58 protein-coding genes and 2 tRNA genes (1 of these 60 running past the window's edge) are annotated in these 57671 nt (G+C 37.8%); 35 read left to right on the forward strand and 25 right to left on the reverse strand.

What is annotated here, in order from left to right:
• The first annotated feature begins 33 nt into the window (after window positions 1-33).
• Together ABDV71_RS19145 and ABDV71_RS19150 are read left to right on the forward strand one after the other, a co-directional pair.
• Window positions 34-570: a DUF2975 domain-containing protein gene (locus ABDV71_RS19145; RefSeq protein WP_343535435.1), complete on the forward strand. Its 537-nt coding sequence runs from the start codon at window positions 34-36 to the stop codon at window positions 568-570.
• A 3-nt stretch (window positions 571-573) separates the two neighbouring features.
• Window positions 574-780, forward strand: coding sequence for a helix-turn-helix transcriptional regulator (locus ABDV71_RS19150; RefSeq protein ID WP_113662525.1), 207 nt, complete (start codon window positions 574-576; stop codon window positions 778-780).
• Here ABDV71_RS19150 and ABDV71_RS19155 read toward each other — a convergent pair whose 3' ends face one another.
• Window positions 781-1335: a hypothetical protein gene (locus ABDV71_RS19155; RefSeq protein WP_343535436.1), complete on the reverse strand. Its 555-nt coding sequence runs from the start codon at window positions 1333-1335 to the stop codon at window positions 781-783. It lies immediately after the preceding gene.
• Between the two features lie 112 nt (window positions 1336-1447).
• On the opposite strand from ABDV71_RS19155, the gene ABDV71_RS19160 reads away from it, so the two are divergent.
• The 3 genes from ABDV71_RS19160 (at window position 1448) to ABDV71_RS19170 (ending at window position 3434) form a co-directional block, all read left to right on the forward strand.
• Window positions 1448-2308 (forward strand): methylated-DNA--[protein]-cysteine S-methyltransferase, encoded by an 861-nt coding sequence (locus ABDV71_RS19160; protein ID WP_343535437.1) that lies wholly within the window; start codon window positions 1448-1450, stop codon window positions 2306-2308.
• A 120-nt stretch (window positions 2309-2428) separates the two neighbouring features.
• Entirely contained in the window at window positions 2429-2785 is a 357-nt protein-coding gene (locus tag ABDV71_RS19165) for a four helix bundle protein (RefSeq protein WP_343535439.1), read from the forward strand.
• Between the two features lie 34 nt (window positions 2786-2819).
• A complete protein-coding gene (locus ABDV71_RS19170) occupies window positions 2820-3434 on the forward strand; it encodes an alpha-ketoglutarate-dependent dioxygenase AlkB (protein WP_343535441.1) in 615 nt (204 codons plus the stop codon).
• On the opposite strand, the gene ABDV71_RS19175 is transcribed toward ABDV71_RS19170, so the two are convergent.
• Window positions 3431-4738: a DEAD/DEAH box helicase gene (locus ABDV71_RS19175; protein ID WP_343535443.1), complete on the reverse strand. Its 1308-nt coding sequence runs from the start codon at window positions 4736-4738 to the stop codon at window positions 3431-3433. The two genes, ABDV71_RS19170 and ABDV71_RS19175, sit on opposite strands and share 4 nt — an antisense overlap.
• 246 nt (window positions 4739-4984) lie before the next feature.
• Here ABDV71_RS19175 and ABDV71_RS19180 point away from each other — a divergent pair, with 246 nt between their 5' ends.
• The 7 genes from ABDV71_RS19180 to ABDV71_RS19210 all read left to right on the forward strand — a co-directional run bounded on the left by ABDV71_RS19180 (window position 4985) and on the right by ABDV71_RS19210 (window position 13008).
• The gene (locus ABDV71_RS19180; RefSeq protein ID WP_343535445.1) at window positions 4985-5533 is read left to right on the forward strand and encodes an RNA polymerase sigma factor; all 549 of its coding nucleotides are present in this window, start codon (window positions 4985-4987) and stop codon (window positions 5531-5533) included.
• Between the two features lie 7 nt (window positions 5534-5540).
• Complete coding sequence (locus ABDV71_RS19185; protein ID WP_343535447.1) at window positions 5541-6884, forward strand: hypothetical protein; 1344 nt, start codon at window positions 5541-5543, stop codon at window positions 6882-6884.
• Between the two features lie 143 nt (window positions 6885-7027).
• Window positions 7028-9451 carry a prolyl oligopeptidase family serine peptidase gene (locus tag ABDV71_RS19190; protein ID WP_343535449.1) on the forward strand — a complete coding sequence of 808 codons (2424 nt, stop codon included), beginning with the start codon at window positions 7028-7030 and terminating at the stop codon, window positions 9449-9451.
• A gap of 68 nt (window positions 9452-9519) precedes the next feature.
• Complete coding sequence (locus ABDV71_RS19195) at window positions 9520-10374, forward strand: ThuA domain-containing protein (protein WP_343535451.1); 855 nt, start codon at window positions 9520-9522, stop codon at window positions 10372-10374.
• 48 nt (window positions 10375-10422) lie between these two features.
• Window positions 10423-10884 (forward strand): DinB family protein, encoded by a 462-nt coding sequence (locus tag ABDV71_RS19200; protein WP_343535453.1) that lies wholly within the window; start codon window positions 10423-10425, stop codon window positions 10882-10884.
• Window positions 10885-10970: 86 nt separating this feature from the next.
• On the forward strand, window positions 10971-11165 hold the full coding sequence (locus tag ABDV71_RS19205) for a hypothetical protein (RefSeq protein ID WP_343535455.1): 195 nt from the start codon (window positions 10971-10973) through the stop codon (window positions 11163-11165).
• Window positions 11166-11217: 52 nt separating this feature from the next.
• On the forward strand, window positions 11218-13008 hold the full coding sequence (locus ABDV71_RS19210; protein ID WP_343535457.1) for a mechanosensitive ion channel family protein: 1791 nt from the start codon (window positions 11218-11220) through the stop codon (window positions 13006-13008).
• A 15-nt stretch (window positions 13009-13023) separates the two neighbouring features.
• Here the strand turns inward: ABDV71_RS19210 and ABDV71_RS19215 are convergent, their stop codons facing one another.
• The 8 genes from ABDV71_RS19215 to ABDV71_RS19250 all read right to left on the reverse strand — a co-directional run bounded on the left by ABDV71_RS19215 (window position 13024) and on the right by ABDV71_RS19250 (window position 23808).
• A complete protein-coding gene (locus ABDV71_RS19215) occupies window positions 13024-14040 on the reverse strand; it encodes a hypothetical protein (RefSeq protein ID WP_343535459.1) in 1017 nt (338 codons plus the stop codon).
• A 109-nt stretch (window positions 14041-14149) separates the two neighbouring features.
• Window positions 14150-15622 (reverse strand): RagB/SusD family nutrient uptake outer membrane protein, encoded by a 1473-nt coding sequence (locus ABDV71_RS19220; protein WP_343535460.1) that lies wholly within the window; start codon window positions 15620-15622, stop codon window positions 14150-14152.
• Between the two features lie 18 nt (window positions 15623-15640).
• Window positions 15641-18802, reverse strand: coding sequence for a TonB-dependent receptor (locus ABDV71_RS19225; RefSeq protein ID WP_343535462.1), 3162 nt, complete (start codon window positions 18800-18802; stop codon window positions 15641-15643).
• A gap of 48 nt (window positions 18803-18850) precedes the next feature.
• Window positions 18851-19747, reverse strand: a complete 897-nt coding sequence (locus tag ABDV71_RS19230) for an AraC family transcriptional regulator (RefSeq protein WP_343535464.1) — start codon at window positions 19745-19747, stop codon at window positions 18851-18853.
• 33 nt (window positions 19748-19780) lie between these two features.
• Window positions 19781-20839, reverse strand: coding sequence for a T9SS type A sorting domain-containing protein (locus ABDV71_RS19235; protein WP_343535465.1), 1059 nt, complete (start codon window positions 20837-20839; stop codon window positions 19781-19783).
• Between the two features lie 4 nt (window positions 20840-20843).
• A complete protein-coding gene (locus ABDV71_RS19240) occupies window positions 20844-21806 on the reverse strand; it encodes a hypothetical protein (RefSeq protein WP_343535467.1) in 963 nt (320 codons plus the stop codon).
• Window positions 21807-21864: 58 nt separating this feature from the next.
• Complete coding sequence (locus tag ABDV71_RS19245) at window positions 21865-22656, reverse strand: hypothetical protein (RefSeq protein WP_343535468.1); 792 nt, start codon at window positions 22654-22656, stop codon at window positions 21865-21867.
• A gap of 111 nt (window positions 22657-22767) precedes the next feature.
• A complete protein-coding gene (locus tag ABDV71_RS19250) occupies window positions 22768-23808 on the reverse strand; it encodes a histidine kinase (protein WP_343535470.1) in 1041 nt (346 codons plus the stop codon).
• A 168-nt stretch (window positions 23809-23976) separates the two neighbouring features.
• On the opposite strand from ABDV71_RS19250, the gene ABDV71_RS19255 reads away from it, so the two are divergent.
• The gene (locus ABDV71_RS19255) at window positions 23977-24705 is read left to right on the forward strand and encodes a response regulator (RefSeq protein WP_343535471.1); all 729 of its coding nucleotides are present in this window, start codon (window positions 23977-23979) and stop codon (window positions 24703-24705) included.
• Here ABDV71_RS19255 and ABDV71_RS19260 read toward each other — a convergent pair.
• From ABDV71_RS19260 to ABDV71_RS19275, 4 genes are all read right to left on the reverse strand, one after another.
• Window positions 24702-25187: a hypothetical protein gene (locus ABDV71_RS19260; protein WP_343535473.1), complete on the reverse strand. Its 486-nt coding sequence runs from the start codon at window positions 25185-25187 to the stop codon at window positions 24702-24704. The genes ABDV71_RS19255 and ABDV71_RS19260 overlap by 4 nt on opposite strands.
• 142 nt (window positions 25188-25329) lie before the next feature.
• Complete coding sequence (locus ABDV71_RS19265; RefSeq protein WP_343535475.1) at window positions 25330-25716, reverse strand: hypothetical protein; 387 nt, start codon at window positions 25714-25716, stop codon at window positions 25330-25332.
• 315 nt (window positions 25717-26031) lie between these two features.
• Window positions 26032-26835: a hypothetical protein gene (locus ABDV71_RS19270; protein WP_343535477.1), complete on the reverse strand. Its 804-nt coding sequence runs from the start codon at window positions 26833-26835 to the stop codon at window positions 26032-26034.
• 177 nt (window positions 26836-27012) lie between these two features.
• Window positions 27013-27084: transfer RNA gene (locus ABDV71_RS19275), tRNA-Arg, on the reverse strand.
• A gap of 282 nt (window positions 27085-27366) precedes the next feature.
• Between ABDV71_RS19275 and mgtE the strand changes: the two genes are divergently transcribed.
• The 5 genes from mgtE to ABDV71_RS19300 all read left to right on the forward strand — a co-directional run bounded on the left by mgtE (window position 27367) and on the right by ABDV71_RS19300 (window position 30764).
• A complete protein-coding gene (gene mgtE, locus ABDV71_RS19280; protein ID WP_343535479.1) occupies window positions 27367-28737 on the forward strand; it encodes a magnesium transporter in 1371 nt (456 codons plus the stop codon).
• A gap of 261 nt (window positions 28738-28998) precedes the next feature.
• Entirely contained in the window at window positions 28999-29322 is a 324-nt protein-coding gene (locus tag ABDV71_RS19285) for a metalloregulator ArsR/SmtB family transcription factor (RefSeq protein ID WP_343535481.1), read from the forward strand.
• 4 nt (window positions 29323-29326) lie between these two features.
• Window positions 29327-29794: an SRPBCC domain-containing protein gene (locus ABDV71_RS19290; protein WP_343535483.1), complete on the forward strand. Its 468-nt coding sequence runs from the start codon at window positions 29327-29329 to the stop codon at window positions 29792-29794.
• A gap of 6 nt (window positions 29795-29800) precedes the next feature.
• Complete coding sequence (locus ABDV71_RS19295) at window positions 29801-30190, forward strand: DoxX family protein (protein ID WP_343535485.1); 390 nt, start codon at window positions 29801-29803, stop codon at window positions 30188-30190.
• A gap of 10 nt (window positions 30191-30200) precedes the next feature.
• A complete protein-coding gene (locus ABDV71_RS19300) occupies window positions 30201-30764 on the forward strand; it encodes a DUF4256 domain-containing protein (protein ID WP_343535487.1) in 564 nt (187 codons plus the stop codon).
• A 92-nt stretch (window positions 30765-30856) separates the two neighbouring features.
• On the opposite strand, the gene ychF is transcribed toward ABDV71_RS19300, so the two are convergent.
• The gene (gene ychF, locus ABDV71_RS19305; protein ID WP_343535489.1) at window positions 30857-31951 is read right to left on the reverse strand and encodes a redox-regulated ATPase YchF; all 1095 of its coding nucleotides are present in this window, start codon (window positions 31949-31951) and stop codon (window positions 30857-30859) included.
• 228 nt (window positions 31952-32179) lie between these two features.
• On the opposite strand from ychF, the gene ABDV71_RS19310 reads away from it, so the two are divergent.
• Complete coding sequence (locus ABDV71_RS19310; RefSeq protein WP_343535491.1) at window positions 32180-32659, forward strand: DUF5362 family protein; 480 nt, start codon at window positions 32180-32182, stop codon at window positions 32657-32659.
• On the opposite strand, the gene ABDV71_RS19315 is transcribed toward ABDV71_RS19310, so the two are convergent.
• The 3 genes from ABDV71_RS19315 to ABDV71_RS19325 form a co-directional block, all read right to left on the reverse strand.
• Window positions 32656-33576, reverse strand: a complete 921-nt coding sequence (locus ABDV71_RS19315) for a serine hydrolase (RefSeq protein ID WP_343535493.1) — start codon at window positions 33574-33576, stop codon at window positions 32656-32658. The two genes, ABDV71_RS19310 and ABDV71_RS19315, sit on opposite strands and share 4 nt — an antisense overlap.
• Window positions 33577-33648: 72 nt before the next feature.
• A complete protein-coding gene (locus tag ABDV71_RS19320) occupies window positions 33649-33972 on the reverse strand; it encodes a DUF3276 family protein (RefSeq protein ID WP_113645548.1) in 324 nt (107 codons plus the stop codon).
• A gap of 101 nt (window positions 33973-34073) precedes the next feature.
• A complete protein-coding gene (locus ABDV71_RS19325; RefSeq protein WP_343535498.1) occupies window positions 34074-35855 on the reverse strand; it encodes an ABC transporter ATP-binding protein in 1782 nt (593 codons plus the stop codon).
• A gap of 197 nt (window positions 35856-36052) precedes the next feature.
• On the opposite strand from ABDV71_RS19325, the gene ABDV71_RS19330 reads away from it, so the two are divergent.
• The 11 genes from ABDV71_RS19330 to ABDV71_RS19380 all read left to right on the forward strand — a co-directional run bounded on the left by ABDV71_RS19330 (window position 36053) and on the right by ABDV71_RS19380 (window position 45427).
• Window positions 36053-37141: a Glu/Leu/Phe/Val dehydrogenase dimerization domain-containing protein gene (locus ABDV71_RS19330; protein ID WP_343535500.1), complete on the forward strand. Its 1089-nt coding sequence runs from the start codon at window positions 36053-36055 to the stop codon at window positions 37139-37141.
• 53 nt (window positions 37142-37194) lie between these two features.
• Complete coding sequence (gene nusB, locus ABDV71_RS19335) at window positions 37195-38148, forward strand: transcription antitermination factor NusB (RefSeq protein WP_343535502.1); 954 nt, start codon at window positions 37195-37197, stop codon at window positions 38146-38148.
• 29 nt (window positions 38149-38177) lie between these two features.
• Entirely contained in the window at window positions 38178-38627 is a 450-nt protein-coding gene (locus ABDV71_RS19340) for a DUF1573 domain-containing protein (protein WP_343535504.1), read from the forward strand.
• Between the two features lie 86 nt (window positions 38628-38713).
• On the forward strand, window positions 38714-39028 hold the full coding sequence (gene yajC / locus ABDV71_RS19345; RefSeq protein ID WP_343535506.1) for a preprotein translocase subunit YajC: 315 nt from the start codon (window positions 38714-38716) through the stop codon (window positions 39026-39028).
• Between the two features lie 109 nt (window positions 39029-39137).
• Window positions 39138-40085, forward strand: a complete 948-nt coding sequence (locus ABDV71_RS19350) for a YbbR-like domain-containing protein (protein WP_343535508.1) — start codon at window positions 39138-39140, stop codon at window positions 40083-40085.
• Complete coding sequence (gene coaE / locus ABDV71_RS19355; RefSeq protein ID WP_343535510.1) at window positions 40085-40675, forward strand: dephospho-CoA kinase; 591 nt, start codon at window positions 40085-40087, stop codon at window positions 40673-40675. Before ABDV71_RS19350 ends, coaE begins: the two co-directional genes overlap by 1 nt.
• Before the next feature lie 5 nt (window positions 40676-40680).
• Entirely contained in the window at window positions 40681-41622 is a 942-nt protein-coding gene (locus ABDV71_RS19360) for an exonuclease (protein WP_343535512.1), read from the forward strand.
• Complete coding sequence (locus tag ABDV71_RS19365; RefSeq protein WP_199132330.1) at window positions 41622-41768, forward strand: DUF5522 domain-containing protein; 147 nt, start codon at window positions 41622-41624, stop codon at window positions 41766-41768. The genes ABDV71_RS19360 and ABDV71_RS19365 overlap by 1 nt, the downstream gene beginning before the upstream one ends.
• Window positions 41769-42060: 292 nt before the next feature.
• A complete protein-coding gene (locus ABDV71_RS19370; protein ID WP_343535515.1) occupies window positions 42061-42549 on the forward strand; it encodes a TspO/MBR family protein in 489 nt (162 codons plus the stop codon).
• A 31-nt stretch (window positions 42550-42580) separates the two neighbouring features.
• Entirely contained in the window at window positions 42581-44896 is a 2316-nt protein-coding gene (locus tag ABDV71_RS19375) for a patatin-like phospholipase family protein (protein WP_343535517.1), read from the forward strand.
• Window positions 44897-44995: 99 nt separating this feature from the next.
• Window positions 44996-45427, forward strand: a complete 432-nt coding sequence (locus ABDV71_RS19380) for a hypothetical protein (RefSeq protein WP_343535519.1) — start codon at window positions 44996-44998, stop codon at window positions 45425-45427.
• A 7-nt stretch (window positions 45428-45434) separates the two neighbouring features.
• Here the strand turns inward: ABDV71_RS19380 and ABDV71_RS19385 are convergent, their stop codons facing one another.
• Together ABDV71_RS19385 and ABDV71_RS19390 are read right to left on the reverse strand one after the other, a co-directional pair.
• Entirely contained in the window at window positions 45435-46595 is a 1161-nt protein-coding gene (locus ABDV71_RS19385) for a hypothetical protein (RefSeq protein WP_343535521.1), read from the reverse strand.
• Between the two features lie 13 nt (window positions 46596-46608).
• Window positions 46609-48996, reverse strand: a complete 2388-nt coding sequence (locus ABDV71_RS19390) for a BamA/TamA family outer membrane protein (RefSeq protein ID WP_343535523.1) — start codon at window positions 48994-48996, stop codon at window positions 46609-46611.
• Here ABDV71_RS19390 and ABDV71_RS19395 point away from each other — a divergent pair.
• The 3 genes from ABDV71_RS19395 (at window position 48987) to ABDV71_RS19405 (ending at window position 50097) form a co-directional block, all read left to right on the forward strand.
• Window positions 48987-49727 (forward strand): RNA methyltransferase, encoded by a 741-nt coding sequence (locus ABDV71_RS19395; RefSeq protein WP_343535525.1) that lies wholly within the window; start codon window positions 48987-48989, stop codon window positions 49725-49727. The genes ABDV71_RS19390 and ABDV71_RS19395 overlap by 10 nt on opposite strands.
• A gap of 89 nt (window positions 49728-49816) precedes the next feature.
• Window positions 49817-49887: transfer RNA gene (locus ABDV71_RS19400), tRNA-Cys, on the forward strand.
• Window positions 49888-49926: 39 nt separating this feature from the next.
• Entirely contained in the window at window positions 49927-50097 is a 171-nt protein-coding gene (locus ABDV71_RS19405) for a spore protein (RefSeq protein ID WP_113639047.1), read from the forward strand.
• A 63-nt stretch (window positions 50098-50160) separates the two neighbouring features.
• Here the strand turns inward: ABDV71_RS19405 and ABDV71_RS19410 are convergent, their stop codons facing one another.
• Window positions 50161-50415, reverse strand: a complete 255-nt coding sequence (locus ABDV71_RS19410; protein ID WP_343535528.1) for a hypothetical protein — start codon at window positions 50413-50415, stop codon at window positions 50161-50163.
• Between the two features lie 237 nt (window positions 50416-50652).
• Here ABDV71_RS19410 and ABDV71_RS19415 point away from each other — a divergent pair, with 237 nt between their 5' ends.
• A complete protein-coding gene (locus ABDV71_RS19415; protein ID WP_343535530.1) occupies window positions 50653-51090 on the forward strand; it encodes an SRPBCC domain-containing protein in 438 nt (145 codons plus the stop codon).
• On the opposite strand, the gene ABDV71_RS19420 is transcribed toward ABDV71_RS19415, so the two are convergent.
• The 3 genes from ABDV71_RS19420 to ABDV71_RS19430 all read right to left on the reverse strand — a co-directional run bounded on the left by ABDV71_RS19420 (window position 51087) and on the right by ABDV71_RS19430 (window position 53570).
• Window positions 51087-52115 carry a quinone-dependent dihydroorotate dehydrogenase gene (locus ABDV71_RS19420; RefSeq protein ID WP_343535532.1) on the reverse strand — a complete coding sequence of 343 codons (1029 nt, stop codon included), beginning with the start codon at window positions 52113-52115 and terminating at the stop codon, window positions 51087-51089. The two genes, ABDV71_RS19415 and ABDV71_RS19420, sit on opposite strands and share 4 nt — an antisense overlap.
• A 293-nt stretch (window positions 52116-52408) precedes the next feature.
• On the reverse strand, window positions 52409-53056 hold the full coding sequence (locus ABDV71_RS19425; protein ID WP_343535534.1) for an NAD(P)H-binding protein: 648 nt from the start codon (window positions 53054-53056) through the stop codon (window positions 52409-52411).
• Window positions 53057-53159: 103 nt separating this feature from the next.
• Window positions 53160-53570, reverse strand: a complete 411-nt coding sequence (locus tag ABDV71_RS19430; RefSeq protein WP_343535537.1) for an Rrf2 family transcriptional regulator — start codon at window positions 53568-53570, stop codon at window positions 53160-53162.
• A gap of 154 nt (window positions 53571-53724) precedes the next feature.
• Here ABDV71_RS19430 and ABDV71_RS19435 point away from each other — a divergent pair, with 154 nt between their 5' ends.
• The gene (locus ABDV71_RS19435) at window positions 53725-56814 is read left to right on the forward strand and encodes an AsmA family protein (RefSeq protein ID WP_343535539.1); all 3090 of its coding nucleotides are present in this window, start codon (window positions 53725-53727) and stop codon (window positions 56812-56814) included.
• Window positions 56815-57116: 302 nt separating this feature from the next.
• Here the strand turns inward: ABDV71_RS19435 and ABDV71_RS19440 are convergent, their stop codons facing one another.
• Window positions 57117-57671: the end of an outer membrane beta-barrel family protein gene (locus ABDV71_RS19440; RefSeq protein ID WP_343535541.1), read on the reverse strand. 1605 nt of this gene lie beyond the right edge of the window; the window shows 555 of its 2160 coding nt (coding positions 1606-2160); its start codon lies off the right edge, out of view; it ends in the stop codon at window positions 57117-57119.

Consider the following 57671-nt stretch of genomic DNA (forward strand, 5'->3'; position numbering starts at 1 on the left):
TATATTTGAAATATTAATTTTAAATTTATAATAATGTCGAAAACAAAAAACTTCGTATTCTGGGGCTTATACATTGTTGCTTGGCTCATTTTTGTAGGCTTGGCCATTGAAGCTGGAGGTTTAGTAGTAAATTTCTTTTTTAGCCTATACAAGCCTGAATTTGTCCAAAACCTTTATCAAAAGTTGGACTTATCTGAAATATATAATGACAGTAAATTAGTTTTTTTTAATATTTATAGCTTCATTCTAATCATTTCAATCCTAAAAGCTTACCTATTTTACGTAGTTATTAGACTAATGCATAAAATGGATTTATCAAAGCCGTTTAATACTTTTGTTGCGAAACAAATTTCACAAATTAGTTACTATACTATTTCAATTGGACTATTAAGTTATATTGGCAGACAATTAATTAAAAATTTAATGCACCACGGTTTTATAGTCGACAACTTGAACCAATTTTGGACGGACAGTCAAGCCTTTATTTTAATGGGAGCTGTAATTTATATTATTGCTATCATTTTCAAAAAGGGAGTAGAAATCCAAAATGAAAATGATTTAACTGTATAAACTATGGCAATCATTGTAAATCTAGATGTAATGATGGCAAAGCGAAAGATGTCGCTTAATGAACTATCAGAAAAAGTTGAACTCACTCTTTCCAATCTTTCCATTTTAAAAACCGGAAAAGCAAAAGCAATACGTTTCAGCACTTTAGAAGCCATTTGCAAAGCACTAAATTGCCAACCAGGAGATATTTTAGAATACGTAGAAGAGTAGCTACTTTACCTTGAGCTGCTTTCTGATTTGTTTAACCTTTGCAAAAAAAGCGATGCTTTCTTTGTCCACCAAGTAATCCATGGTTTGCAAGAGCTCGTCCTTAATCCATGAATGAACGGCATTGAAATTGGCCAAAATATTCAAACAATTTGATTTGATGGCGACTGGCACTTGCTCATCAATTAACCAACTGAAAGTAGTTTCCACTAGCCTTTCGGTATCATAATTCATTAAGATTTCCTTTATTTCTGGCAATGCATTCTTTTTACTGAGCAGTGCCAGTATTTTCGAAAAATGCCTACGTGCCGATAAATTATTTTGCTTCGAAAAACCATCGAGGAAATAAATAATAAAAGGTACAAATTTCCCTGGGTTGTTTTCATAAACATTCTCTAAAATCCAAGCCGCTCTGAAGCTAATTTTCTCCTCTGGATGAAAAGTAAGGTCAATAATATCTTTAATCGCCATTTCATTTTGCATAGAAATGGCGGCTAGTTCTGCTACCTTGCTTTTTTGCAAAGTTGTTTTGATTTCGTTAATCAACTGGTCTTTCACAATAACGAAATTAACATTTGTAAGCCCGTTGCAAAAAAAAGACTTTCAACAAAGCAAGTTTCGGATTTAATAAACGCCATACTGTTGGGATATTTGTATAAATTTAAAGCACATGAAAACGCAACAACAGCTTAATTACGAAAGAATAGCTAAAGCAATTGACTACATCAGCACACATTTTAAAAATCAACCTGATTTAGAGGAAGTGGCCGAAAACGTAAACCTAAGTCCTTTTCATTTTCAACGATTGTTTACTGATTGGGCAGGCACTAGTCCAAAAAAGTTTCTACAATATGTAAGCGTAGGTTATGCAAAACGCTTACTACAAACAGAACAGTCAAACCTATTTGATGTAGCCTTTGAAACCGGCCTTTCGGGAACCAGTAGATTACATGATCTATTTGTAAACATTGAAGGCATGACACCAGCAGAATATAAAAATGGTGGTGCTGATTTGGTTATCAATTATAGTTTTGCCAGTAGTCATTTTGGCAACTTGTTGGTGGCTTCTACTTCCAAAGGTGTTTGCTACATGGCTTTTTATGAAGATGAAAGTCAAGCACTGGCGTTATTGAAGGCCAAATTTCCAAATGCCAACTATAGACAGCATTTAGATGTGATGCAACAAAACGCTTTGTTTATTTTCCAAAACGATTGGTCGAAATTACAGGATATTAAATTACATTTAAAGGGCACTGATTTTCAGCTGAAGGTTTGGGAAGCACTACTCAAAATCCCAATGGGCAAACTTTCTACCTATGGCAAAATTGCCGAAAGTCTTGGAAACCCGAATGCTTCAAGAGCTGTAGGTACCGCCATAGGAAGCAATCCCATTGCTTTTCTAATTCCATGCCATCGTGTAATACAAGGAAATGGTTCTTTTAGTGGCTACATGTGGGGCACAACCCGTAAAACGGCCATTATTGGTTGGGAACAAGCTTTTGTTAAGGAGGAACTAGGGGTTAGGGATTAGGAACTAGTGGTTAGTGGTTAGTGGTTAGTGGTTAGTGGTTAGTGGTTAGTGGTTAGTGGTTAGTGTTGGAGAATCTCTAATGCTTTTTGTAACTTCAATTTTAACAAAAACCCACTACCTATGGCTATTAAATGTTTTGAAGATATTGTGGCTTGGCAAAAAGCGCAAGACCTAGCAGTTGTTATTTACAAAGATTTCAAGAATAATTTTGATTGGGATTTTAGAAGTCAAATTTGTAGAGCTTCTGTTTCTGTATCAAACAATATTGCGGAAGGATTTGACAGAGGCACGAAACCTGAATTTAAAAGATTTTTATACATCGCATTAGCCTCAAACAGTGAAGTAAGGTCAATGCTCTATTTAGCGTTAAGGTTAAACTACATTAATGAAATCACCTTTAAGGATATTCTATTACAGTCTGAAGAAATTGCCAAAATACTTAACGGACTCATCAAATCACTAACTCCTAGAACCTAGTTACTAATACCTAACCACTAACTCCTAGCTCCTAATGACAGACCTATTCAATAACGAGCGTGACGCAACAACCAATCTCCTTCCAAAAGAGGGAACAGTGAATTACTACGGCAAAGTTTTCAGCAAAGCCGAAGCCGATTTTTACTACCATCACCTGCTCGAGCATGTTTTTTGGGAAAACGACCAGGCTGTAATTTTTGGAAAATTGATCATCACCAAACGGAAAGTAGCTTGGTATGGAGAGAAACCATTTGAGTACACCTATTCGAACATTACAAAAACTGCCCTACCCTGGACCAAAGCGCTTCTTGCTTTAAAACAAAAAGCCGAGGAGCTTTCTGGTGAAACTTTTAATTCTTGTTTGCTCAATCTTTACCATAATGGCAATGAGGGTATGGCTTGGCACAGCGATGCCGAAAAAGACCTCAAGAAAAATGGAGCAATCGCTTCTTTGAGTTTTGGTGCGGAAAGAAAATTTGCGTTTAAGCACAAAGAAGATAAAACCATTATCTCGCTTAATTTAGAGCATGGCAGTTTATTAATGATGAAAGGTACCACACAAACCCATTGGCTGCATCGCCTACCTCCCACTAAAAAAGCCTTTATACCAAGAATAAATCTAACTTTTAGAACAATTGTAGAAGCTTAATGGTTGCGCAATTTATTCATCCTTGCTTTCTCACCGCTGCTGTAATTGGTTGTTTTAGCATTGCTTTCCTTCTTTTTCTGGAATGCGGCCTCCCTAAAAGCTTCTTCTTCCGCCTGCTGACGCTCTAGCTCTTTTGCTCGCTTAGTTTTCTGCTTAGTAGCTTTACCCATGTCCTCAATTTTGAGGTCTTCAGGCAATTCCGCTTCTTCCAATTTATGACCAATGGCTTGTTCTATTTTACGAAGTTGAGGTAATTCTAAGTCGGTAATAAAGTTCAATGCAACCAAATCCACCTCATCCTTTTTAATCACCCTATTGATATAAAGCATTTTGTCTTCTGGTAACTCAAAATGAATGATAAAAGGAATGTTGGTCAAGCTTGTTTCTTCATAGTTTTCATTGGCCACAATAAGCACACGAGCCCTGTCATTTACTTTAAAAGCTTCTAAACTTTCAAAGCCAGCCTCATCAAAAAATAATGGTTTATAAACAAAAACGTCATTAGCTTTACCATCAAATAAGTCTTTTGAAAGGGTTTGGGCAGTCAATCGAGTATTTACAAAAACTACTACTTTATCAAATACCTCGGTATCCTGTAACAACAAATTGAGCAAATTCAGTTTTGTACGGAAATTAGGTACAGGGTATACGAGCTGGGGATAAGTTTCTACCGTAGTTTCTGATAGTTCTTCTACTTCAACGGTCGTTGGCATGAACATAAAATCGGCAATCATTTTATCCAATCTGTCATGCATGACCTCCGTAAACACCAAGTGCTGGCACTTTTGGATACTGTTGGCCAGTTCGTTAATGGGTAATTGCAAACCTTGCTTCACCATATCGCCTGCATCATCAATTACCATCATTTGGATTTTGTTGGTATTTAAACCCAATTTAAGGTAAATGGCCCTAGCTCTGGAAGGTATAGCTACCACAATATCCACCCCATCAGTCAGCTCTTCTACCTGCTCATCAATGGGCTCATCAGCGTGAATGCCTACTATTTTGAAGGTACTATTCCTATTCAATTGGTTGAAGTATTCCAACACCTCTAACACTTTTTCCTTTGAGGGAACTAAAATAAGCGCTCTTGGCGCATCGCCTCCCCCTGTTTTTAAACGCATTAAAGTTGCCAACACATAGGTGGTTGTTTTACCACTTCCTTCGGGACCAATGGCAATAATATCCTGTCCGCCCAAAATACGAGACATGGTTTTTAATTGCATTTCCTTTGCCGACAAATGGCCCAAGGCGCTCATGGCCGAAACCAAAGGCTTACTTAACTTTAACTGCTCTAACGACACGCTTAAAAATTTAATTGAGGGACAAATTTACGGATATTAATTGTTTAACAGAAAAATAAGGCTTTTCCCGAATTTTACTTCAACGGTTGTAGCGTTTTTAAAAATACGTACGTATAGGTAGCGATTAACTAATTTTATTTATGTTATGCAAAATGATATTTGATATCATTTTGTGCGAAAAAGAGGTATATAGCTTATTTTTATAGCCCTAAGAAGAATATAATTTAGCCAAAACAACGGTAGTGCATGCGTGAAAAGCAAGGCCTTAATGAGCTGATATCTTACTGCAAACAGGGAAACCTTCGTTATCAGGAATTGCTGTATAAACAGTTCTATGGCTATGCTTTGGGAGTTTGTATTCGCTACTTGAATAATCGGGACGACGCTTTAGAGGCTGCCAATGACAGTTTTATCAAAGTGTTTAAATCCATTGGAAGCTTCAACGAAGAAAATGATTTCAAGCCTTGGTTCAGAAAGATTCTGGTAAATACTTCTTTAGACCACAAAAGAAGGTCGATGCGTTTTAGCGAGGCTTTGGAACTTACAGATACCATCCCGCAAAGCATCCATACTTCTGTAATTGACAAACTTAGCGCTCAAGATATTTTAGCACTAATGAAGCATTTAAATGAATTGCAGCGTACCGTTTTTAATCTTTATGAAATTGACGGCTACTCACATAAAGAAATAGGCAGCATGCTGAACATCCCTGAAAGTTCTTCGAGAACGTATTTAACCAGGGCAAAGCAAGCTTTACAGCAATTATTGGCAACCCACTCCATTTACACAAGATAAAAGAGCGATGAAAGCGAGTGACGAAGAACTAATAGAACAAATAAAAGTCGTTTTTAACGATTACGACGACGGCCTGAGCGAACAGGGCTGGGCCGATTTGCGCAAAAAATTCCCTGCAAAGGAAAATAAAAAACTACCTATTTGGTGGTTAAGTGGCATTGCTGCGAGCTTACTTTTGATAATGGGATTATATTTTGGAGAGGTATTTAATACTGAAAAGACGATTTTACAAAACGCTAAAAACAAAAAAGTAGAAATACCCTCTAAAGCTACTATTGATCAGATAACACCACAAAATGATTCCCTTGCTACCAATAATGCGGTAGCTAACGAAAATTCTGGCATACAAAAGTCTCGCCAGCAGGCCAAGCAATTTAGTGTATCAGCCGCTGATGAAATTCCTCTTATTGCAAACAATATTCCTGTTGGGGAAAAGCAACCTGAGAAAAATACAACCCCTCCTACCGAAGTGACCAAAAACAATCCTCCGATAGTGGTCGACAATGGTAATATGGTAGCCAATAACAAAGTTGAAACCAATCAGGTGGCAGGAACTGTTCAAGTAGATGCCCCTAAGAACACCATAGAAAAGGAAACTCCTCCAACTAAATTATCTACCGAAGAGTTTTTCAATAAGGAAAGCGAAAAATTAGCTAACAATAAAAATAAGAACACCGAAAAAAACAGCACTTCGAAAACTACCATTGATGTTTTTACGGGGACTTTTTTCAATTACCATGATAAAAATGAAGCAAAGCTAAGCGCTGGTGTTGGTTTAAATGCAAATGTGAAAGTGACTAAAAATATTGTTTTGAGCTTTGGTGCGGGCATTAGCCAAAATAAGGTGAGCTATGAAAACCAGGTTCCGGTAACGGTTTCAAATTCGATGTTTGCGGCTAGGGATAATGCCATGAGTTTAGCACCATCTACCAGCGTATATTCAGCTACCGCCACTAACGATGTGAGTTTCAATGGGCAATTATTGACCATTGACCTCCCTATGGCTGTGAAATTTTACCCTACCAAAAAGCAAGATTTCTATATTTCTACAGGGATAAATTCTACTTCGTACCTATCGCAGAAATACACCTACAATTACAATTGGAGCAATTTTGAAGTTAAAAACGGAGAAGCCCAACAACGACAAGAAACTGAAAAAAGCACTTTCAGAGGCTTCGATTTTGCCAATAGTGCCATTATTGCCATTGGAATCAACCAAAACTTAGGAAGAAACACCTTGATTTTTGAACCTTATTATAAACCAGCCTTGGGTACCATGGGCGATAAGAATCTAAGAATTAGCTCGGCTGGGCTTAACCTTAAATTTAACTTTAACGGAGGCAAAAAATAAAATAGCCATATCTATAAAAATTCAACAACATTAAGTGACAATATTCATTTACCTAGAAATGCTATCCAAAATTTTTGATACAAAAAGCTAAAATCATTTAAACTGCGTAAGTTTATCCTATCAATTAAACTTACATGTTGAAAATGAAAAAAATCATACTTAACCTATTCCTTTTGGGTTTTGGAGGGACTGTTTTAGCTCAAGATGCTATTACTTACCAAACACCGTCAAAAGTGATGGCAGATTTGTTGTTAGCCAAGCCAACTCCAGGGGTTAGCATCGATAGCAAAGCAGAATGGATTTTGTTTAGTGAACGTAATCCTTATCCTTCTATCGAAGAACTGGCAATGCCTGAATATAAAATTGCCGGCATGCGTATTAATCCAAACAATTACTCGCCAAGCCGTCAAACTTATGTGAACAGCTTTAGCTTAAAAAATATCAAAACAGGAAAAACAAGTGCCATTACCGGTCTTCCTACCACTTTATATGCGGGCAATGTGCGTTGGAATCCAAGTGAAACTAAAATTGCCTTCACCCAAACGGCTCCAGACAGAGTTGATTTATATGTAATTGACGTAGCCACTGCAAAAGCTACTAAAATTAACAAACAGCCTTTAAATGCTATTTTGGGCGCTGGTATGGTATGGGTAGACGACAATACTTTGATTTATCAAGTGGCTACCAAACCTGCAAGTGCTGCGCCAAAACGCCCATTAGCACCAAAAGGACCAACTGTACAAGAAAACTTGGGCAAAGTAGCGCCTAGTGCTACCATCCAGGATTTAATCAAATCACCTTATGATGAGCAGTTGTTTGAGTTTTTTGCGACTTCGCAATTGGTTCAAAACAAAGCTGGTGTGGAAACTCCAATTGGCGCACCTGCTATTTACAGCTCCGTTAGCTTATCGCCAGATAAAAACTACATGATGGTACGTACCATTAAAAAGCCATTCTCTTATTTGGTGGCTGCTTATGGTTTCCCATCTACGGTTAAGATTGTTGATAGAGCAGGAAAAACGGTTAAAGTATTAGCAGAATTACCTTCTAGCGAGGTTCGCCCTTCGGGTTACGACAACGTGCAAAATGTACCTCGCGGTTTCGACTGGAGAGATGATGAAGCTGCTTCTATTGTTTGGGCACAGCCATTAGACAGTGGTTTAATCAAGAAAAATGTAGAATTCCATGATGCTGTTTATGAATTGAAAGCACCATTCACTGGGGCCAGCAAAGAACTTTTCAAAACCAAAACACGTTTTGCAGGTGTAAGTTGGGGAAATGCCTCCTTAGCTTTGGTTAGAGAAATTTCCAGAATTAAACAAAGCAGTAAATTAAGTCGTTTTAACCCTACCACCGGCACTTTAGAAACACTTTATGAACTAAACACTACCGACGCCTACAACAATCCAGGTTCTCCAGTAACCGAGAAAAACAAATTTGGTCGTCAAGTAATTTTAACAACCGACAATGGCACCAAGCTTTTGTTGAATAACCCAACTGGTGCTTCTCCAAAAGGCGATTTACCTTTCTTGGCAAAATTTGACCTGAACACTAAAAAATCGGAAATATTATGGCGTTGCCAAGAAGGCACTTTTGAAGTCGTTACCGATGTATTAGACCCACAAAAATTAGTACTGCTAACCCGTAGAGAAAGTAAAACAGAAGTACCTAACTATTTCGTTAAAAACTTAATGCTTCGTATAGCTGACAGACAAATCACCAACTTCACCAATCCTTATACTGCATTGGATGGCGTGAGCAAACAAAAAATCTCCTACAAACGTGCTGATGGTATTGATTTAACTGGTGATTTATACCTACCAAAAGGTTATAACAAAGATAAAGATGGCCCACTTCCTGTATTGATATGGGCTTATCCACGTGAGTTTAACTCAGCAAGTGATGCCGCTCAAATTAGGGGTTCTGAAAATAAATTCATCACTATCAGCTCTGGAGGACCAATCTTTTATGTAACACAAGGTTATGCGGTATTAGATAACGCAGAAATGCCAATTGTTGCAAAAGATGGTAAAAAACCTAACGATTCATTTGTGGAGCAGTTGAAACTAAATGCTGAAGCCGCCATTAACAAATTAAGCGAAATGGGAGTTGGCGACAGAAACAGAATGGCTGTTGGTGGCCATAGCTACGGCGCTTTCATGACTGCAAATTTATTGGCACACACCAATTTATTTAAAGCAGGAATTGCCCGCAGTGGTGCTTACAACAGAACCTTAACACCTTTCGGTTTCCAAAATGAGGACCGTACTTACTGGCAAGCACCTCAATTGTACTATGAAATGAGTCCATTTAGCTATGCTGATAAAATTAAGACTCCTATCCTATTGATTCACGGTGAAATGGATGATAACCAAGGTACTTTCCCAATCAATAGCGAACGTTTATTTAATGCCATTAAAGGTCATGGTGGTACTACACGTTTTGTTTACCTACCTTACGAGGCGCATGGTTACAGAGCTAAAGAAAACATCCTTCACATGATTTGGGAAACCAATAAATGGTTAGATACTTATGTGAAAAATGCTAAACCAACAGCGGCAAAATAAATTAATCATTTATATATTTAAAGGGCGGTGTAAACACTGCCCTTTTTTATTTTTAACCGTTATTGCTCATGAACCATCCCACTTCTCCAAAAATCTTACTTTTCTTGTTGATTTTCTGTTTTTCTTTTTCTGCTATTGCACAAAAGTCCAGCAAATTTAAAATCATCGCCTTTTTTACAGGCAAAAATGACATGGCCCATGTAAGTTTTGTCAAAGAAGCTAACCAATGGTTTCCCGCAATGGCTAAAAAACATGATTTTGAGTATGATACCACCAGTAACTGGACCAATATGAATGCCAATTTCTTAGCTAAATACCAAGTTGTGCTTTTTCTGGATACTAGACCAGAAGACAGTTCCCAACGCGAGGCTTTTGAAAATTATATGAAAAATGGTGGTGCATGGATGGGATTTCACTTCTCGGCCTTTGCACTCAACCAGTCGGCTTTTCCTCAAAATTGGAACTGGTACCACGATGAGTTTTTAGGTTCCGGTCAATATAGCGGAAATACCTGGCGACCTACTTCGGCTATGCTACGTGTTGATGCCAAACACGAGGCCACCAAAAACCTACCTAAAACATTCAAATCGCAACCTAATGAATGGTATAAATGGGAAAATAACTTGCGTACCAATCCAAATATCAACATCTTACTTAGCGTAGATTCTACCAGCTTTCCATTAGGCACAGGACCTAAAGCCCATGAAATATGGCACCAAGGTGATTACCCTGTGGCTTGGACCAATAAGAACTACAAAATGATTTATGTGAACATGGGCCATAACGATATGGATTATGAACATAAGTATGGCAAAGACGTAAAAACCTTATCGAATACTTTTGATAATGAGCATCAAAACCAATTGATCATAGATGGCTTGCTATGGCTTGGAAAGCAAAAAAATGCTAAACAAAAAAAGTAATCCATCCTCCATATTTATTTAACCGCAGCCTCTTATATTTGCTATACGATGGACAAAATATTAGAAATTATCAGAGGTAGCCGAAAAGCGCTGCTAGCATTGGTTGAAGATTTAACGACTGAACAGTTAAATAAAATTCCTACGGGTTTTAACAATAACCTTGCTTGGCAAATGGGCCATTTAATTGTAAGCCAGCAATTGTTATGCTATAAGTTAAGCAACAACGAATTAATCATAGATCCTAGTTTAGTAGAAAAATACAGAAATGGCTCCAAACCCGAAAGTTTCATTTCTGCGGAAGAAATAGCACAGCTTAAACACGATTTATTGGCTGTTATCGATCAACTGGAAAGTGATTTGGCTACTGACAAATTCAACAACTATTTTCCTTATACCATTAGCACTTATAAGGGTTTAAAACTTGAGAACATCCAAGATGCGGTGAAGTTTATTGCTTCCCATGATGGCCTTCACTATGGCTGTAGTTTAGTGATGAAAAAGTTAGTGTAGCCGATGCCCTAGTTTCTATTGCCTATCCCTAAGTAGAACATTCCGTCTCCTTTACTGTTATTAAATAAACCAAAACCCAATAACAGATGAACATTACAGGAAATACAAAGGGCGGCAATACCGATTCGGAAAATACAAACAATAATGTTAAACCTCTAAAAAGCATTAAAAATGAAATTTACGAGGTAAAAACAAAACAGGTGAAAACCAAAAATCCTGCAAAACAGCGAGAATTAAGTGAGCAACCTGTACATTCAATTAAAAAAGCACCAAAGGAATAAGATTTATTATAGTGTAAATTGTTATATTAGGCTTACCTCAAACAGCTCGCCAATGATTGTTCAAAAGCCTTGTTGCTCTTTACTTCTATTTTTTATATTCTTTTTAGCTAATGGTATTGCCTATGCTCAAAAACCAACCGACACTGCCAAAAGGAATTCAGATCTTAACGAGGCGGTCTTAATACGGGACCAACAACAGGCAAATGTTGATTCTTTAATTAAAGAACGTTTAGAAAGAGAATTAAAAGCAGCCAGTGGCAATGTTCAAAAAACTTTAGAGCTAGAAAAAAAATTAAGGGAAATTGAAAGAACCGATTCCTTGCGCAAGGTTTCACAACTACAGGAAATAGCCAGTTTAAAGAAAACAACTAAGGGCTATCCAGTAATCTTAAATTTAGATACGCTATTTTACATCTATACCCGCACTGGTTCTTTTGATGCCAAGGAAAGGGCACAATCGATATCCGAAAAAATAAATAAAATATATGAAGACGCTTTTTACAACCCAGATTCCTTACGTATCAATTCACTAAATGATAGCCACGACATTATTTATAAGAAAAAGCTCATCATTTTAACTGTTGGAAATTTAGATGGACTGTGGCTTGGAAAAAGCAATGGAGATCTTGCTAAAGATTATCTAAACATCATCAAAAACAGTGTAGAAAGCGAGAAGAAATCACATAGCTTGATGAATTGGGCCAAGCGAATTGGCCTATCCCTATTGGTCATCTTGATGTTGGTCATCATTATCAGAGTTACCAACTATTTCTTTAGAAAATCAGCAAACTACCTTATTAATCAAAAAACATTAATGGAGAATGGGCTGGTAATCAAGAAAACGCAAATATTATCTCCCAAATACCTCGAAGGAATTCTTTTAAAGATCAACGGCATTGTAAAGATTATTGTTATCCTGTTGGTTATCTATCTTTCTTTGCCCTTACTTTTCAGTATTTTTCCTGAAACAGAAGGCTGGACCAACACGCTCCTCAAATGGATATTGAGTCCACTCAGAGCAGCCAGCAAAGCTATTGTTGACTACCTGCCTAATCTATTCACCATCATTGTCGTATACTTTATTTTTAAATACATTTTAAAGGCCATCAAATTTTTCTTTCGTGAAATCAGGGTGGGCAATGTTAAAATAAGAGGCTTCCACCAAGATTGGGCCATGCCTACTTTCAACATCCTAAAAGTTGTTCTTTATGCTTTTATGTTGGTAGTTATTTTTCCCTATCTACCCGGTTCAAGTTCACCAGCATTTCAAGGCGTATCTGTATTTCTAGGTATATTACTTTCTTTAGGTTCCTCTAGTGCCACAAGCAACTTAGTTGCTGGGCTGGTGATTACTTACATGAGGCCTTTTAAGGTTGGCGATAGGGTTAAAATTGGAGAAGTTACAGGAGATGTGATTGAGAAAACGATGTTGGTTACCCGCATTAGAACTATTAAAAACGAAGATGTAACGGTCCCTAATTCAATGGTACTGTCATCAAGCACAGTAAACTACTCAGCTAGAACAAAAAAGAACGAACCAGGACTGATCTTGCATTATACCGTAACCATTGGCTATGATGTTCCCTGGAAAAAGGTATACGAACTTTTAACGAATGCTGCCTTAGCTACCATTCATATTGAAAAGGAACCTGCACCTTTTGTTTTACAAACCAACCTTGATGATTTCAGCATTTGCTACCAGATCAACGCTTATACACTACAAGCCAATCTGCAAGCAGCCATCTATAGTAACTTATTGGAGAACATTCAAGACAACTTTAATGAGGCTGAAGTAGAGATTCTTTCTCCGCATTACAATGTTATCCGCAAAGAAGAAAAATAGAAAACTGTTTATAATTTAGTCTTTTCTAATATTTGAATGGAGTGCTTGTTCAACGCACCATTTCAGATATTTTACAATGTTTGGGAATTTTGTAGTATTGTTTTCATAGCTAGTCCAATGATCTTCCAATATCCGTACTATTCTCTTTCTGTACAAATGGTCTGGCAAATAGGTAGAAATTTTATAGTTTTCAGCCAACAAACCACAAGTTTGCGACAATTTTACCTGTATAAAAAGGCAGAGACTCTCTTCCACTTCATAATAGCTAATTTCGTTATCTTTCAAATATTTCATAATATCTGCAAAGTCTTTCTGATTAGACCAGTCTTCACCAGTGTATTGTCCTATTAGCAAATGCGTAAGCTCGTGTCCCATGAACCAAGGCAAATTTGGTTTTTTGAATAGTTGGGTATGAATGCTTGGCTGATCAACTAGGCCACTACCAGCAGTATGTAATGCAATTGCACCAACAAACAAGGAATCGAATTTTGGCTTTATTCTAAGTAGCGCAAAAAGTTTTTCCACTACTTTTAGTGTTTTTGCCTGTTCTTTCCAAACCGAAATTGTATTTAACTCGGCTTGTTCTATACTGTCTTTCCAAAACTTTTCAAATAAAGGAAAAAATTTCTCACCTTGTTTAATGATGATCTTAAGCGTATCAAAATTTGGTAGAGGTTCACCAAAAGAAAGATGCTTCAAAGGTTTCTCCTCTACTCCATGATCTGCTTGTTTATAGGGTTCAAGCAAGGGATACAAGGCTCGATAATTCTTAATCTGTATCACATTTGCACGTTCGGTAAGTGTTATCGCCGCTCCATGATAGTTAGATACAGCGGTTAAAGGCACTGCTTTTAAGAGTGTTGGGTAATTGCCCACGTTTCTGTAAAACAGATAAAAAAGAAAATCAGCATAAACGTTATGGCCATAGATCAATGTAAATTCCCTTTTGCTTTCCGATTGGTGAACTTTATGATTCTGTGCACTCGCAGTATAGGCCGAAATCCAAAGTAAAACGGCTAGCAAATATTTCATAATTATTGTTTGTATTAAACTCCAAAAAGCTGCTACGAAACAAATGGGTTTCATTTTGCCTTTTGATAGCATTTCCATTTCATTTCGCAGCAGCTTTTAATTTAAATGCTTACCATTCCGCCGCTGGATTATAGTAAGTCTCTACATCTGGTAGCGGCAGGGTGTATCTTGGATCCGCTACTTGGATTAACGACCCTGCTCCGATAGAAAGCATTGGTTCTGCTTTTCTGGCTAAGTCATTGTATCTCATTCCTTCAGCCAAGAATTCTATTCTCCTTTCCGTCATAATGGCTTTTTCTAAAGCTGCACCAGTCGCAAGAACTCCAAAGTTATAGTTTGGATCAGAACGGTGTCTTACGGCATCCAACAGCGCTCTTGATCTTACCAAATTACCACCAGCAATTAATGCTTCGGCTTCGGCAACATTCAACAGTACTTCTGCATATCTGATCTGTGGAACAAAATCTACGAAAGGTGCCGTACCTGAATATTTTTTAGTATACCAACCAATGGAAGCAGAATATTCCTGTATAAAAGCAGTTCTTCTGGCATCTGTAGCTGGCCATGCCGGATCTGAGTAAATTCCGAAACCCGTGGTGTTGATCACGTATTCCAAATTTCCTGCATTAAAATAATAACCTAGTTGGTTTTGCGTACCCGGAGGATTGGTAGCATCCATGGGTAGTGAGAAAATAGATTCTGAAGTAGTAAATGGCGCAACAAATACATTGGCAATATTAGCTTGAAGCGCATGCGACACTCTTTGCGTATTTTCGAAAGGAGCTGTTTGGGGAACAATCTTATTTCCCTCTTCCAACACCTTTGCATAATTACCCATAGCCAAATACACACGGGTTTTAACCGCAATTGCGGTATTTTTATGCGCACGTGTAGTTCTAAGCAAAGCAGTTCCATAGGTATTTGGAAGATTTTGTTCGGCTTCATTCAAATCATCCAATATCTGGGTATACACTTGTGCTACCGTTGAGCTTTTAAGGGTATTGTTTTCTTCGGTAAGCTCGGCTTTCAGGCGGATTGGTAAACCTCTGGACGTGCCATTGTTAAGCACATAGGGTTTAGCAAAAATCTGTACCAAGCCAAAATAGGTGTAGGCTCTCAAAAATCTGGCTTCTGCTTTATAGTTTTCATACACTGCGGAGCTTAAAATGGCTTTGTTTTTTTCCAGCCCTTCCAAAAAATAGTTTACCCTATTGATCACTAGGTAACCTGCTGTCCAGATATTCCCTAGGTTGGCATCTGAAGATTGGACAGTGGCGTTGTGGACGGTTGCTCCCGTGTTGGAGTTAAATTCTCTTACACGAAACTCCTCTGCCCTGATATCATTATAAATAAGATAGCGACCACCAAATAAGGCACCCGACTTAGCCGTAGCGTACAAACCATTTACCTGTGCCAATATCCTCTCTGGCGAGGTAAATGCGTCTTTATCAATTAGGGATAGTTCTGGCTTTGCTACCAAAAAATCTTTTTTACACGAACTAACGATTAGTGTTAAGGAGAGTGCCAATATGGCAAATTTTGCCAAAGGCTGATGATATGTTTTTTTAAAAAAAGTATTCATGATCAAATGAGTTAAGTGTTATAATCCTAAACTAAGGCCAAAAGTAAAGGACCTTCCTTGAGGGATACTGTTACGTTCGATACCAGCTGCCAAATTTGAATTTCCGTTAGATGAAATCTCGGGATCAACACCAGTGTAACCAGTAATGATGAAAGCATTGGTGACCTGTCCGTAAACCCTCAAACTTTTAATTCCGGTTCTGCCAAAAATAGAAGTAGGCAATTTGTAGCCCAACGTAGCGGTCTGCAATCTGAGGAAATCGCCTTTTTCCACATTATCCGTAATTGGAAAACTAGATCCGTTAGAGATATTGTCGCCATAAATTACTTTAGGAATTTTGGTTACCTGTCCAGGTGTGGTCCAAGCATTAAGCACTTCTGTAGAGTTATTCCAGAAACGTTGATCTAGCAAACCTGCTCTTGATCCGTTGTAGATATAGTTACCACCGGTGAAGGTAAAATTGAAGGCTAAATCAAAATTTCCATAGTTTAAGGTATTGTTAAAACCGCCGTACCAAGTGGGCATGGTATTTCCTGCGTAAACGGCATCTCTAGCAGCAGTAATTGCAGGTGCTATGGCACCGTTGTCTACATACGTCCATGCAGTAGTTCCTGCATGATGTAAATATTGTACTTCTCTACCATTGGCATCTAAAAATATTCTACGTCCATTTGCCGGGTTAACTCCCTTTGTTCTAACGGCATAAACACCCGATACGCTTTTCCCCGCTTCTGTAATACTTGCACTTTCCAAACCACCGGTAGAACCAATAATATTAGGTATACCACTGGCCAATCTTTCCACTTTATTTTTGATAGAAGTAAAATTCAGATTAGCGTTCCAACTAAAGCGATCCGTTTTTACAGGACTACCTGATACGGCAAATTCAAAACCTCGATTATACATGCTTCCCACGTTTAGGAGTATGCTATTACCCGGAATACCTTTTGAGGCTGCTTGCGGAACAGCTAAAATTAAATTATCTACATGTTTATTAAAATAATCAACTTCAAAGGTTAAACGGTTACTAAACAAACTTGCCGAAAGACCAATATCTGTTTGCTTAGTTACCTCCCAGCTCAACACACCGTTTCCAGCTTGGTTAAACGCCCAAGCAAGTGCCGAAGCGCCGTACAATCCTGAACCGAACGTAGTAAATTCATTATATGGACCCACATTTCCGTTACCTACGGTACCATAGCTGGCCCTTAAACGCAAACTACTTACCTTGCTTCCCAATGCCGAGTTTTTGAAAAAACCTTCCTGAGCAATTTCCCAAGCCACGGATGCTCCGCCAAAATTGCCCCATCTGTTTTTAAAAGCCAGGCCCGAGTTGCCATCTCTCCTAAAATTTCCACTCAAATAATATCTCCCTTTGTAGTTGTACGAAGCATTGGCAATGTAGGATTCGAACGCAATTTGCGAGATGGAATTACCTGCTGCCACAATATTGGCGAAAGTACCTTGATAGTTATCAAAGAAATTTGGATCCAATAATCCCGTACGTAATGCCCCCCAGCTTAAGGTTCTGGTATTCTGGAAATCGGAACCAATTTGAGCATTAAAATGGTGACCGCCAAATGATTTCTTATACTGTAAAGTAGTGATCCAGTTCCAATTATTTCTTCTAATCAGGCTATTAAAAGCATTTCCTCCGGCAGAGTTACCATCCCCTTGGAAAGGGTTCCAGTACCTGATATTTTCGGTGTAGGATTTATCCCAAGAGTAGGTAGACTTGACACTCAATCCATCTATAATCTTAACCTCAGCACCTAAATTGGTCAAAAACCTGGTGGTCTCGGAGATATTTCTATCCTGCTCTACGATTACTGAAGGATGCGACCATGAGGTACCAATAAGATTGTTCCCACTTCCTACGCTATTCAGGGTATAGTTATAGCTACCATCGGCATTTCTTACGGCGAGGTTAGGTGACAGTGCAAAGGCAATACGTCCCAGACCCGAGGAGTTGAAAGCCGCACCAGGCACCGAACCGCTGTTTGGAGAATTATTATCTGAATTGGTGAAAGCCATATTCAAGTTCAAGTTTAACCAACCAGTTGCTTTATGGGTTAAATTTGCCCTTCCAGTATATCTTTTAAAGCTGTTGGCTTTTAAAAAACCATTTTGATCGCTAAGTCCGCCCGAAAGGAAATAAGAAGTTTTTTCCGAACCTCCAGAGATATTCACATTATGGTTTTGGGAATAGGCCGTTCTATACACCTCATCGTACCAACGGGTATCTACCATGGATCCATCCGGATGATAATTGGGGAAAAAGCTTTTACCCCCTACGTGCTGAGTAGCGCTAATAGCAGCAGGATTAACCTGAAGGGCATTGGCTACGGCAGTATTCTTTACATCCATATATTGTTGTGCATTAAGTAATTCAGGCAACCTGGTAGCTTTGATTGAACCTATCCAACTATCGTAAGTGATTTTTGAAGAGCCTGCTTTTCCTTTTTTGGTAGTAATAACCAAAACACCAGCAGCAGCTCTAGATCCATAAATAGCTGTTGAGGCTGCATCTTTTAAGATATCAATAGATTCGATATCCGCTGGATTAATGTCTCCCAAAGGATTATTGGCGCTTGAGTTGGTAGAAATATCGCCTGTAGGAAACGGAATACCATCCACAATAACCAGTGGGAAAGAGTTGAGCGAGATGGAGCTTACCCCACGTACACGGATTACCGGCGGGTTGTTGAGCAAACCATTTGGTTGCACAATGTTTACCCCAGCGGCTTGTCCGGTAAGCCCCTGACCAAAGCTTTGTACAGGCTTATCTTTAATGGCATCGCCAGTTACCCTCGAGGCTGAACCTGTAAAATCTTTCTTGGCAACAGTTCCATACCCGGTTACTACTACTTCAGTTAAGGCTTTCGAATCAGATTCGAGCAGAACATTAATTTCTTGTTGCTTGTCTATCGTCACTGTTTTCGCTGCGTATCCAACAGAACTGAACTCTAATGAAATAATACCCATCGGAACAGATAACGAGAACCTACCGTTGGATCCCGTTGATACGCCAACATTTGAGCCTTTTAGCTTCACGCTCACGCCTGGCAGGGGCAAGCCATCCTCGTTGGATGCCACCATGCCTGTTACTGTCCTATTTTGGGCAAATAGCGCAAAGCAGAACAAAAAATTGGCTACTAATAACAGTAATTTTTTTTTCATAATTTAATGGTTAGTTAATTGATTATATGCGGTTTAATACATACGTGATTAAATAAAATTCATTTCTACCAAGCTGTTTTCTATGGTAGTTTTCCGATATTCCAATGGTGTTTTTCCTTCTTGGCCACTGAATAGCCTAATAAAGGCGCTGGTATCCTTAAGTCCTACATTACTAGCTACCTTTTTTATAGGATAGCTAGTACCTACAAGCAGTAATTTTGCTCTTTGTAAACGCACTTGAGTTAAATATTGATAAGGGGTAATTCCATAGGCGGCTTTAAATGTGCGCAGCAAATGGTTAACTGAAAGGCAGCAATAAGTAGAAATGTCCTCCAGGTAAATTTTATTGTTAAAATTGCTGCTGATAAATTCTCTAGCTAGCAATAATCTTCTAAATAGCTCCTTTTTGGTTGCTGGATTTAGTGAACTGAGCCTGTTCAATCTATTTAACACTTCATTTTGATAGATGTTATGATAATCCAACAAACAGCGGTTCAAACATTCGTCAATCCAAGCCTCATCACGCAATCCACTATCTATGTGTCTTTTAAGGCCAGTTATGTTATACCACATGGCACCGCTAAATGGATATAGGGTTTCCATAAAGAGGGGTCTGATACTACCAGTCCCCCCAAAAAGCCCATCATCGTTTCGGTTAAAAGCATAATTGAAATCTTCGACCAACGACGACTTTATGGCTACAGAGAGCGTAGACACTGGCTTGGCATGATTTATCGAAGCATTGTAAACCGTACCAACATTAAACAATGCAAAGCTATCCGGAAAGATGTCTATCTTTTTACGTCCAACTGTACAACTTTCCAAACCATTAAAAACGAAACGTAACGTATAAAAATGACCGGTATCCGTTGGACTGTAAAAGGATTCACAAGTATTTTCGCTGATGATCCTATTACCATTGGCAAGTTTAACGATGTGCTTCATAAAAATTGAGGATATATTTTGCTATTTAAGTCGTTATTGGATAAGCAACTTTTCCACTACGGTCTCGTTATTTTCCTTTACCACCTTTAAAAGGTAAGTTCCCGCTGGCAGCTTGTTAAATCGGAGGGTATGCGTATCTGCGCTGGTGTCAAGGGTGGCACGATATAATGTTTGTCCGGTAATAGAACTGATGGCTACCATTTTTGCCTTGGGGATAGCGATATTTACAAAGTCGGTAGCGGGATTGGGGCTTACAGAAAGCCTCTCCAGTTTTTTAGGCACTACGCTAGCCATTTTGCTGTAGCTGAAAGCGCCATCCTTATCTACCATTTTTAACCTATAGTAAATGGTAGACGCATTAAGCAAACCTGGTGGTAGTGTTTCTTTTAAGAAATAGCTTTGTTGTGCGGTACCATTTTTGGCTTCAACCCTGCCAGCAGCAGTAAAACTAATGCCATCTACACTACGTTCAACTATAAAGTGCGAAACCCCAATTTCATTGGCCGTGGTCCAAAAATGTCTTACAAATCGGTCATCCACGTCTGCACTATAGTCGAGCAGTTTTAATGGCAGTATGTTATCAATCTCGAAATATTTAACACTGGTGGTACTGAACTTCCCTTCGATATCCCTACTGCGCACATAGAAATAATGCCCACCTTCAGCTAAGGTGCTGATATCAATGTTAGCGGCAACATCCTCCACATTAGCATTTTCAACAACCGATATCCTAGCACCATTTCCTAGCCCCGGATCAGTGTCAATAAAATATTCTAAATAACTAATGTTAGTCAATGCCACGGTTGACGATAATTCTCTATACACCAATCTTTTGCTGACTACGCTCCACTGCCCGGTAGCGGCTTGGCTACGCACCGTAAAAAAATGAAGGCCTTTGGGCAATGCAGAAACATCTACATTGAAGGTGAGATTATTGATCTCATTGGCACTCACTAATGGAACTGGTGTAGCTAAACCAAAACCTGGGTCCATCCCAAAAAAATACTCAATCCTTAGGATGGTGGTTTGCGCAAAAGCACCAGCCTTCGCCACTGCAAAGCAGCATAAAAACATGATTAATTTTCTGTGCATATGCTTATCTATTTGTTTTGGTGCTGATGATTACCTGCATTGAGTTACCGCTAACGATGCCAGGTACGTCCAGTCTGTAAATAGAGGGAATAGGCGGCTGCAATGCTCCAAAAACATAGGGATCGGCACCTCCGGTGGCTCCACAATCTGAACCTCCTAGGCCTGCTCCCCTAGCGGGACTAATGGCGCTCAGCTGAAAGTATCTGTCATCAATACTGGTTGCCATAAATATATTAGCCATTGGAGCGTTAAAAACATTATTGTCGTTATCAGCAGTTACCTCTACTCCTGCTTTAAAATAGGAGTTGGCAGTGAGCACGTTATTGTTAAAGTTGCTGCTACGTAGGTTAGCAGTACCTTGAACAATAATGTTATTACTCATATTTGAGTTCCAAGTGAATACATTACCATTAATGGTATTATGATGTATAGTCACATCCTGTATACCGGAGCCATTTTCTATATTTCCAGCAATGATGTTGTTCGTTACTGCGATAAAATTGGACTGATCAATCCTAAGCCTCGTAATGTAATTGTGGTATATCAAAGCATTGGCACACCCAGTCATATCTATTCGGCCATAGTTTCTGAAAAGGTGTAATTGAGCTACGCCATCTACCACAATGTCTGCTTTAATGCCTGCAATAACCGTGTTATTAGCACCATTACGTATATTGATTAGCGCAATGGTAGCTCCGGGAAGACCAGGGAGCTGATGTCCCTCATAACTATCTAAAAAAGAACCCAGCCCCATCACCACCAACCTTTTGCTAATATTAAAAGCCGTATAGGTAATGGAACTGCTTTCAAAATAAAGCGTATCACCAGGTTGGGCGTCATCATGTGCCTGTTGGCCATTGATGTAGGCTGAAGAAACCATGTAATTGTTGTTTACACGGAAAATTTTAGCGTATAATTGGGTTATTCCCAATAAACAGCACATGGCTACAAGTAGAAGTCTTTTCATATTATTAAAAATTAAGATGATTGCTACGCACAATACGGAATCGCAGCATTGATAAATGTTATTTTTTGATGGCCTCCATGAGCTCCCTAAGGTCTGCTTCAGAAAGGCCGTTTTCGTCGGTCAGTTTCCAAAACATGGTTTGAATGACTGAATAAGGTTCCATCCACGCAGGTTGTACGTAATCTGGTCTATAGGCATCCATAGGATTGTAATGCTGTTTGATCTTTAAATGAGGTTTGTTCTTTAATAAGGAAAGGAATTTTAGCACTTGTTCATTTTTAGTAACTACCTTGGGGATATGCATTCCCTTCCCTATAGGATAATTCCGTGTATCAGGTGCATTGTTCTCTTCCCAAGGGAGACCCTTGCCTTCATTCATACAAGCCACTCCCAAGTAAAAGGTGGTGGTGTCGTTCCCCCCAGTATTTCCATAAGGTGGCATGGTAATAGGCTCTCTATCCATCAACATTCCATTTTGAATTCTGCTAGGAGCAACATTCATCACCACTAGCCCTGCTGGAAAGAAAATTTCTCCACCCTTCCAAGTGCTATCGGCAACAATATTGATATCCACATAGAAGGTATTCATGTTACCATGCAATTTCTTGATATCAGGATCAAAAGGATGGTTGGGGCGTTGTACAAAACGCAGGCCGGCCGGCAATTTAAATGGGGTTCCAACTGGTTCTTCGTCACTATCTCCAAAGCCAGGTTCATTCTCTATTTTAGACAAATAGGTAAAAGGAATTTCTTCTTCTTCAAGAGATGCTCCTCCACTTTTGCTGCACCAAGTCAAGGTCGTAAGGCACAACAATGCTATCAAATTGATGCTTAAATCTCTAGTACTCATGCGAGCAAAACTAAAAGTGATCCACGCTCGACTACGCCTTTTTCTACGAAGCGCAACTATAGAAGTTAAAATGCAAAAAAGAAGGGTCTAAATCTATTGCCTACAAAAAGGCTAGTTGCTTACATAGAAATCAATCTTTAAACAACCTTGTTCATTTCTTGAAATGTGAAGCTTTTCATTGAACTCATGCGCTAAACGTTTCGCTGTATTTTTCAGGCCCACACCCTCGCCGTTAAATATATCATCGAGGTTACCTCGATAAGGTTGCCCAGTATTTTCGATGATGATATGGGTTTTATTAAGTTCACGTTTGCATTTTATATGGACAAAACCTCCTGCTATAGAAGGTTCTATCCCATGTTTGATTGCGTTTTCTACCAAAGGCTGCAATAACATGGGCGGTATTTCCACTTGTTCAGCCTCGGGGAAACTTTGTATATCTATCTGAAGTCGTTTACCAAACCTTGCCTGCTCCAGTGAAAGATAAGTGACCATAAATTCAAGTTCCTGGCTCAAGGGTACTTTTTCCTGCTGGGTTGATTGTAAGGCGTACCGAAAGGTATCAGCCAAACGTGCAATCAATATTCTGGTAGGTTCCTGCTCGTGAGGTAAAGATGCACTAATACTGTTTAAGGTATTGAATAGGAAATGTGGTTGTATCTGTGCCTTTAAAGCACTAATTTCTCCTTTATGAGCAAGCTCTCTTAAAGCCTGCTCCCGCAGCAATTGCTGTTCTCTTTCTCTAAAAAATAAATCGATGTGTAGCGAACTGAATACTTGCACATAAAATAATAAGTTAGGCCCTATATTTTGAAAAACCTGTTGACGGGTCATGATTGGTAGGCCCACCGCCTTATTATAAAAATAATAAAGCAGTACCCACAAAGCATAATAAATTAATGCCGTAAATAGATGCAGAGCAAATCTCCTTTTAATGGGGATTTTGCTCATTTTGCGAAAATGCAACCACCAAATCGGCAAGCAAGCCATAGTCATGATCAAACAATCGACCCCAAGCTCAATCAGAAATGCCCAACTGAAGCCCAACGAGAATAAACGCGGAGTTCCATAAAGCACACTCATAGCGATGAGTACAAAAATAAAAAGGAGTATTTCCCTCCTAGTGGCATCACGCCTGATGAAATGTAACATTGATAAGTATTTCAATACAATTTTAATCAATAATAATTAAATGAGCGTTTTACTTTAATATGTCTTATATCGACTATTAATGTCATTTATCGAACCATATGGCCGATTGACGGAAAACTTATTTTTATTTCGCATAATCTGTATCTTGGGATACACTAAAAAATAGTTATGTCAAGAAAATCTGTATTAGTTATTGATGATGAGGACCACGGCAGGCACTTGGTGAAGCAATATCTCGAATCATACCCAGACTTTTTTGTAGCTGGTGAATGCAGCAATGGCATAGAGGCGATCAAATACATTAATATGATGGAACCTGATCTTGTATTTTTAGACATTCAGATGCCAGGAGCTAACGGATTTGAGGTATTGCACCAAATAGACCACGTACCCAATGTGATTTTTACTACTGCTTTCGACAAGTATGCCATTAAGGCTTTTGAGCTGAATGCCGTAGATTACCTACTTAAACCATATACTAAAGAACGTTTCGACAACACCATGGGGCGCTTACAGGCAAATGCCATTTCTTTAGCCAAGCTTGCCTTAAATACACTTCCATCACAACAACACTATCTGGACAGAATTATTGTAGAACACCAAAAACGCTTCAAGAGCGTTTCTGTAGAGGATATCATGTATCTCAAGGCCGATGGAGATTATACTCAAATATTTACGCCCGACACTTCGTATCTGAGTTCGCTAGGGATTAGTGCTGTTTTACAACGTTTTGACCCTAAAAAGTTCGTACGCATACATCGTTCTGTAGTAGTTAATCTAACCTATATCAAGGAACTTTACCGCGATATTGGCAAAACTTTCTTGGTATTGGCCGATGATACAGAGTTTAATATTGGAAGAAGCTACCTCCCAGAAATTAAAAATCTGATGATTTAAAGCGTATAAACTGCCTTTATCTCATGTGTTTTTCCTTTGGGAGTTTTCCACTTATAGACCAGCACCAATCTGCTTGCCGAAGCTTCCAATAAGTTATACGCTTGTGACCTACCGTTTTCCGTTAAGGTGAGTCGTTTTGCTACGGCATCGTAAGTCCAAGTACCGGCCTCTTGCTTACCAGCTTCCTGATCTTCACACAATTTCTTTCCAGTATCTTTAATTACGATACCACCTTTCCTCAAAATCATGAGATCATCTCGCTCACAATCTTCCGTTTTAGGAAAGATATCTGTCTCCAACTTACCGTCCATATCCCAATCAATGGCTGGTGATGCCGAAAGTGCTTTAAGCTTCCAAGGCTTATCCGTAAAATTTGCTTGCTGTAGTGACACTGTCCTATAAAGAGGCTGCAGAGTATATCCATCGGCAGCCCCAATAATTGTCCATCCAGACATCACTACTACTAAAAAAAAGATTTTCATTAACCTAAAATCTAAAAATCTATGTAGTAAATTAACTATTAACTACTCAAAAATAACAGCAATCAAAAAGCGTATTTAATTAATTCTTTCAACTGCTATTGCAATCGTTTAATCTATGTTTTATGGCGCTCAACAACAAACACTACTTTTCATCTTTCAATATCCATTTAATTCGATCAGCATAATTGAATAATGATATCACGTAGCATAAAAGAACCGTTATACCGATGACGATATTTTTAATATCATCAAATAAATGGTACATTACTATGCAGATTACAATGGGAGTAAGCGCCAGAATAGCTGCTAGACGAAATTTTCTGATCAATAGACATATCCCAGCAAGCAATTCAATTACTTTCTGTACAATAAAAATATAGTTAGTTTGGGAAAGCAAGATTGCAAATTTAGATTGAGGATTTACAGGAACAATCGCTTCAAAACCTAAAGGAATCATTAATCCATTAACTCCTCCAAAAACAAAAGTTACGCCCAAAATCAACTGTGCCAATACCGAAATTTTCTTCATTACATTATTTATTTTGAGGATTTGACAGAAAATCAATGATTTCCATTCGATTACCCAATGGAATAGACCTTTCCTCAAGCAAAAATATCTGGAGGCAACAATAAATTGATGATTATCAGACGAACGACAAATAATATCGTTAAACTGCTACCATTAGCTTCAAACAAAAGCAGCCCATTAAAGGGCTGCTTAACACTACGTAACTGTAAATTTTAACAGGCTACGTAGTACACCACCATAAAAATGAGTACGATAACTGCCAAAAAATATACCCCCCAATGCTTGTTCCAGTGCTTATTCATGACTACAAATCATCTAATTGATTACCGGCACGCCGTTGCATGAACCAGTACCAAAGGTAAGCTTAAAAGAATTTTGTGTCGTGGTTGCTCCAGTACCAGCCATTTCGACCATTAATTGACCAGTAACCGGATAATAGCGATTAGTGCAAGAAAATTGGAGCTTCGATTCGCCCAAGCCTTTTACTTTTAATAATGAATTTTTACCGTTGGTATTTAACGTTAGATTATAAATTAATTCCTTTCGATTAAAAACATCATCGGTAATATCATTAGGGCTAGCAAACCCCGAAACAAATTCACTGGCTCTGCTCAGGGTGAAATCTAAGGTATATTGCCCTTCCTTAGTCAATTTACCATTCAATGCAATAAAATTTAAACGTAAACGATCAGAACCCGGAACATAACCAATGCTATAATTTCCCCTTACATCAATCTCACCTAGCCGATAAGTTTGCGACCTTACCATGGTATCAAAATTTGTTTCATTGAATTCTACAAGCAGCTTACCTGATCTAAATTTACCATCTGTGCAAATACCACCAGCTCCAAAATCTATGGTAATCTCTTGACCATTCCCAGTTCCTCTTCTCCTAATTAACCCCTTACCCAAATAGAGTCCATCATCAGGGTACTGTGCAATATTGCTAGGGATATACCTACCTATAAATTCCATTTCATTTGATGTTTCCTCTGTTTGGATAATGAATTCAGAATATTTTTGAAATTCAGGCTTTTCATCTGCCCGAATTGATTTTTTACAGGAAGTGATTACAACCAATCCCAAAATCAAGATTGCTAGATAATTGTTTTTTTTCATAATATTAATTTCAACGGTATACGTAAGTAAATCATAGAAATGCTACAACAACTATTTTAAAGGTGATATCAGCATATTTTTAAATATGAGCTATGGTTTTAGCTGAATGAAATTGTAGTGACAGATGGGGAATGATAGAAATAAAAAAGGTTGGCTTTTATCAAAACCAACCTTTTGTGTCCCCGACGAGATTCGAACTCATATCATCAGAACCGGAATCTGACATTCTATCCATTGAACTACGGGGACAAAGTGTGCAAATATAATTATAAGCCTAAGGATAAGAAATTTTATTTACCAATGTTACCAAACCCTTTTCCATCATCTACTTAAAAGAACTCTTACACTTAACCATCAAAACATTTTTTCAAACAACCTTCAAACAAAATCCCCAAAATGATATTTAACTACTAGGAATCTCAAAAAAACAAAGCAAAACGACACAAAAAAATGCCCGTACCAACCCAATTTTTAAAATAAAAAACGCACCTTTACACGCCCATAAAGTACAACCCCAAAAATCCAACGCTTATGGAAGAACTGCAAGTAGAAGAAGTATTAAATTTGTTGGAAAACGAGAATGATAGGCAACTAAAAGCCTACCTCAATGAGCTCAACATTTCTGATGTGGAAGAGCTTATTGATGAACTTCCTCAACACGCAGTTAAATTTATCGAGACCTTATCCATTAAACGTGCTGTAAACGTTTTCCGTATCCTCGATTTTCCAACCCAAGAGCGTATTATTAAAAAACTGCAGGCCAACAAACTTACCGAAATCATTAGGCAACTACCTCCTGATGACAGGACTGCACTTTTTGGAGAATTACAAGGCGAGGCCGTAAAAAAGCTTTTGGTGCTTTTACCTGATAACGACCGTAAAGAAGCACTTAACCTTTTGGGTTACGAAGAAGATAGTGTGGGCCGTTTAATGACACCAGATTTTATTGCCGTAAAAACGGATTGGACGGTAAGCCGGGTACTATCGCACATTCGCAGGTATGGCAAAAACTCTGAAACCATTGACGTAGTATATGTAATCGACAAAGATGGTGTCCTGTTGGATGACATTCGTATCCGTGAGATACTACTATCAGACCCAGAAGCGAAGATTGGGGAACTTACAGACAATCGCCTAATTTCCTTAAACGTAAACGATCCTCAAGAAGAAGCCATTAACGTGTTCAAAATGAACAATAGAGTAGCTTTACCGGTGGTAGATGATCAAAATGTGCTTTTAGGGATAGTAACGGTGGATGATATTTTATGGATTGCCCATGAAGAATACACCGAAGACATGCATAAAATGGGTGGTACGCAAGCTCTTGACGAACCATACCTAGATGTATCGGTATTTGAACTTTACAAAAAACGTGTAGTATGGCTTATTGTCCTGTTTTTTGGCGAGTTGCTTACCATTACCGCCATGTCCAATTTTGAAAGCCAGATTGCCAAAGTGGTTATTCTGGCTACTTTCATTCCATTAATTATTTCTAGCGGAGGAAATAGCGGTTCGCAAGCCGCAACCCTCATCATACAAGCCATGGCCCTTGGCGAAGTCACCATTAAAGACTGGTGGAACGTTATGCGCCGCGAAATCATCTCAGGCATTTTTCTTGGCACAACCCTTTGCCTATTAAGCTTCTGCGTTATTTTCGCTTGGCATATCATCATGCCTTTTAGCGAACATTATATCCGTATTGGCCTAGTAGTAGGCTGTTCTCTTATTGGTGTAGTGCTATGGGGTACGCTCATGGGTTCCATGCTCCCACTTTTGCTCAAACGCCTAGGTGCCGACCCTGCCGCGTCGTCTACTCCATTTGTAGCCACACTGGTTGACGTAACTGGCCTTATCATTTATTTCTCTTTTGCCCTATTGTTTTTGAGCGGCGTTTTGCTCTAGTTTTTGAAAAACAATTTCAGCAACAGCCCTGCTTTACGCTACAATCAGGTTGAGTTAGCAACTGCTGTACAATTTTCACGTAACCAACCTAACTAAATCAAACCTCGCAGGTTTTGAAAACCTACGAGGTTTTTACTCAAGCTCAGACTTACGAAGTTTCTAAAGCTTCGTAAGTCTCCACCTGGGGCCAACCAAAAAATTAAAAAAAATATTTGCGTAGTCAAATAACTACATATATATTTGTAGTCAAATGACTTCATAATGAATTTACGTAGAGATGTATTTCAGGCCATTGCCGACCCCACCAGACGAGCAATCCTTATTTTGGTTGCCTCTCAATCGATGACTGCAGGAACCATAGCCGCAAATTTTGATACCGCCAGACCAACCGTATCCAAACACCTACAAATCCTTACTGAATGCGAATTGCTCAGCAAGGCACAAAATGGTCGGGAAATCTTCTATCAGTTAAATCCTCAAAAAATGAAAGAAATAGCAGACTTTATTGAGCCTTTTAGACAAATGTGGGACGATAGGTTTAACAAATTAGAAGCCGTTATGAAAGCCTACCAACAAAAATCATAAAACCATGGAACTGAAAACCAAAATACATGCCGAAGACGGTAAACAAGAGATTACCATTACCCGTGAATTTGATCTTCCCTTAACCTTACTTTTTAAGGCTTATGAAGAGCCTGAACTGGTAGAACAATGGATGGGAAATACCGTCATTAAACTAGAAAACAAGCCACATGGCAGCTATCAATTTGAAAAAAGAGACCCACAGGGCAATCTGCTATTTAGTGCCAATGGTGTAATCCATCGATTCAGCCCAAACCAACAAATCATCAGAACATTTGAAATGGAAAACACACCATTTCCGGTACAGTTGGAGTTTCTAAACTTCGAGGCTTTGGATAACAACACCAGCAAGCTCACCATGCATGTCATCTATAAATCGGTTAGCCACCGCGACCAAATGCTGAAATTACCTTTTGCACAAGGCATCAATATGGCACACAACCTATTACAAAAAGTACTCAATCAATTTAAATAATATTTTATGTCAAAACGCAACAAAATCATTTATTGGATAGCCACCCTTTGGCTATCTTTAGGAATGCTGTCCACTGGCATTGTTCAATTGATAAAAAGAAAGGAAGAAATAGAAATGATGAAGCATTTGGGTTATCCAGAATACCTCTTGATGATATTGGGGATATGGAAAGTCCTAGGTGTAATTGCAGTTCTTTTGCCAAAACTTACTTTATTAAAAGAATGGGCTTATGCAGGCTTTTTCTTTACCATGTCTGGAGCCATTATCTCACACCTCATCATGAAAGATTCTTTTGGTGATATAGCCCCATCATTATTACTTTTAGTCTTAACCATTATATCTTGGTATTTGAGGCCAGTTAGTCGAAAATTGACACCTTCAACCACTTCATTTTAAAACCTGAGTTATGAGCAATAAACTTAAACTACCTACAGAAAGAAGCGAAGAACTACTTAGCATCTTAAAAAATCGCTTTGCGAAAAACATGAATCGCCACGAAGGTTTATCTTGGGACAAAATACAACAGAAATTAGAAGCCAATCCTGATAAACTATGGGCTTTGGATGAAATGGAAGTTACGGGTGGCGAACCCGACGTAGTAGGCTACAATGAAGCCAAAGACGAATATATTTTCTTTGATTGTTCAGCCGAAAGTCCAAAAGGCCGCAGAAGTATTTGCTATGACCCCGAGGCTTTAGAATCAAGGAAAGAACACAAACCTAAACATAGTGCCATTGGCATGGCTGCCGAAATGGGTATTGAAATACTTACCGAAGAGGAATATCAACAACTGCAACAACTAGGGAACTTTGATGCCAAAACCTCCAGTTGGTTGGCCACCCCTCCTGAAGTAAGAAAACTAGGCGGCGCTATTTTTGGCGATTGGCGCTTTGGACGTGTATTCTTTTATCACAATGGCGCCGAATCTTATTATGCCGCTCGTGGTTTTAGAGGCTCGTTAAAGGTTTAAACAAACTATTGTCCATAAAAAACCTCGTAGGTTTTAAAAACCTACGAGGTTTGAAGAAAATACGGCCAACTGGCCGTAAGATATTTCCGATATTACACGTTAAATCTAAAGTGCATAATATCACCATCCTCTACCACGTAAGCCTTACCCTCTACCCCTAATTTACCAGCTTCTTTACAAGCATTCTCCGAGCCTAAGGTTACAAAATCATTATATTTAATTACCTCTGCACGGATAAAACCTTTTTCAAAATCAGTATGGATTACCCCTGCTGCTTGTGGTGCTGTAAAACCTTTGGTAATGGTCCAAGCTCTAACCTCTTGTACGCCAGCAGTAAAATATGTGTATAAATCCAATAAACGGTAAGCAGCTCTAATCAGTTTGTTTACTCCTGATTCATCTAAGCCCAAATCTTGCAAGAACATTTGGCGCTCTTCGTAGCTTTCCAATTCAGCAATCTCTGATTCAATTTTAGCCGAAATTACCAGTACTTCAGCATTTTCGTCAGCTACTGCCTGTTTTACTAAATCAACATACTTATTACCACTTACTACCGAAGCTTCGTCCACATTACAAACGTACATTACAGGTTTTTGTGTCAACAAACCTAAACCTTCAATTTCTTCAAAATCCTCTGGGCTTAAAGGCGCTGTACGAGCAGATTTACCTGTTTCCAAATGGCTTTTTATAGTAGATAAAAGATCAAATTCCCTTTTTGCGTCTTTATCATTCTTAGCCTGTTTTTCTATCTTTTGAATACGCTTAGTCACTGTATCCAAATCTTTCAACTGCAATTCAGTATCAATAATTTCCTTATCGCGGATAGGGTCTACCGAGCCATCAACGTGAATAATATTACCATCGTCAAAGCAACGCAATACGTGAATAATGGCATTGGTGGCCCTAATGTTACCTAAAAACTGATTACCTAAACCTTCCCCTTTTGATGCTCCTTTCACCAAACCAGCAATATCCACAATTTCAATAGTGTTTGGGACTACACGTTGTGGTTTTACCAATTCCGTCAATTTATTTAAACGCTCATCAGGCACGGTAATTACACCAACATTCGGTTCTATGGTACAGAAAGGAAAGTTAGCAGATTGCGCCTTAGCGTTAGATAAACAGTTAAATAAAGTAGATTTTCCTACGTTAGGTAATCCTACTATACCACATTGTAATGCCATTTTATATTTACGATTTTTAGATTTATGATTTAAGTGGATTGAACAAAAGTCTATCCATCAAGTTTTTCAAGGCGCAAAGATAACAAATAGATTTACGATTTTAGCCTCTCCAATACCAGTTGGCAATAAAATGACTACGTTTTGGCCATTAGTGCATCAATAAAGGCTTTACATTGTCATTTGTAGTAATGTAACTATTTATTTAGCTTAGAGGAATCAAATAAAATTATGGAAAATAACTTCGAACAAACAACAACAGTAGGTGAACAAGGAAATCCACCTCAATTAATCGTAACTGAAAACATGCGCAGCTATTTATATGATATGGCTGGATGGACTAAATTCCTGGGCATTGTAGGTTTTATCTTTTCAGGCTTAATGGTTATTATGGCCCTAGGCATGGGAGCTTTATTTAGCACATTTTCTCAAATGCCTGGCATGGAAATGTACGGTGGTTTGGGGAGCGGTGTATTTACCTTTATAATGATACTTTATGCTCTATTATTTCTTTATCCTAGCTTAATGCTTTTCAGCTACGCGGTTAAAGCAAAACAAGGCGTTTTATATGCTGACCAACTTAGTTTGGAAACTGGTATTCGTAAGCTTAAATCATTTTTTAAGTTTTATGGTATCATGATGATTATCGTCATTGCTTTCTATATCCTTATTTTCCTATTTGCAATAGTAGGTGGATTAGCGGGACGTTAATGATATTTTTCGATGCCTTTAGCGGGTTGCCAATTGCTTTTAGGCTCAAAATAATTCCACAATAATTTACTCGTTTTCCGTATCAACACCTCGGCCTCATTGTCATACTTCCAAGAAGTATCTTTTTGGTTCTTGGTGATGATACAGAAAACATAATCTCCGTGCGGTGCATTTACCAACACCACTTCTGAACGCGAAGCGTTAACAGCACCAGACTTAGAAGCTACTTGCACATATGGTGGAATTTCAGATAGGGCTTCTTTATCAAAATAGATACGAATTAAATTTCTATAAATCCGTTCCGAAGCTGCCTCGCTGATCATTTTGCCTTCTCTAATTAAAGTTAATAAAGTAGCCATTTCTCTAGGCGTGGTTTGCCCCCATCCGTATTTACGCTGGTTAGCTTGTCGATCTGGTGTTCGGGAATTTACACGAGTATGCTCTAGGCCATATTGCGCCATTAACTGATTTATCGCTACTCCCGTGCCAGCTAAACTTTGGCACCATAAACTGGCTGTATTGTCGCTGGTGGTGATCATTAACATTAACACTTTGGCTAACCATATCTTTTCACCATTTTTAAAAGAACCTAAAATATCTTCCCCAGCGTATAGCAAGCTATCCTTATAAGTCAATTGGGTATTATAGGCAAGTTCTCCCTTTTCTATTTTGTCAAAAACGCCGCAGGTAATGGGCACCTTGATCATACTTGCCGTTGGAAAAATAGTATCTGCATGATAAGCAGCTATCCTCCCTGTTTTCAATGATTTCACATAAACACCAACTTCACCATTAAAATCTTTCACCAATTCGGCAATCATTTTATTCAGTTTGGCATCTATCTTTTCTTGCTTTTGGGCAAATAAATTAACTACCAAGCATAGTGCTAATGTTAGCAACGATAGTCTTTTTTTCATTTTCAAACATTTATAAACAAAAAATCCTCCCCGATTTTCGAGAAGGATTATATGTCTTTTTTCCTTTAATTTTTAGAAAGTGAAGTCATCATCAGATTTCGCAGCATATTCTTGGTTATCAGAATATTCATAGCGTTTCTCTACCACTTCTTGACGAGATTTGATATAATCAACAGTTTCGGTTAAACCTTCTGCAAACTTTTCGAAATCCTCTTTGTATAAGAAAATTTTATGTTTAACGAAAACACCGTCTTCTAATCTTTTCTTACTCTCTGTTAAGGTTAAATAGTAATCACCCGAACGCGTCGCTTTTACATCAAAAAAATAAGTGCGTTTACCCGCTCTCACTTTCTTAGAAAAAACCTCTTCTCTCTCTTTGTTGTCGAAATCTCCCATTTTTTTATTGTGTGTAGTGTGGTTTTGGTTGGGGTAAATATAATGTAATAATTATCAACTTTCAAAATAGAAATGACAGTAATTAACGTTTTTTTAATATTTTATACATTTTCTTCTTCTAAAAGTTGGTTTTGGTACATCTCCGCATAAGCTTTACCACTGTTCAACAACTCTTCATGAGTTCCTTCTTCAATAATCTGTCCGTCATCCAATACCAATATTTTATCGGCGTTTTTAATGGTCGAAATACGGTGCGCAATCAGCACGCTCGTCCTTCCTTTCATTAATCTGCCCAAATTGCTAAGTATCTCTTCTTCAGTTTTAGTATCTACGGCTGACAAACAATCATCAAAAATCAGCATTTGAGGCGACTTAATCAAAGCTCTTGCAATAGAAACCCTTTGCTTTTGTCCACCAGATAAAGTAATGCCACGCTCTCCTAACATCGTTTCAAATTGTTGCTCAAAACCTATAATATTTTGATAAACCGCAGCGTCTTTAGCAGCTTGACTTACTTGCCCGTCCGTAACGGCATCAAGGCCAAAAGCGATATTGTTTTTTATCGAATCCGAAAACAAAAATACTTCTTGTGGCACAAAACCAATTTGTGAACGATAGGTTTGCAGGTTGAGCGTATCAAGCTTTTGCCCCTCTATTAAGATTTCACCGGAGGTTGGATCATACATCCTCATCAGTAAATTGGCCAAGGTAGATTTGCCCGAGCCAGTTTTACCAATAATGGCCACAAACTGCCCCTGTTTTATTTCAAAGCTCACATTTTTAATGGCCTCTATTCCAGTATCCGCATAAGTAAAACTTACATTCTTAAAGCTGATGTTTCCATTCAAATCAATTTCCTGGTACCCACTGTTTATATCTGGTTGCAATTGTAAAAATTCATTAATACGTTTTTGGGAAGCAGCTGCACGTTGAATGAGCGTAGTTACCCACCCCAACATGGTTACCGGAAAAGTAAGCTGATTCACATAAACAATAAATTCGGCAATATTACCAGGGGTGATGGCCCCATCAATTACCTGTTCGCCTCCAATATAGATGGTCAAAATAGTACTGATTCCCACTAAAAGCAGCATGGTTGGATAAAAAAATGCTTGCACTTTCACCAAACCCATCGAATTCTTTTTATAGGCATTGCTCTCCTCGGCAAATATGGTTTGAGCGTGAGCTTCCCGCACATATGATTTCATGACGCGAATACCTGAAAAACGCTCTTGCACAAAGCTCGATAGACGAGATAATTGTTCCTGTATTTTTTCGCTTTTTTGATTAATAATGGTATTTACATAGTAAATAGCCAATACTAGAATTGGCAAAGGCAATAAAGCATAAATGGCCAAAGTTGCATTTACCGAAAACATAAAGTAAATAACCAACAGAAAAAGCACGGTAGTATTAAACGCATACATAATGGCCGGCCCAACATACATACGAACCCTGTTCACATCTTCCGTGGCCCTGTTCATCAAATCGCCGGTATTATTTCTTCTATAAAATCCTAAACTTAGTTTTTGATAATGCGCATAAATTTCGTTCTTCATATCAAACTCAATATGTCTTGACATAAGGATAATCGTTTGGCGCATAAAGAACAAAAACAGGCCTCTCAGCAGGTACAGAAACAAGATGAGCACACCAAAGAAAAACAAACTATAGCTAAAAATCTCATAGATAATCGCCTGCCTATCAAACCCTTCGTACAATCTGTAAATGGCAGCATTTTCTACAATTAGATCATAAGCGTTCCTAATAACCTGAGCTGGCACTACGCCAAAGATATTTGAGATGATGACGAATAAAATGCCCGGCAAAATCCTCCATTTGTATTTCAGAAAGTACTTATTGAGATATCGTAAGTGTTTCATTGTACAACAAAGTTAATAGAAATTACTTGAGTTAGCGGTTTTGATACCCTCTTCTTCTCTTCCTTTCTAATTGCACTGGATAATGCAATAGATTCCACATTGCCAATTGGCGGCTAAATTCCATTTATTTAAAATACGCTTAGATTTAATGGTTTTTTTGTCTTAGTTTTGCAGGGTACGTTTCAACATTGTTTTGTATGCCAGAAATAAGTTCTTCTAACCCTTCTATTTTAGAGCAATTAAGCCAATCTGGCCACAAAAAAGTAGTATTCTGCAACGACCCTTCTACTGGACTAAAAGCTATTATTGCTATTCACGACACTACACTTGGCCCAGCTTTAGGTGGTGTAAGGATGTGGAATTATAGTTCTGAAGCCGAAGCCTTGGAGGATGTATTACGTTTATCAAAGGGCATGACCTACAAAGCTGCCGTTGCTGGATTAAACGTTGGCGGTGGCACTGCGGTAATTATTGGCGACTCAAGAAGACAGAAATCTGAAGCACTGATGCGCAGTTTTGGACGTTTCGTTAAAAACCTTAACGGTGAGTTTATTGCAGGCGAAGATGTGGGCACTACCGTACGCGACATGGAGTACATTCGTATGGAAACGCAACATGTTACCGGAGTTCCCGAGTCCTTAGGCGGCGCAGGCAATCCAGCCCCATTTACAGCAAAAGGTGTTTATTTGGGCATAAAAGCCTGTGTTAAAGAAGTTTTTGGCACAGATGAGTTAGCTGGTCGCTCTGTAGTGGTACAAGGTACAGGCAACGTAGGCGAACATTTGGTAGAATTGCTAAGAAACGACAATGTAGAGGTTTACGTGACTGACATTAATGAAGACCGTATGCGAGTAATTGCTCGCAAATACAAGGCGAAAGCCATTGAAGCGGATAAAATCTTTACGATAGGCGCTGATATCTATGCTCCATGCGCATTGGGCGCAACGGTAAATGACAGAACTATTAAAACCATGAAGTTTGCCATTATTGCCGGTTCCGCCAACAACCAATTGGCTGATGAGCAAGTGCACGGACAATTATTACATGATAAAGGTATTTTGTACGCTCCAGATTACTTGATCAATGCTGGCGGCATTATTAGCTGTTACTCAGAGCTTACAGGCTTTGGCAGAAAGCGCACCATACAACTTACCGAGAACATTTACGAAGCAACAAAAGAGGTAATCAAGTTGTCGAAATCGGAGAATATTCCGACTAACTTGGCTGCTGCACGTTTGGCAGAAAAACGCATCGAAGACATTAAAAAAATCAAATCATCATATTAATTAATAACAAATAACACACAAAAGGTAATTATACCGCAATCGTTCTTACATTCATGTTAAACAGAAGGCACTTAAGAGTTAAAGCCCTGCAAAATATCTTCGCTTGGCAAAACACCGAAAAAAAAGATACCGTTAGTAGTCAAAAACTATTGATGAAAAGTATCGATGAAGTATATCAGATGTACGTTTCTATGCTAGCACTTATAGTAGACGTTACAGAATATACAGCACACGACGCCCTGGAGAGAGCAAATAAGCATTTGCCAACCGCCGAAGATTTAAATCCAAATCAAAAATTATTACACAACAAGTTCACTAACGTGCTTAAGCACAACCCTGAGTATGTTGCTGCAGTAAACAAATACCAAATCAACTGGTTTTCGGACCCTGAATTGGTAAAATCGATTTTCAACAAGTTAAAGGAAACTAAAGAATACGAAGCATATTTGGCTGAAGATTTTGAAGAAACCTTGGAAAGCTCAAAAGAGATCATCAAGTTCATTTTCCGTAAAATGCTGTTGAAAAACGTAAACGTAGTGCAAGCTTTTGAAGATAAATTCATTAACTGGCCAGTAGATCGTGAGGTAATGCAAGGCATGATTGCCAAAACCATTAAAAACTTCGAATCTGAAAATCCATTAGACAACAAGTTAACCCCAATCAGTGCAGATTGGAACGAAGACAGCACATTTGTAAAAGACCTTTTTACTTACACGTTAAAAAACGACGATAAATATCAGGAACTAATAGCCGAAAGGACAAAGAACTGGGAATCGGAGCGTATTGCTTTAATGGACACTATTTTAATGAAAATGGCCATTTGCGAATTGATGAACTTCCCTTCTATTCCCGTAAAAGTAACCATTAACGAGTATCTTGAACTATCAAAAGATTACAGTACTCCGAAGAGTAATACTTTTATAAATGGTATATTAGACAAAATTTTAAACGATTTAAAGAGAAATAATAGTATTAAAAAAGTAGGCAGAGGTTTAATTGAAGAATAACCCCGAAGTCCCAAATATTATATTTTAAAATGAAAAAACTTTTCTTAATTGCGTTATGTGCGGCAGCCCTTGGTGCATGCCAAAGTAAAGGTGGTGAAGGCAGCGGCACAACAGCTACTGATAGTCCTTCCACTGAAACTCCTGTAATTGCTAAAGCTGATGCTCCGAAAGTACAAGTAGAAAAAGCGACGTACGAGTTTGGAGAGATTACCCAAGGCGAAAAAGTAAGCTACGAATTTAAGTTTAAAAATACCGGCAAAACACCTTTAATCATCACCAACGCATCTGCAACTTGCGGCTGTACAGTACCTGAATACCCTTCGGAGCCTGTTAAACCCGGAGAACAAGGAGTAATTAAGGTAGTTTTTGACAGTACCGGAAAGCTTGGTCTACAAGATAAAGTGGTAACAATTACCTCAAACGCAAACCCAAAATTTGAAGAACTTCATTTGGTGGGCAATGTTAAGGAAAAAAAATAACCCTTTTCCGTCCATCATTTCAATTGGAAAGCTAAAACTGACAAAACAATTAACCAAGTTCAAAAATTAACATACAAAACAAGATAATGATATCAACAGTAATTTTACAGGCCGCTGGAGGCAACAACCTTATGGGAACCATTATCCCTATGGTTTTAATCATGGTAGTATTTTATTTCTTCATGATCAGACCACAAGTAAAAAAAGCAAAAGAGCATAAAAAATTAGTTGGAGAACTAGGTATTGGCGATAAAATTGTAACTACTGCAGGCATTCATGGTAAAATTGTAGGTTCTAACGAAACCACTTTTTTAATCGAGGTAGAAGGCGGTACCAAAATCCGTTTCGATAAATCTGCCATCTCATTAGAAGCAACTAAAGCTGCAGCTCCAAAAGCATAGTTTTATTTTTTGATGCAGATAAATCTACTCAAATTCTGCATCACTATTAAAAAACACCAAAAGCCATTTCGTTTTATCCGGAGTGGCTTTTTTATTGTAATTTTACCACATGCCCTTTATTAAACTTACCCGAATTGAACAAAAACGCTTTGGAGCGATTTTAATCTGCGCCTTATGCGCAGTTGGGGCATGGCTGTTTATGGCACTCAACAAAAAGTATCCATACACCGTGCAAACGGAATTGTTATATAAAGATGAACCACAGGGAAAAGCTTTTAAGGCCCTCCAACCTGATACCGTCGATTTAAAAGTAGAAGGAACGGGCTGGCAATTACTTTTTGCCAGACTCAGAATAAAACCTCCTTCTATTACAGTAAGTTTACAAAAACTAAACAGCAGGAGTTACGTAGTTTTTTCGGAACAGCTTGAACAGGTGAACAGACAGTTAGAAACTTCACAAAAGATAATCTCTATTAAGCCCGACACACTATATTTCGATTTCTCGAGGCGTACCAATAAACGGGTGCCACTAAAATTAATTTCTAAGCTCACTTTTGCGCCACAATATGGCATTGCTAAAGAAATTAAACTAACTCCCTCCTACGTAAATATTTCTGGTCCACATGAAGAGCTAGAAAAAATACATGTATGGCATACGGATAGCTTAAAACTTAGTGATATCAAAAGTAGCGTAGATACAAGGGTCAATATTTTAAAGAATGCCATTAGCAACGTAAGTATATACCCAAATAGTGTCGGCGTTAAAATCCCTGTAGATGAGTTTACGGAGAAAACCATTGAAGTGCCCTTAAGTATTCTTAACAACAAGGAATACCATGATGTCAAATTATACCCTAAAAAAGTAAAGATCACCTTATTGGTAGCCTTATCCAACTATACCAAAGCAGATGAAGATTTGCTAAAGGCCGCTATTGATTTAAATGAATGGAAAATACGTGGTCATCATAAGCTGTCAGTAAAAATCACGAAGCTACCTGAATTTTCAAAACTAGTAAGCATTGTTCCTAGCAATGTTGACTTTATCATCGAAAAATAATGTTAAAGATTGGAATAACTGGTGGAATTGGAAGTGGCAAAACCACGGTATGCAAAGTGTTTGAAACTTTGGGGATTCCTGTTTTTTATGCGGATACAGTTGCGAAACAAATTATGACAACTGATGCGATCCTCATCAATGGTATTAAGAAAGCCTTTGGTGAGCAAAGCTATTTTGAAGACGGCAGCTTAAACAATAAACACATTGCCAATATTGTTTTTGCCGACGAAAAAGAGCTAGCCAAATTAAATGCACTCGTACATCCAGCGGTATTTAGAGCCTTTGACCAATGGGATGCTGAACTTCCTAAAAATACTCCTTACTCTGTAAAAGAAGCCGCACTTTTATTTGAAAGCGGCTCCTATAAAATGTGCGACAAAAATATACTGGTAACAGCTCCCCATCATTTGAAAATTGCTTGGGTCACTCAAAGAGATAAGGTAAATGAAGAACAGGTATTAGCTCGCATGAATAAGCAATTTACCGATGAACAAAAATTAAAAATGGCAGATTTTGTCATTCAAAACAATCCAAATACCTCTATTATTTTACAAGTTTTAGACTTACACCAACAGTTTTTGAAACTGTAACTCCCATGATACTCCAAGATTTCATTATACTCACCAAAACAGGTTTATATTGCTCTTATGGCAACTTTTACCTTGACCCTCAAGAAGCTGTAGAACATGCTGTAATTTCCCATGCCCACGGAGACCATGCCGTGAGCGGCAACCATCATGTGTATTGTACCAATGCCACTCAACTCTTCATGCAACATCGCTATAAGAAGTTTGCAGCTGTCGAATTCGCAATCAAGTCTTATCACGAACCATTTGAATTAAATGGCGTTAAAATAAGTTTTTATCCCGCCGGACATATTTTAGGTTCTGCAATGGTGTTGATGGAATATAAAGACATTCGCTACCTTTATACTGGCGATTATAAATTGGAAGCCGATGTTACTTGTGAGCCTATTGAATTTGTGCAGGCAGATGTTTTGATCACAGAAACCACCTTCGCCAATCCTGCGGTTTCGCACCCAGCAGCCGATGAGGAAATCAAGAAATTGAACGATATTGAGAGCAACATTATGCTCGGTGCATATGCGCTAGGAAAAAGCCAGCGACTTATTTCCCTAATGACTCAACATTGTCCTGATAAAAAAATCCTTGTACATCATAGTATAATGCCCTTTGTACATATTTATGAACAACTTGATGTTTCGCTTGGCAACTTTCAGATTTATGATAGAAAAATCATGAAGCAACAACTACAAGGCAATGTTTATTTAGTACCTCCTATGGTGTTTAATAGCTATATTAGGGCTATCAATGTGGTTAGGGTATTTGCTACAGGATGGAAACACTTGCAACAAGGCAATGGACATTCACTATACATTTCTGACCATGTGGACTGGAAGGGTATCATACAAACCATTGAAGAAGTTAAACCTAAAGAAGTTTGGACCTTACATGGTGATGGTAAACAACTACAAGCCCACTTTTTAAATCAATTGGAAGTTAAAATCCTAAATTAATGAAAGAAGGGGAAGACTTTTATTTTAACGAAGATGGCCTCATGGTGTTTACAAAAGCCTATCACCTTAAACGTGGTTATTGCTGTAAAAACAAATGCAAGCACTGTCCTTGGAATTTCGGAAAGAAGAAAGAGAAAAAAAGCTAACTCATTTAGCTCATATCAACAACAATGCTATGTCGGTCGTCACCCTGAATTTATTTCAGGGTCTTTCATACTAAAAGATGCTGAAATAAATTCAGCATGACGTTGAGCCTAAACCTTACGCAACCAAGCTATATTTTAAGATTTGGTTGGGCCTGAATACCTAGACCTCACCATGATACAAAATAACGGAGTCCCCGCTCCCTGCCGTTATTATACTTTATTTGAATAAAATTTCAATCTACTTCTAAACACTTTATCAAAATCATTGTTAAGTTCAATGTAAACAACCAAAATGACAAAGAAAAGCTCATCCACAAATATCATTGCCTTTTTTATCTGTATTGCAATACCACTTTTAATAGGTTTTATTGGTAGTCAATTTACTATGGAATCTGTAAAAACATGGTACACTACCATTAATAGGCCATCATTCAATCCGCCTAACTGGGTGTTTGCGCCTGTATGGACTACTCTTTATATTTTAATGGGTATCGCTTCATTTAGAGTATGGAAAAAGCGTAAAACTGCTGAATGGTTTCATTGGGCGGTCATCATTTATTTGGTGCAGTTGTTATTTAACCTCATGTGGTCTTTCATATTTTTTGAACTGCACCAAATTGGCTTTGCGCTAATTGAAATTATTCTACTGCTAGTGCTCATCATCATCAACTCATTCATTTTCTATCGTTTTGACAAGCTGGCTGCCTGGTTATTTCTGCCCTATTTTTTATGGGTAAGTTTTGCCACTTATTTAACGTATTCCATCTTTATTCTTAACTAAAAACCAAAAGAAATAGGTACTTTTATGAACCATGCTTCGTAAAAGTATATTCTTCATATTACTAACGATTATCTATTTTCAACTTAGCGCACAAAAAGTTGGATTGGTATTTAGTGGTGGTGGTGCAAAAGGACTAGCTCATATTGGCACTTTAAAAGCTTTAGAAGAAAACAATATTCCCATTGATTACATTACGGGAACTTCTATGGGCGCTATTGTAGGTGCCATGTATGCCGCCGGATATTCGCCCGCTCAAATTGAAAAAATTGCTACAAGCAAAGATTTTCAGGATTGGGTAAACGGACGTTATCAAAGTGATTATAGTTTCTATTTTCAGAAATCAGTGCCAAACCCATCTATCATTACTGCTAAAATGGCCATCGACACGAGCCTACGGCTCAGTTTCAGACCAAATTTGGTGAATGATATTCCGTTGAATTTTGCCTTATTGGAGTTTTTTTCTCAAGCATCGGCCATCGCAAAAGATAATTTCGACAACCTATTTGTCCCCTTCCGTTGCATGGTATCGGATGTATTATCACAAAAGAGTATTACTGTAAGCAAGGGGAGTTTGGCTGAAGCGGTAAGGGCCAGTATGACTGTCCCCCTTATTTATCGTCCCATCAAGCTAGATGAAAAGTTTGTATTTGACGGTGGAATATACAATAATTTCCCCGCCGATATAATGCGTAATGAATTCAAGCCTGATTTTATCATCGGCGCCAATGTTTCCTCTAAAACATTCAATGAATACCCAAAAGATGATGACCGATTGGTGAATAGGTTTTTGGTATACATGTTTCTTTCTAAATCCGATTCGACCTTGGTAGGTGAAAATGGTGTTTACATTGAACCTAATTTAGCAGACTACAGCTCCACAAATTTCCTCCCAGCAGATGAACTCATTAAAAAAGGTTATGAAGCTACCATGGCCGAAATGGACAAAATCAAAGAAGCGATAAATCGTCGGGTATCACCACAAGAGCTGCAAAAAAAACGGACTAATTTTAACGCACAGAAATCGGAGTTAATTTTTAATAATATCATCGTAAAAGGTGTTAATTCTCAGCAGAAAAAATACGTAGAAAGACTCTTCAAAAGCGATCAGAAAACCTTTAACTTAAGCGATATCAAGCGTGGATATTACAAACTTGTGGCCGATGAAGTTTTTGAAACGGTTTATCCAAAAATCAGCTACGATGCTGGTTCAGATAGTTATGATTTTGAGATACTTGCTCAACAGCGAAAGAGTTTAAAAATAGATTTTGGCGGCAATATTTCAACTCGGCCCATCAGTAATGTGTTTCTAGGTATTCAATACAATTATCTCAACAGAAAAGCTTACACTTTTGCCTCAAGTTTTTATTCGGGCCGTTTTTACGAATCGGTTCAAGTAAGCGGTCGTGTCGACTATCCTACCAAACTCCCGTTGTTTTTAGCCGCCGAGTTAACCTATAATAGCTGGAATTTTTACAATACCAGTAAAATTTTTGTAGAGAATCCCTCGCCCACCTACATTGACCAATCGGACCGAAAAATTGACCTTAAGCTAGGTATGCCGCTTAACAAAAATGCAAGAATTATTCTCAATGCCGCTTTTATCAACAACGGCGATAATTATAGTCCAACCAATACTTTTGTGGTAGGGGATTTATTGGATAGAACTGTTTTTAACGGCTTTAGAACAGGACTTACCCTAGAGAAAAACTCGCTTAACAGAAAACAGTACCCAACCGCTGGACAAAACATATTATTAAGTGTAAATTATACCACAGGAAAGGAAAATTACCGTCCTGGCAACATTCTATCCAATCAATTAGGAGTCAGTTCCAGTCCAACGGTTTCCAGAAATTTCAGGTCTTGGGTACACGCGAAATTTAGCTACGAATACTATTTCCTCCATACAAACAGATATAGTTTGGGCTATTTGGTAGAAGGAGTAGTTTCTAATCAACCTTTATTCAACAATTTTTACGCTAGTTTATTGGCCGCTCCTGCGTTTTACCCTATTCAGGATAGTAAATCTATCTTTCTGGAAAATTTCAGAGCTTTTAATTACGCTGCAGGTGGCATCAAAAATGTGATAAATCTGAAAAGAAAATTTGACTTGCGTATAGAAGGTTATGTATTTTTACCTTATCAGGAATTTAAAAAAATTGGACTGCAGCAAGTGGGTTTTGAAGAAACATTGGGCAAATGGCGCTACGCAGGTACCGCAGGCTTAGTTTATCAATCGCCATTAGGACCAATTAGCTTAAGCTACAATTTGTACGACCAAAGCAAACGCAGGCATGGCGTACTTTTACATATTGGATATTTAATTTACAACAAACGCTCCTTAGAATAATAGATGAAACACTTCTTCTTTTTTTGCTTACTTTTTATTTCAAGCAGTTGTTTTGCACAAAACACCAGCATTAATCACTTTATAGTAAAAGAAAGCTTATTGAAAAACAGTAAAATTGCCGTTATTGCCACCGATAGTTTAGACAATCCAATTGAAAACATTAATGGCACTTACACTTTTAGCGTTAGTGGCTTTACCCAGCAATTGACCTTTCATGATGGTGTTTCTATTTTACCGCTACCCATAGATAAATCGACCTTTGTTTATATTAAACACGAAAATGAAAGCGGAACGCACAGTAAGCTGCTATACATTTATAAAAAAGCCAGCGACCTTAATCCAATTACCATCAGCCGTGTTTTCTTCATCATCATTCCATTAATCATCCTTATTTTAGCTTTTGCCTTTAAGAAGTTTATTTACATGGGAATCATCCTATTCCTTGTTTTTTTCTTTTTCAGTTACAGCAAAGGATTAAATATTTCTACCTATTTCGAAACGATATTTGATTATCTAAAGAACTTGGTTTAAAAAGCGTTTAATTCTCGTAATAATTATAACCTGGAAAATTACTGTTTTTCTTCATCATTACACCTATCGCTTTTACTTCAGAATTATGTTCTTTAGCTTTTTCAATTAATTGATTATACCACTCTAGCGTAGTCTGCTGATCAAAATCATCTTTTGGGAGGTCATTTTCAATTATTTGTTCTCTAATCTTATAACAAAAGTTAACAAATACTTTTATAAATGCATTTCGATATTTTTCATATCTGGGATGCTTTGGAAAATGGAAATATATACCCTTTTCTTCCGACAGGGTAATTATAATCTCTACACCTTCTGGTCCATTTATAACGACCTCCTCATGGTCTGGCATTTTTGTCCGTGCGCCCTCTCTATTTAGACCAAAAGCAAAACTTAAAAACCCCAGTAAATAAGAATTATAAAATTCAAGCAAATCTAAATATACTCCAATATCTTTTAATAAGATTGATGATTTAGCGTCTTTTTCAAGTTCTCCAGCCCACCACAATGCATATTCATTATGTTTACGTTTATCTAAACTCTGATTATCAGCATCATATCGAAAGCATTTTTCATTAAAATTTTCAAATTCCAACTTTTTAGTACCTTCAACAAGATGAGGGTCTTTTCTAGCATAGTAAATTAAATCCTTATAGCCGTCGTTAACAAAATAGGTTCTCAATTCATTGATGTAGCTCATTGGTGTATCATTAGTCAGCAAAATGATAGCATATTTTTCATAGTTCCAAATAGCCACACCATCAATAATAAAAATCCCTTTGTCAAAAAGTTTATATACATAGCAACTTGTTGCGAATCTTTCTGCCGACCCCAACATCGCATCTGTAAAATCTAAATAAACTTTTTCGTTTGCAAGTTTTGAAAAATATTCACTAATAATATTCATCAATGCTAGTGAGTTAAACATAGCATTTCTTTTATTCACAACCTTTTCAGCATCTATACCATCAAAATCGACTGACAACTTATCATCCAATTTTAAAAAGCCGTCATTAATTTTCACCCAATGTTTAGGTGCATTTGTATAAAAGCGATTACCTCTTATTTCTTTTTGAGCCAGTTCATAATAGTCTATTTTCATCACCGCTTCTGTATCTTTCTGTCTACGAAATAACCTAGAGAAGAATCCCATAACTTTAGCTTTACCCAATAGTTTTTTTTAATTAAAAAGGCATTCCGATACCAAAATTGTATTGCAAAAACCGGTATCTATCTGGGCTATGCGTAGCTAGGTAATTGGCTTTAAAGGCTTTTCCTCCACTAAAGAATTTACTGATTACCCATTGCTCATCCCCCACAAATTGAGGGTCTTTTAATTTCAGACCAACATCAAACCTAAAAACAAAAAACTGCACATCATATCTAAAGCCCAAGCCTGTGCCCAAAGCTATTTGTTGCCCTAATTGGTCAAACTTAAAATAAGTTTCAGGCTGAGGATTTTTTGGAGCAATGTTCCAGATATTTCCGGCATCTAAAAATGTTGCACCATTTAATTTTCCGCCAAAGAACTTACGCACCAAAGGGAAACGATACTCCAAATTTGCCTCAATACGCATTTGTCCCAGTTGGTCGAAACCAAAGGCCGCAGCCCTAGCTTCTTGAGTAGGAATCACTTCACGATTATAGTTACCTGGGCCCAAAGTTCTAGCTTGCCATGCCCTTACACCGCTTGAACCCCCTGCATAAAATAATTTTTCATAAGGTATTGCGGTGGAATTACCATAAGCATATCCAACACCTACATTAAAACGAGTTACCAGTTGTGATTCTGCTCCCACGCTCTTATACCATCTAAGATCTATTTCTGGCCTCACATACTGGGTAAAAGGCAAGCCTAAAACACGTCCGCTCTCAGGACCTCCTTTTTTGCCCATTAGCCTGGTAATACCTTGCAGTAAGTTTCCAGCGATATCCATATTTCCCCTGAAATAAACGAAACTTCTATTTTGCAGCAATTTATCGGCATTTAAGGAATAGGCATATTTCATTCCAAGCGTAAAATTCTTTCTATCGAGCAATAGAAGATTATAAATATTATTTACAACGGTTTCTATATTTTGTTCGTTAAGAGTATCGATCAACACACTACCAAAACGATACTCGAAATTAAGTGGCGTGAATGAATGGATTTTAGACTTGGTCTCTACCCAATCATAGGTAATGGAGTTAATGAAAACTCTACGAACCGTAATATCTTTCTGTAAGGCATACAAATAGCTACTCGAAAATGTAGTATACGGAATACCATTTTTACCCATCAAAGGTATTCCAAAAGGCACCAACAACCTAGGTACCGTTAAACTTGCACTTATCGAGAAATCTCTCTGGTAGATATCAGAAAAAATATTGCCTACACCTGTGTATCTAGATTGCAAACCACCCTTCACCTGAAACTGAAATTTCTCTCCGCCTTTTAAAAAATTATTATTGGTGTAGGTGTTACTCAAGGTGAAACCAACAGTGGCATTGTTGAAAGGTATTTCTCCCTCTATACGGTTGCTCATCCTTTTTTGGGGAATCAGCATAATCACCGGATCTATCACGTCTGCAGTATCTTTATTTTTCAGATAATCTATCTTCACATTTTTGAAGATATTTAGCTCATAAAGTCTGTCGTAGGTTAAGGCTTCGTTATCAATATTGTAGGTAGTCCCTTGCTTGATGAAATCGTAGCGGGTAATAGGATTTCTTCTAAACTTCCCTGAAAGGTCCGTAAAACGGATTCCATTTATGGTACGCTTATTAAAGGTAATAGAATCGGTAAAACCCTCTGTATTAGGCGCTATTAGGATATCTGTTTTTCCAATTCGATATTTGGTATGCCTTTTGGTACTATCTATTGGATTTTCGATAATCAGCTTTACGCTTACCTTATTATTATTCTTGTTCGAATCAGGCTCAAACCTCACATAAGGCCTTACAAAATCGTAATAGCCATTCCGTCTCATCAAGGTATAAATCTCTTCTCTTTCATAAGCCAGCGAATCCTCATCATACTGCATTCCTTCGCTAATTTTAGAGAACCTAGGTTTTGCTCCCAAGTATAATGATTTCACCGCTTCATCTGGGATTTGAGTGGTTATTTTATCAACCATAAAAGGCTGCCTAGTATTAGCAATAAACTTTAGCTTGGCCTTCTTATTTTTAACATTGATTTCCGAACTTACTTTTGCATTAAAAAAGCCCTTACTTTTCAGGAATTTCTCAATTTGACTTCTTGAAATTTCGACCAAAGTACTATCCAATATGGGCGGAGGGCTACCTAAAGGTTTGATATTGTTTTTCCTATACTTACCATTTTTGGTATTAAATATATTATAAATACCTACATTGATTCCCAATCCTTCAATTGGCTTGATATCCTTTTGTACATAGGCATAAGCTGCTTCCTCATAAGCTTTATCGATACTATCGATTTCTACCTTTTTAACAATAGCCTGATAGTCTTCTATATATTTTGTTGAAGCGCATCCTGCGATAAAAACAAGAATAAATAGTAATATTGCAAGAAGTTGAATGTCCCGTTTATTGTTGTTAGTATATGCTTTCAAAATCTCAAATCAGTTTTATTAAATCACTTCATCAAAAAAAGTACCGTAAAGAAAACGGAATTTTCATTATTGAGGGTATAAAATCTATCATAGAATTTTTAAATTCTGACTATCAAACACATAGCATTTACTACACCTCAAAAATATCGTCCGCTTTACCTAAAGTTAGTGCAAATATAAACTTATTTGAAGTAACCGATGTTGAGCTTCAAAAGATTAGCACCTTACAAACGCCACAGCATATCCTAGCATTGGTACATATACCGTCTAAAAAAGAGATAGATCCAAATGCTTTGCGCAATAACTTTTCATTAGTACTGGACGACGTACAAGACCCAGGCAACTTTGGTACCATCATTAGAACTGCCGATTGGTTTGGTATTAAAAACGTTATCTGCTCAGAAAATACTGTGGAAGCTTACAATCCAAAAACAGTACAATCAACTATGGGTTCGTTATGCCGGGTGAATATTACCTACACTTCGCTAGTTCCTTTTCTAAAAAATATAAAACTACCGATTTACGGTGCTTTGCTGGATGGCGAAAACATATACCAGACCAGTTGGGGCAACGAAGGGCTGATTTTATTGGGCAATGAAGGCCATGGTATTGGAAAAGAGCTTATTGAACAAATTACCGTTCCAGTTACCATCCCTCGTTTTGGGCAAGCGGAATCTCTAAATGTGGCAGTATCAGCGGCAATCTTCTGTAGTGAAATTAGCAGAAAATAATTTTTAGCTAAAATAATTAAACAATTTAAGCGATATAGTTTGCAAGCTTACTTTAATTTGTTATTTTTGCAGCCTTGAAAAACAAGAAGGGTCGAGTGGCCGAGTGGCTAGGCAGAGGTCTGCAAAACCTTGTACAGCGGTTCGAATCCGCTCTCGACCTCAAGGTTAAAATTATTAAAAAGAAATAAAGCTCATTATCATGGCAGTTACCAGATTAAAAAGAAAAGACAGATACAACAAAACTGTTTCTCGTTTAGAAGTAAAAAACTTGAAATTGGCAACTAACCTAGAATTAGGTAGCCGTTCTAAGCAATCTACAAAAGATCAATTAGCTAAGAACAACGCAGTATTAGCGTCTTTAGCTAAGTAATCTTAGATTACAAAAAATTAAAAAAGTCCCGCCATGGCGGGACTTTTTTCTTTACAACCAATTTTAACCATGCACAAGCTCGTAAACCTTGTGCATATACATCGCTTCGTCAATAGCGTGTACAAAATCATTCAGCTCCGCTCGGGTAAACTTTAAGCAGATATCAGGAAAAGGGGTTGACAATATCACAATCCTACTTCCATCTGGACCATACTCAAAATACTTATCAAAGTTGAGCCTTTTAGCCACTTTCGTAAACTCATAGAACTGATTAAAGGAAAAACTAAGCAATAGACCAGGTTTCCAAATATTAATCATTCTACAGTTATTACATTGGGTTATCTGTATATCCCCCGAATTTGCGATAATGGTTTTCTTGCACATATCTATTAAAAGCTGACCATACAAATATCAAATTATTTAGACTAATTCCAAATAATAAAATAGAATATTTATAGCTAGTTTGATTATCAATCACTTAAAAATAAAGCAATCAAAAACCATCTGTTTTTGTTAATCTTAAAAAAGGATAGTAAACTGAAACTCAATAAATCAATGAAAAAGGATCATATTTTAGTTGAACGTACTTTTAATGCTCCGATTAATAAGGTTTGGACCGCCCTTACCGATACTAAAGAGATGAATAAATGGTATTTTAACATCGAAAGTTTTAAGCCTATAGCAGGTTTTAAATTCGATTTTATGGGCGGGCCTGATGAAGGGCCAAAATATTTGCACTTATGTGAGATTACTGAAGTAAAGGAAAAGGAAAAGTTAGCCCATACTTGGCGCTATGATAACTATCCTGGTAATTCTGAAGTAATATGGCAACTGATGGACAAAGGTGAACAGACACTTGTTAGATTGACTCATTCCAATGTCCACACCTTAGAAGAAGGCGGACCTGATTTTGCGAAGGAAAATTTTGTTGAAGGCTGGAATTATATTCTGCATACCAGCCTAAAAAACCATTTAGAAGGCGACGGAAACTAATTTAGGGATTTGCAAATATCCTTAATTAGCCCAGGTCCCTCATAAATAAAACCGGTATATAACTGCACCAAGGCTGCTCCTGCATCCAATTTTTCTTTGGCGTCTTCGGCAGAATGGATACCTCCTACCCCAATAATTGGAAATGCCTTATTTGATTTTTCTGAAAGATAGCGAATTACTTCGGTAGAACGTTTGGTTAACGGCTTGCCACTCAAACCTCCCATTTCGCCCTTTAGCTTTTCTGGCGAATATAATCCATCGCGGCCAATAGTGGTATTAGTGGCAATTACTCCTGCAATACCAGTTTCTTTTACAATTTCAATAATATCATCTAACTGTTCATCAGTTAAATCTGGCGCAATTTTCAATAATATTGGTCTAGAGATATTGTTTTTGCAATTACGTTTTTGTAAGGTATTTAAAAGTTCCATTAGAGGTCCCTTTTCCTGCAAGGCTCTCAATCCTGGCGTATTTGGAGAACTTACATTCACTACAAAATAATCAACTACATCAAATAAGCGATCAAAGCATTTGATATAATCGTAAACGGCATCTTCATTTGGCGTATTCTTATTCTTTCCAATATTTCCACCTACAATAATATCTGGATGGCGGTCTTTTAACAAGCGCAAACGTTCCGCCATGGTATCAACGCCTTTGTTGTTGAAACCCATTCGGTTAATCAGTGCGGCATCTTCTGGCAAACGGAACATCCTTGGTCTATCATTTCCCGGCTGTGGAAGTGGCGTAACCGTGCCAACTTCAACAAAGCCAAAGCCCAAATTGCTCAAGGCTTCAACATATTCGCCATTTTTATCAAAACCTGCGGCTAAACCTACCGGATTCTTGAACTTCAACCCAAAAACCTCTCGCTCTAATCCTTTAAAGCTAACATCGTAACTCCCCCTCAGCACTGATTTGCCAAATGGAAAAAAATCATTGAACCATTTTAAACGCTTTACCACAAAATGGTGTACATTTTCAGGGTCGAACTTGAAGAATATAGGTTTTACCAGACGATACATGATGCGAAGATAGCAAAAAAGCAAGTGTTAACATTTTCTTAATTTATTTTTAGACAAACAGTTTCAGCAAGCATGGTAAACGGCAAATGGTTAGTGCAATTTGCACCAACCTATCACTCCCGTCTTTTCGACGAAGGAGAAATCCAGCTCATGGCTATTTTCGAGTAAATATTGAGTAGGATGCGCTATCATTAGATTTCTCCCGTACGGTTGAAATGACGGCAAGGGAAATGAAAAGGGCCATGCTCGTCTACTATAGCATGGCCCTATTCATGAATTATAAAACCAAAAAATTAATAAGCAGCTGTAAAACGTTGGCGTGGGTGTGCATTGCTTTCTACCTCATCTGCAATTACAACGGCCAAATCCTCTACAGAAAGTATACTTCTACCTGCTTCGTCAAAAACCGGATTCTCTAATTCTAAGCGATATTTTCCGGTACGGCCGGTAGTGATACCGGGATGCATTTCTATCGCAGGGCTAAAGAAGGTCCAATTTAGCACTTTCTCTTCTTTAAGTGCATTCAGATAATCTCTAGCTGCCGTTGCCCCGGCCTTATATTCAGCGGGAAAATTCTCACCATCAACCAGTTGATTGCCATCAACAAATAAACTACCTGCCCCACCTATCACAATTAAACGATTTACGTTTGATGCCTTCACTCCTGCTTGAATGGCTTCTGAACCCTTAATAAAATCGCTATAGATATTAGGATTAGTCCAGCCCGCGTTAAAGGCACTTACTACCACATCATAACCACTAATGGCATCAGCCAAAGCTTGTTGATTGGTTACATCTACACTTTTTGCCTCCACATTTTGCCTTGAAACCACTTTATCGATGTTTCTTGCGATTGCCAATACCTCATGACCTCTCTCGGCTAATTCTTTTACCAAGTTTTGTCCTACAAAACCTGTTGCTCCAATGACAGCTACTTTCATGTTAAATTGAATTTATTGTTTATTGTTTATTGTTTATTGTTTATTGTTTATTGTTTATTGTTTATTTGTAACTATTTTTATTACAGTTTAAATCAAAAAAATATTAAGCAAACCTGTTGCTAAAATCAGCAAGGGTCTGTTTATTTAATTCATCAATTAATCTCTTTTCCGTTTCATCATACAAATCGTTCAAGTGCCTATTAATGTCCCTCCCCACTTCACAAAGTGGGTTTGGATCATTTTTATGGTTTCCCAGTAAGTAATTTCCCTTTACACTTTGATATAATGAACCTAAAGTAATCTTGTTCGCAGTTTTGGCCAATGTACTTCCTCCATTTTTCCCCTCTTTGCTAAGCACAAAACCATGCTCACGCAAGTTAACCAATTCCTTTCTTACCAAAACGGGATTGATGTTAATGCTCCCAGCCATATAATCAGATGATAGCAACTCTCCTTTCGCTTTATCAAGTAAAACCAAAATATGTAAGGAAATTGCAAATCTGCCGTTATTCATTCTGTAATTTTATTTATTACAGTACAAATATACGTCATTATTTTTCACACTTCCAAATTAATCGTTATTTTTTTGTTAAAACCTATAGCTATATTATTACGTCATCACTTTTAAGAGTATCTTTGCAGCCGACGCCAAAAAATTCTATTTGATATTGAAAAAGTTTTTTAAAATACTCGCCATCAGTATTGTTTCATTAATTGCTTTACTGTTTATTGTTCCTTTCCTTATTCCAAAAACGATTAATGAACAAATCACCAAAACCATTAATCAGAATATTAAGGGCCAAGTTAGCTTCAAAGGCACTGGACTGTCTTTCTTTTCCCATTTCCCATCCCTCACGCTCAATTTAGATGAATTTCTGTTGAAGGGTTCCGAACCTTTTAAGAATGATACTTTGATTTATGCAAAGCAGATGGCACTAGGCATTAATTTGTTCTCCTTGTTCAGCAAACAAATAAAGGTCGACGAATTTTATTTGGACCATGCCAAAATCAATATCTTATCTGATGAGCAGGGACATGCCAACTATAACGTTTACGAAAGTAAAGACGATGGCAAAAAAAGTACCGACACCAGCAGTACTGCTATCAAAATTGAAGGTATTTACATCAAAAACAGTGATTTGGTTTACAACGACAAATCGATACCAATGATGATTGACGCCAAAGGTGTTGACTACAGTGGGACCGGCGATTTGAGCAAAGCGATTTTTGATTTAAAAAGCAAACTTTCCATAAAAGATGCCGATATATATTACGCAGGCACCCCCTATCTGCTTCACAAAAAGCTAAACGCAAAGCTTATCACCAAAATCAACACCACCTCTTTGGACTTGTTGTTTGATGAAAACAACATTAAAATCAACTCCTTACCTATCCGTTTTGTAGGCCGTTTTTCTTTCCTAAAAGATGGATATGATATGGATTTTAAGACCCAAGCGAAGGAAACCGACCTGCATAATATTTTTACTGCCCTACCACCAGAAATTGCAGACAAGTTAGAGCGTACAAAGATTAAAGGCCATGCCGAAATTGATGCCTCATTAATTGGAAAATATATTGCCGAGAGCAACACCATGCCAAGCTTAACTTTTAACATGAAGATACGCGATGGCGAGATTACCAATCCCAATGCTCCCGAATCTATTAAAAACCTTTTTCTAAATTTACAAACAAAGATACCTAGCTTAAATCCAGATAGTTTAGACCTTAACATGGATAGTTTGTTCTTTAATATCGGCAAAGATTATTTCTCCTCGACTACCAAAATAAAAGGATTAAAAGAGCCTCAAATCTTTACCAAAACCCGTTCTAATATTGACCTGGAAAAATGGGCAAAAGTGGTTAATCTAGACAGTACCGTAGTAAAGGGGCGTTTAGTAATGTCGCTTGATGCTAACGGAAAATATAGCAAAAAGGTGGTTAAAAGTGGGATCAGAAGAGTAGATACTGTAATTGCTACCGTTCCCAAATTTGATACAAAAATCAAGTTGAGCAATGGTTATTTCAAATATGCTTCGCTGCCCTCCCCTATTGATAAAATCAATTTTGACTTTATAGGTAACAACAGCAATGGCGATTACAAAAACACTATTTTGGCCATTACCAATATTGATGTAAATGCTTTATCTAACTATATCAAGGGCCACTTGAAACTGCAAACTATTAACAACATCACTTTAGATCTAGGCTTAAGAACTGAAATCAACTTTGCGGAAATCAAAAACTTCTACCCTATCAAAGATTTGGTTTTGGATGGCAAGCTTTCCATAGATATGAATAGCAAGGGTTCTTATGATAAGAAGAAAAAGATGTTCCCGGTAACCAATGCCCTGATCAAATTAAACAAAGGCTATATTAAAACCGCAAACTTTAATGAAGCCATAGAAAAAATAGATGTTGATGCTCTGGTCACCAATAACAATGGCACCTTAAAAGGAACCCTATTAAATATTAAACCCATTTCTTTTGAAATGGCAGGGCAACCATTTCTGCTAAAGGCCAATGTAAGCAATTTTGAAAATGTTTCTTATAACATCAGTTCTAAAGGAACTTTGGACATAGGCAAGCTTTATAAGGTATTTGCTATTCCTGGATACCAAGTACATGGGCTTATTTACACCAATGTCAATTTCAAAGGCCTACAAAGTGATGCTCTGGCTGGACGCTACAACCGTTTGAGCAATAAAGGAATAATGAACATTAAGGACCTGAATATCTTAACGGATATGTTCCCCAATCCTTTCATCATTAAAAATGGAAAATTTTCTTTCACTTCAGCTGCTTTAAAATTTGATGAGTTTAACGCTTCTTATGGCGGTTCTGATTTTAAGCTGAACGGTAATCTAAACAACTATGTTAATTTCATTTTTGATGAAAGGGAGAAACTGACTGGGAACTTTGCACTACACAGCAATAAAATCATTGCTGATGAATTTATGGTTTATGCCTCAAGCAGCAATAGCCCTTCTACTCCTGCAGCTAAAGGTGTAATTTTGATTCCCGCCAACCTAAACGTAACTTTTAATGCCAGTGCTAATGACGTTGCCTACAGTGGTCTTAACCTAAAAAATGCCAAGGGAACAATGGCCCTTAACAATGGTAAATTAAGTTTATCGCAAACAGGGTTCGATATTATTGGCGCTAAGGTGATGATGGATGCAAACTATCAAAGCACAAGTACAAAATCTGCCAATTTCGATTTCAAATTAAGCGCTAAGGAATTTGATATCGCAAAAGCGTACAAAGAAATTAAGTTGTTCAGGGAAATGGCCACTTCTGCTTCCAAAGTAAAAGGGATTGTTGGTTTAGACTATCAACTAACGGGTCGTTTAAACGATGAAATGTATCCGGTTTTCCCATCCATTAAAGGAGGTGGATCGCTTACTTTAAAAGATGTAAAGCTTGCTGGTTTTAAAATGATGAATGCGGTAAGTAAAGAGACTAAACGTGATAGCTTAACCAATCCAAATTTGAAAGATGTAGTGGTGAAAACTACTATCAAAAATAACATCATTACCATCGAGCGTACCAAAATGAAAATTGCAGGTTTTAGACCTCGCTTTGAAGGCCAAGTGAGCTTTGACGGCCGTTTGAATTTAAGTGGCAGATTGGGCTTACCTCCGTTCGGTATCATTGGCATTCCGTTGAGCGTTACAGGTACCCAAGAAAAACCCGTGGTTAAATTAAAACGCAACAAAGAAGGAAAATTAGACGAAACGGAAGACTCGGATAGCAAGTAAGTCTTTCTTTTCTAGTAAAGCCACAGATACACAGATTATTCTTATTTGTGCATCTGTGGCTTTTTTATTTACCTATCCTTTGGGGCGATAAATAGACCTCGAAGAGGCCAAATATCTATAAAACAACAAAATAATCTATATACGACTCCTACAGAGTCGCATAGCATACGTAATATTTCTTTTCTATAAGCATTGAAATCCTTCGGATTTTCGCTCTATTCAACGGTACCAAGTAAGTCCACATCATTTCTAAGCCACAAATACACAAATCAATCTCATTTGTGCATCTGTGGCTACTTAACTTACAGTCGTTTTTGCTCCTCGGTTTTATTAGCCGCTTTGGCGTCTTTCACCTTTTGGTTCCCAAAATGGAACTTTAAATTGATCATGAAATATTGCGTGTCTCGGTAATCCTTAAAATATTGGTTTTGGTTGGCGTAACGAGTAGAAATCGTGTTTTTGTCCGTCTTAAAAATATCGTTCAATATCAAACCAGTTTCAAAACGTTTATTGAACATCTTCTTATTCAATACAATATTGGTGCGCTGCGAAGGACTGATGGAGAACGAACCTTGCACCGATCTTGAATTATAAGTATAGCTGGCACTCAAATCCCATGTTTTTTCCTTATCCAAAGTAATTTGTGTAGAGATGTTAGCATTATAAAAAAACACATTATTTTTATACAGTTGGTTATCAACTCCCATAAAAAAATCTTCATTATATTCTCCCAACACAAATAGGTTCAACTTCCAAAGATTGGTGATACTGAAGCTCTTGGACATATTCACTCCCACAATTTCGCCTTTACTGATATTGGTGTAATGATATTTGGTTTCAAATGTTTCTGGATTTTG

The sequence above is a fragment of the Pedobacter sp. genome (genome assembly GCF_039594775.1).
Classification (GTDB): Bacteria; Bacteroidota; Bacteroidia; order Sphingobacteriales; family Sphingobacteriaceae; genus Pedobacter.

What these genes read in the sequence shown, in the direction of transcription:
- ABDV71_RS19145 (WP_343535435.1), top strand. Translation starts at nt 34, where the DNA reads ATGTCGAAAACAAAAAACTTCGTATTCTGGGGCTTATACATTGTTGCT.
- ABDV71_RS19150 (WP_113662525.1), top strand. Translation starts at nt 574, where the DNA reads ATGGCAATCATTGTAAATCTAGATGTAATGATGGCAAAGCGAAAGATG.
- ABDV71_RS19160 (WP_343535437.1), top strand. Translation starts at nt 1,448, where the DNA reads ATGAAAACGCAACAACAGCTTAATTACGAAAGAATAGCTAAAGCAATT.
- ABDV71_RS19165 (WP_343535439.1), top strand. Translation starts at nt 2,429, where the DNA reads ATGGCTATTAAATGTTTTGAAGATATTGTGGCTTGGCAAAAAGCGCAA.
- ABDV71_RS19170 (WP_343535441.1), top strand. Translation starts at nt 2,820, where the DNA reads ATGACAGACCTATTCAATAACGAGCGTGACGCAACAACCAATCTCCTT.
- ABDV71_RS19180 (WP_343535445.1), top strand. Translation starts at nt 4,985, where the DNA reads ATGCGTGAAAAGCAAGGCCTTAATGAGCTGATATCTTACTGCAAACAG.
- ABDV71_RS19185 (WP_343535447.1), top strand. Translation starts at nt 5,541, where the DNA reads ATGAAAGCGAGTGACGAAGAACTAATAGAACAAATAAAAGTCGTTTTT.
- ABDV71_RS19190 (WP_343535449.1), top strand. Translation starts at nt 7,028, where the DNA reads ATGAAAAAAATCATACTTAACCTATTCCTTTTGGGTTTTGGAGGGACT.
- ABDV71_RS19195 (WP_343535451.1), top strand. Translation starts at nt 9,520, where the DNA reads ATGAACCATCCCACTTCTCCAAAAATCTTACTTTTCTTGTTGATTTTC.
- ABDV71_RS19200 (WP_343535453.1), top strand. Translation starts at nt 10,423, where the DNA reads ATGGACAAAATATTAGAAATTATCAGAGGTAGCCGAAAAGCGCTGCTA.
- ABDV71_RS19205 (WP_343535455.1), top strand. Translation starts at nt 10,971, where the DNA reads ATGAACATTACAGGAAATACAAAGGGCGGCAATACCGATTCGGAAAAT.
- ABDV71_RS19210 (WP_343535457.1), top strand. Translation starts at nt 11,218, where the DNA reads ATGATTGTTCAAAAGCCTTGTTGCTCTTTACTTCTATTTTTTATATTC.
- ABDV71_RS19215 (WP_343535459.1), bottom strand. Translation starts at nt 14,040, where the DNA reads ATGAAATATTTGCTAGCCGTTTTACTTTGGATTTCGGCCTATACTGCG.
- ABDV71_RS19220 (WP_343535460.1), bottom strand. Translation starts at nt 15,622, where the DNA reads ATGAATACTTTTTTTAAAAAAACATATCATCAGCCTTTGGCAAAATTT.
- ABDV71_RS19225 (WP_343535462.1), bottom strand. Translation starts at nt 18,802, where the DNA reads ATGAAAAAAAAATTACTGTTATTAGTAGCCAATTTTTTGTTCTGCTTT.
- ABDV71_RS19230 (WP_343535464.1), bottom strand. Translation starts at nt 19,747, where the DNA reads ATGAAGCACATCGTTAAACTTGCCAATGGTAATAGGATCATCAGCGAA.
- ABDV71_RS19235 (WP_343535465.1), bottom strand. Translation starts at nt 20,839, where the DNA reads ATGCACAGAAAATTAATCATGTTTTTATGCTGCTTTGCAGTGGCGAAG.
- ABDV71_RS19240 (WP_343535467.1), bottom strand. Translation starts at nt 21,806, where the DNA reads ATGAAAAGACTTCTACTTGTAGCCATGTGCTGTTTATTGGGAATAACC.
- ABDV71_RS19245 (WP_343535468.1), bottom strand. Translation starts at nt 22,656, where the DNA reads ATGAGTACTAGAGATTTAAGCATCAATTTGATAGCATTGTTGTGCCTT.
- ABDV71_RS19250 (WP_343535470.1), bottom strand. Translation starts at nt 23,808, where the DNA reads ATGTTACATTTCATCAGGCGTGATGCCACTAGGAGGGAAATACTCCTT.
- ABDV71_RS19255 (WP_343535471.1), top strand. Translation starts at nt 23,977, where the DNA reads ATGTCAAGAAAATCTGTATTAGTTATTGATGATGAGGACCACGGCAGG.
- ABDV71_RS19260 (WP_343535473.1), bottom strand. Translation starts at nt 25,187, where the DNA reads ATGAAAATCTTTTTTTTAGTAGTAGTGATGTCTGGATGGACAATTATT.
- ABDV71_RS19265 (WP_343535475.1), bottom strand. Translation starts at nt 25,716, where the DNA reads ATGAAGAAAATTTCGGTATTGGCACAGTTGATTTTGGGCGTAACTTTT.
- ABDV71_RS19270 (WP_343535477.1), bottom strand. Translation starts at nt 26,835, where the DNA reads ATGAAAAAAAACAATTATCTAGCAATCTTGATTTTGGGATTGGTTGTA.
- mgtE (WP_343535479.1), top strand. Translation starts at nt 27,367, where the DNA reads ATGGAAGAACTGCAAGTAGAAGAAGTATTAAATTTGTTGGAAAACGAG.
- ABDV71_RS19285 (WP_343535481.1), top strand. Translation starts at nt 28,999, where the DNA reads ATGAATTTACGTAGAGATGTATTTCAGGCCATTGCCGACCCCACCAGA.
- ABDV71_RS19290 (WP_343535483.1), top strand. Translation starts at nt 29,327, where the DNA reads ATGGAACTGAAAACCAAAATACATGCCGAAGACGGTAAACAAGAGATT.
- ABDV71_RS19295 (WP_343535485.1), top strand. Translation starts at nt 29,801, where the DNA reads ATGTCAAAACGCAACAAAATCATTTATTGGATAGCCACCCTTTGGCTA.
- ABDV71_RS19300 (WP_343535487.1), top strand. Translation starts at nt 30,201, where the DNA reads ATGAGCAATAAACTTAAACTACCTACAGAAAGAAGCGAAGAACTACTT.
- ychF (WP_343535489.1), bottom strand. Translation starts at nt 31,951, where the DNA reads ATGGCATTACAATGTGGTATAGTAGGATTACCTAACGTAGGAAAATCT.
- ABDV71_RS19310 (WP_343535491.1), top strand. Translation starts at nt 32,180, where the DNA reads ATGGAAAATAACTTCGAACAAACAACAACAGTAGGTGAACAAGGAAAT.
- ABDV71_RS19315 (WP_343535493.1), bottom strand. Translation starts at nt 33,576, where the DNA reads ATGAAAAAAAGACTATCGTTGCTAACATTAGCACTATGCTTGGTAGTT.
- ABDV71_RS19320 (WP_113645548.1), bottom strand. Translation starts at nt 33,972, where the DNA reads ATGGGAGATTTCGACAACAAAGAGAGAGAAGAGGTTTTTTCTAAGAAA.
- ABDV71_RS19325 (WP_343535498.1), bottom strand. Translation starts at nt 35,855, where the DNA reads ATGAAACACTTACGATATCTCAATAAGTACTTTCTGAAATACAAATGG.
- ABDV71_RS19330 (WP_343535500.1), top strand. Translation starts at nt 36,053, where the DNA reads ATGCCAGAAATAAGTTCTTCTAACCCTTCTATTTTAGAGCAATTAAGC.
- nusB (WP_343535502.1), top strand. Translation starts at nt 37,195, where the DNA reads ATGTTAAACAGAAGGCACTTAAGAGTTAAAGCCCTGCAAAATATCTTC.
- ABDV71_RS19340 (WP_343535504.1), top strand. Translation starts at nt 38,178, where the DNA reads ATGAAAAAACTTTTCTTAATTGCGTTATGTGCGGCAGCCCTTGGTGCA.
- yajC (WP_343535506.1), top strand. Translation starts at nt 38,714, where the DNA reads ATGATATCAACAGTAATTTTACAGGCCGCTGGAGGCAACAACCTTATG.
- ABDV71_RS19350 (WP_343535508.1), top strand. Translation starts at nt 39,138, where the DNA reads ATGCCCTTTATTAAACTTACCCGAATTGAACAAAAACGCTTTGGAGCG.
- coaE (WP_343535510.1), top strand. Translation starts at nt 40,085, where the DNA reads ATGTTAAAGATTGGAATAACTGGTGGAATTGGAAGTGGCAAAACCACG.
- ABDV71_RS19360 (WP_343535512.1), top strand. Translation starts at nt 40,681, where the DNA reads ATGATACTCCAAGATTTCATTATACTCACCAAAACAGGTTTATATTGC.
- ABDV71_RS19365 (WP_199132330.1), top strand. Translation starts at nt 41,622, where the DNA reads ATGAAAGAAGGGGAAGACTTTTATTTTAACGAAGATGGCCTCATGGTG.
- ABDV71_RS19370 (WP_343535515.1), top strand. Translation starts at nt 42,061, where the DNA reads ATGACAAAGAAAAGCTCATCCACAAATATCATTGCCTTTTTTATCTGT.
- ABDV71_RS19375 (WP_343535517.1), top strand. Translation starts at nt 42,581, where the DNA reads ATGCTTCGTAAAAGTATATTCTTCATATTACTAACGATTATCTATTTT.
- ABDV71_RS19395 (WP_343535525.1), top strand. Translation starts at nt 48,987, where the DNA reads ATGCTTTCAAAATCTCAAATCAGTTTTATTAAATCACTTCATCAAAAA.
- ABDV71_RS19405 (WP_113639047.1), top strand. Translation starts at nt 49,927, where the DNA reads ATGGCAGTTACCAGATTAAAAAGAAAAGACAGATACAACAAAACTGTT.
- ABDV71_RS19410 (WP_343535528.1), bottom strand. Translation starts at nt 50,415, where the DNA reads ATGATTAATATTTGGAAACCTGGTCTATTGCTTAGTTTTTCCTTTAAT.
- ABDV71_RS19415 (WP_343535530.1), top strand. Translation starts at nt 50,653, where the DNA reads ATGAAAAAGGATCATATTTTAGTTGAACGTACTTTTAATGCTCCGATT.
- ABDV71_RS19420 (WP_343535532.1), bottom strand. Translation starts at nt 52,115, where the DNA reads ATGTATCGTCTGGTAAAACCTATATTCTTCAAGTTCGACCCTGAAAAT.
- ABDV71_RS19425 (WP_343535534.1), bottom strand. Translation starts at nt 53,056, where the DNA reads ATGAAAGTAGCTGTCATTGGAGCAACAGGTTTTGTAGGACAAAACTTG.
- ABDV71_RS19430 (WP_343535537.1), bottom strand. Translation starts at nt 53,570, where the DNA reads ATGAATAACGGCAGATTTGCAATTTCCTTACATATTTTGGTTTTACTT.